Origin of the sequence: Shinella sp. WSC3-e, assembly GCF_945994535.1 — a bacterium.
Classification (GTDB): Bacteria; Pseudomonadota; Alphaproteobacteria; order Rhizobiales; family Rhizobiaceae; genus Shinella; species Shinella yambaruensis.
This window is the reverse complement of the sequence record NZ_OZ000530.1, coordinates 512,606-568,203: the sequence shown is the minus strand read 5'-3', so window position 1 is coordinate 568,203 and position 55,598 is coordinate 512,606. Positions and strand designations below refer to the sequence as shown.

Genomic DNA, 55,598 nt, shown 5'->3' with positions numbered 1-55,598 from the left:
CGAGGCCATGCATGCGCTCGGCATTCCGACGACGCGGGCGCTGGCGGCCGTCGCCACAGGCCAGCCGGTCTATCGCGACCGCGTGCTGCCCGGCGCCGTCTTCACCCGCGTCGCCGCCAGCCATATCCGTGTCGGCACCTTCCAGTTCTTCGCCGCGCGCGGCGACACGGACAATGTGCGCGTGCTCGCCGACCATGTCATCGACCGGCACTATCCGGCGCTGAAGGGCGCGGAGCAGCCCTATCTCGCGCTGCTGGACGCCGTCGCCGACCGGCAGGCCTCGCTGATCGCCCGATGGCTCGGCGTCGGCTTCATCCACGGCGTGATGAACACCGACAACATGACGATCTCGGGCGAGACGATCGATTTCGGCCCCTGCGCCTTCATGGACCGCTACGACCCGCGCACCGTCTATTCCTCCATCGACCGCAACGGGCGCTATGCCTTCGGCAACCAGCCGATGATCGGCCAGTGGAACATCGCGCGTCTCGCCGAGGCGCTGCTTGCCCTTCTTTCCGACGACCAGGACAAGGCGGTGGAGATGGCGAATGCGGCGGTCGGCCGCTTCATGGAGCGCTTCCAGGCGCATTGGATGGCGGTGATCCGGGCGAAGATCGGCCTTGGCGCGGACGAGGAGGACGACGACCAGGGCCTGATCCGCGACCTGCTCGTGACGCTCTACGAGCAGAAGGCCGACTATACGCTCGCCTTCCGGCGCCTTGCGGATGCGGCCGAAGGCGCGGCGGCGGACGACGCGCTGCAAGACCTCCTCGAAACGCCCGGCGCGCTCACGCCCTGGCTTGCCCTCTGGCGCGCGCGGCTGGCGCGGCAAGCCGGGACGGCCGAGGCGCGCGCTACGGCGATGCGCCGCGTCAATCCCGCCTTCATCCCGCGCAACCACAAGGTCGAGGAGGCGCTGGCGGCGGCGGTCGACCATGGCGATTTCTCGCTGTTTACCGCGCTGAACGACGTGCTGGCGCGGCCCTACGAGGACCAGCCGGCCTTCGCCGCCTATGCCGTGCCGCCGAAGCCCGGCGAGGAGATCACCGCGACCTTCTGCGGGACGTGAGGGGCGCAAACTACACCCTTTTTCCGGCGCCTCCCGCCTTGTGCGCCGGGCATCGCCTATGGAAGGAAACCGTTGCCCTATCCCCTTCTCCCCCGCGGGGAGAAGGTGCCGGCAGGCGGATGAGGGGGATGGCGAAGGCGCAAACGATCCGTCCGAGCCACCCCCTCATCCGACCCTTCGGGCCACCTTCTCCCCGCGGGGGAGAGGGAAGAGCGGTGATGCCGCATTCCCTATGCGGTAGCCCTGCCGCTTGCGGGGAGAGGGTTAGGGTGAGGGGCAAGCTCCCTGGCAAAGGCCTCGCCCCAAAAACATGAGTGGAATAGTATAATTTCTCCCTCCCCTTTTCCCGGGATTGAAGCGCCACGGTTCTGCCCTAATTTCTCCGTCGTCCCTCCTTGAGCCGGACGTCTTGTCGGCCTCCTCCCCGGCCGGCAGCACCAACGGAGATCCCCATGTTGCTCACGCTGACCGCCGCCCTCATCGCCATCATCGGATTGGTGCTGACGGGCGGAGGCGGGTGGCTGCTGTCGCTCGGCGGCAGCCCCTACTATCTCGTCACCGGCCTTGCCTTCCTCGTCACGGCCGTGCTGCTCCTGCGCCGCTCCGGCGCGGCGCTCTGGCTTTATGCCCTCGTCATCCTCGGTTCGCTCGGCTGGGCGATCTGGGAGGTCGGTTTCGACTGGTGGCAGCTCGGCCCGCGCGGCGGCGTCATCGTGCTCCTCGGCCTGTGGCTGATGCTGCCGGCCATCCGCCGCCCGCTCGGCTTTTCCAGCCCCACCGGCACGCCCTACCCGGCCTCGGCCCTGCCGCTCGCCGTTGCCGTCCTCGTCTCCATCGGCGTTGCCGGCTTTGCGATGACGCAGGACCCGCACGACGTGGCCGGCAGCCTGCCGACCGACGTCGCCAACGCCACGCCCGCCCTCGGCGGCAACGTGCCGGCCGGCGAATGGCACCAGTATGGCCGCACGCCATACGGCCAGCGCTACTCGCCGCTCGACCAGATCAACACCGACAATGTCGGCACGCTCAAGGTCGCCTGGCAATACCAGACCGGCGACGTGAAGCTGCCGGACGATGTCGGCGAGACCACCTACCAGGTGACGCCGCTCAAGATCGGCGACACGCTCTACATGTGCACGCCGCACAACTGGGCGATCGCGCTCGACGCGGCGACCGGCAAGGAGAAATGGAAGTACGATTCCAACTCCGGCATGAACCCGGACCGCCAGCACCAGACCTGCCGCGGCGTGACCTACTATGCCGATCCGGCCGCGACCGCCGGCGCCACCTGCGCCGCCCGCGTCTACCTGCCGACCTCGGACGCCCGGCTGATCGCGCTCGACGCGGCGACCGGCGACGTCTGCACGAGCTTTGCCGAGAACGGCGTGCTGCAGCTCGAACAGGGCATGCCCTACAACCCGGCCGGCTACTACTATTCCACCTCGCCGCCCGTCATCACCGACGGAAAGATCATCATCGGCGGCGCGGTGAACGACAATTACTCGACCCACTCGCAGTCGGGCGTCATCCGCGCCTTCGACGTCAATACCGGCGCCCTCGTCTGGAACTGGGATTCCGGCAATCCCGACGTCACGACGCCGCTGCCCGAGGGGCAGGTCTATACGGTGAACTCGCCGAATTCCTGGTCCGTCTTCAGCTATGACGACGCGCTCGGCCTCGTCTATATCCCGCTCGGCAACCGCGTGCCCGACCAGCTCGGCATGGGCCGCAGCGAGCATGTGGAAAAATACTCGTCCTCCATCGTCGCGCTCGACATCAAGACGGGCGCGGTGCGCTGGGTGCGCCAGACGGTGCACCACGACCTGTGGGACATGGACGTGCCGGCCCAGCCGGCGCTGATCGACATCACGAAGGACGGCGCCACCATCCCCGCCCTCGTCGGCCCGACCAAGCAGGGCGACATCTACGTGCTCGACCGGCGCACCGGCGAGCCGATCATCCCCGTCAAGGAGATACCGGCGCCGACCGGGGCGATCCCGGAAGATTTCACGGCGCCAACCCAGCCGATTTCCGACCTCACCTTCTCGCCGCCGCCGCTGACGGAAAAGAACATGTGGGGCGTGACGATGTTCGACCAGCTCGCCTGCCGCATCGATTTCCTGTCGTTGAAATACGAGGGCCGCTACACGCCGCCCTCGCTGCAGGGCACGCTCGTCTATCCCGGCAATTTCGGCACGTTCAACTGGGGCTCCGTCGCGGTCGATCCGGAACGGCAGGTGATGTTCGGCATGCCGACCTACCTCGCCTTCACCTCCCGCCTCGTGCCGCGTGACCAGATCCCGCCGAAGGGCCAGGACGAGAAGGGCTCCGAACAGGGCCTCAACCGCAACGAGGGCGCGCCCTACGGCGTCTTCATGGGCCCGTTCCTCGGCCCGCTCGGCATTCCCTGCCAGGCGCCGCCATGGGGCTATGTCGCCGGCGCGAACCTTGCCACCGGCGAGATCGCCTGGAAGCACAAGAACGGCACGGTCATGGACATGACGCCGCTGCCGCTGCCCTTCAAGGTCGGCGTGCCGGGCATCGGCGGCCCCATCATCACCAAGGGCGGCGTCGCCTTCCTCGGCGCGGCGGTGGACGACTACCTGCGCGCCTACGACCTGACGAGCGGCCGCCAGCTGTGGGAAGCCCGCCTTCCGGCCGGCGGCCAGGCCACGCCGATGACCTACACGGTCGGCGACAAGCAATATGTGCTGATCGTCGCCGGCGGCCACGGCTCGGTCGGCACCAAGCCGGGCGACTACGTCATCGCCTATACGCTGCCGTAGCGGGGCGCCGTACCGACCCCCCTCTGCCCTGCCGGCCGTCTCCCCCTCAAGGGGGGAGATCGGATGGGGCGCGGTTTCGCCCATCTCCAACGGCTCGATATGAGCGAAGGTCCCGCCACCTGCCGATCTCCCCCCTTGAGGGCAGGCGAATTGCATATGGATGAGGCGGCGCGTCTTGCCCCTTCTCCCCGCGGGGAGAAGGTCGCGGCAGCGGGATGAGGGGGTGGCGAAGACGTCAGACGGTGTGCAAGCCCCCTCATCCGGCCCTTCGGGCCACCTTCTCCCCGCGGGGGAGAAGGGGAAAGCAGCAGCGTGCTGTCATAGGCAATTCGCCTACCCTTGAGGGGGAGATGCCCGGCAGGGCAGAGGGGGGTGGCGCGGAGGAAGATAGCGCCCGGCAAAAGGGCGATCATTGCGGGGTTGCCTCCCCATCCCGCCTTTCCCATGATGCAGCCCTCCAAAAATCCTCCCCGGGAGATTCGCCATGAAAGACGACTGGCGGCTGATCGCCGCGCCGGTGAAGATCATCCTTGCCAATTACTGGCGGTCCTCGCGCGGCCTGCTGGCGCTCGTCTCGGTCATCGTCTTCCTCTCGGCGATCGCCTCCATCGCCGCGCCCTATCTCTTCTCGCGCCTCATCGACGCCATGACCGCCGACCGGATGGCCGAGATGCTGGCGGCCGGCCTCGTCGTCTATGCGCTGCTCATCGGCATGGCCGCGGCCCTGCAGCACATGGTGCAGTACCTCTCCTACATGAGCGCGGAGAACCTGAGCTTCATCGCCAGCACCAGCCTGTTCGAGCGGCTGTTGAAGAAAGAGGCCGCCTTCTTCGCCGAGCACAACCCGGCCGAGATCGAAAGTGCCGGCCAGCGCGGCCAGGGCGCGATGATGACGCTGGTGCAGCTCGCCCTCATCGTCTTCACTCCCGGCGTCACGCAGATCACGCTGGCGATCGCCATGCTGGGGGCGACGATCGACATCGAGGTCGCGCTGATCGTCGTCGCCTATGGCGGCGGCTTCATCGCGCTGACGGCCATCGCCAACCACCGCACGCGAAAATATCTCGACGCGGCCGTCGAGGCCGGGCAGGAGAACGCCAAGTTCATCGGCAACGCCATGACGGCCATGGAGACGCTGCGCCATTTCGGCAGCCACGGCTGGATGCAGGCGCGCTTTGCCGGAAAGGCCGGCGAGGAGCGCGACAGCTGGGCGGCCTTCTGCCGCCGGCGCATCGGCTATTCGTCGTTGATGGGCGCCGGGCTCGCCGTGCAGTTCGTCGTCACCTTCCTCCTGCTGTTGCCGCGCTACCGGGCGGGCGATCTCAGCGTCGGCGACATCGTGCTGTTCAACACGCTGCTGCTGCAGCTCAACCAGCCCTTCGAGATGATCGGCCATGCGCTCGACAACGTGGTGCGCGCCCGCGCCTCGCTGCTGCCGCTCGCGCGCATCTGGGCCGCCCCCGAGGAGCCGGACACGGGCACATCGGGCGGCTTTTCGCCGAAGGCCGGCCGCCTCGCCTTCGAGGATGTCTCCTACGCCCACGAAAACGGCCGCGGCGTCGAGAAGATCGGCTTTGCCGCGACGCGCGGGCGCATCACCTATCTCGTCGGCGAGACGGGCTCCGGCAAGTCGACCCTGCTGCGCCTCGCGCTGAAATCCATCCGCCCCGCCGCGGGGCGCATCACCGTCGACGGCATCGATCTTGACGGCGTCCGCCAGCGCGACTGGTACGGCGCCGTCGGCATCGTGCCGCAGGACGCGGTGCTGCTCAACGACACGCTCGCCGTCAACATCGTGCTCGGCCGCGCCTTCGACGCGGAGCGGTTGCGGCGCGCGGCGGAAAAAGCGGCGATCCTCGCCTTCATCGACGGCCTGCCGGACGGGTTCGAGACAAGGGTCGGCGAACGGGGCATGAAGCTTTCCGGCGGCGAGCGGCAGCGCATCGCCATCGCCCGCGCGCTCTATGCCGATCCGCAGTTCCTCTTCCTCGACGAGGCGAGCTCGGCGCTGGACGAGGCGACGGAGGCGGGAATCATGCAGCATATCCGCGGCCTTGCCGGCGACGTGACCATCCTTGCCGTCACCCACCGCAGAAGCGTGATCGCGCCTCAGGACCATGTCGTGCGGCTCGGCGCGGGCCGCATCGAAAGCGACGTGTAAAGGACGGCAAGGCTCGCAAAAGCTGCAACCGGTACTGGTTCGCGCGACGCACGCTCAAGGGGCCCTCCATGAAGATCGACGGCAGCATGCTTTCCGCCTACACCTACGGCAGGCCGCGCACGACGAGCGGGGAAAGCCTTAACGACGGCACGGGCGGCGGCACGGCAGGGCGCGACATCCCGACCGTCAGCCCCACGGCGCCGATCCCCTCCGGCCTTGCCAATGCGCTGTGGTTGACCCAGGCCAAGCTCGACAAGGCCGAGACGGAGAGCGCCAACCTGACGTCCGAATTCCTGGAGCTCTCCAGGATGACGCCGGCCGAGCGGCTGCGCAAGGAAATGCTGGAGGCCCTCGGCCTCACGGAGGAGAGCCTGGCGCAGCTTCCCGAGGAGGAACGCTCGGCGATCGAGGAAGACATCCGCCGCGCCATCAAGGAGCAGCTCGGCATCGACGACACCCGGCAGGCAGGCACGGCGGAAGGGCAATCCGCGGCCGGCACGGAGGAAGCGGGGGCCTGAGCGCCCCCGCTTTCATCCCGCTTTTTGCACACGCCGACGAAACCCGATTGACAAACGGCGCGATTTCGAGAATATCGCGCCCATGATCAAGAACATGCACATCGCCGCGACGTATTTTTGGCTGTTCCGATAAGGAGCGGCTGTTCGATCATGTCAACAAGCCGCCATCAGGCGGCTTTGTTGTTTCTGGCACCTGATGGCACAAAACCCCAGGAGCCCGAAATGCAGAATACCGTCATCAAACTCGACCCCGCCGCCCTCGATCGCCCGCCGATGCTGACCATCCGCGCCGCGCGCCCGGGCGACCTGCAGCAGATCCTCGACATGATCGCCCTGCATGCCGAATGCCACGGCGACACGGCGAAGGTCTCCGCCGCCGATCTCGACCGCGATCTCTTCGGCGCCCATCCCTGGATCACCGCGCTCGTCGCCGAAGCCGGCGGCCGGCTGATCGGCTACGCCCTTCTCGTGCCGATGTACCGCGCGCTGGAAGGCCTGCGCGGCATGGAGCTGCACCAGATCTTCGTGCGCAAGGACCATCGCGGCCACGGCATCGGCCGCCACCTCGTCTCCCGCGCCCGCGAGCACGCCCGCATCGCCGGCTGCGGCTACCTCTCGGTGAGCGCGGCGACCGGCAATTTCGGCGCCCACCGCTTCTACGAGCAGATGAACTTCCGGGCTGGCCCGGTCACCGGGATGCGCTATGTCCAGTCCCTGGGCTGACAATAGGTTGAGGAGGACATCGACATGGCGAAGCGACTGGCCATCGTGCTGACCGAGGGCTACGCCGACTGGGAATGCGGGCTGCTGATGGCGACGGCGCGGGGCGACTGCGGGGCCGAGACCGTGGTCCTGACACCCGGCGGCGCGGACGTGACCTCGCTTGGCGGCGTCTCCATAAGGCCCGCCGGCAGGGCGGAGGACGCCGCGCCCGCCGATTTCGACGTGCTGGTGCTGTGCGGCGGCACGATCTGGCAATCCGGCCAAGCGCCCGACCTTTCGGCTCCGGTCGCGCGCTTCGTTTCGGCGGGCAAGCCGGTCGCCGCCATCTGCGATGCGACGCTGGCGCTCGGCCGCCTCGGCCTGCTCGACGACCGGGCGCATACCGGCAACTATCGCGGACAGCTGGCTGAGGTCGTACCCGGCTACCGCGGCGCCGCGCTCTACCGCGACCAGCCGCAGGCCGTCAGCGACCGCGCCGTCATCACCGCCTCGGGCGCGGCCCCCGTCTCCTTCGCGCGGGAAATCCTCGACGCCATCGGCCTCGGCTCCGCCGACCTGTCCGGCTATCTCGCGATGTATGGCGACGAGCACCGCAAGGCGCCGGCGTGACGGCATGATCGCCCCTCCTCCGTCGTGCGCGGCACGTCTCCACTTCGGGCGCGGAGGCGTCACGGCCCCCTCTCCTCCGTCATGCTCGGCCTTGAGCCGAGCATCCACGCTCCGGGTGAGGCCTGGATCCTCGGGTCAAGCCCGAGGATGACGACAGTGGGTGGGGTAAGGTGGGCTGACGCTGCGAAACTGGGTATTGCCCCCGCACCCCGCCTCAATGCGCCGGGATCGCCTTCAGGTAGGCCGCGATCGCCTCGCGGTCCTCCTTGGGCAGCAGCGCCATGTTCTTCTGCACCGACACCATGGCGCCGCCGACGCTGTCGAATTCCGGCGTGAAGCCGGTTTCGAGATAGCTGGCGATGTCGCCCGCGCTCCAGCTGCCGAAGCCGCCCTCGGCCGGGGTGATGTTGGGCACGCGCCCCTCGCCTTCCGGGTTCGGCCCGCCGGCCAGCCAAAGATCCGTCTTGAGCCCGCCGAGGACGTCGCGCGGCGTGTGGCACTCGCCGCAATGGCCCGGCCCTTCCACGAGATACTGGCCGCGCCTGACGGTCTCGTCGGCGCTCGCGAGCGCCACCCGCGGCGCCTCGTCGAGATAGAGGAACTTCCAGCCGCCGAGCGCGAGACGCATGTTGAACGGGAACGGCAGGTCGTGGCCGGGCGCCACATTGCCGCTCTTCGGCAGGGTCTTCAGGTAGCCGTAGAGGTCGGCTATGTCCTTCACCGTCATGCGCGCATAGGAGGCATAGGGGAAGGACGGGTAGAGGTGCTCGCCGTCGCGGCCGGTGCCGCGCTTCATGGCATCGCCGAACTCCGCCAGCGTCCAGGCGCCGATGCCGGCCGTCTCGTCGGGCGAGATGTTCGGCGCGTGGAAGGTACCGAACGGGCTCTTCAGCGCAAGGCCGCCCGCCAGCACCAGCTTCTGGTCGTCCGCCGCGCCCGGCGCGGCATGACAGCTCGTACAGCCGCCGGCATGGAAGATGCGCTCGCCGTTCGCCAGGTCCGGCTCGCCCGCCGCGGCCCAAGTCTCGGCCGGCAGCCGCTCCGGCGCGGTGATGAAGAGGAAGGCGCCGGTGCCGATCGCGCCCAGCACGACGATCCCGCCGAGAAGTTTCTTGAGTGCCATGAGAATTGCCTCTCGCCAGCCGCGCGAGCCCCGCCACCGCGGCATCCGGACATGGATTGCCGCCCCGGCGATCGCCGGGGCGGTCTGCGTTCGTTTCGGGTGGGATGGCCTACCGCGGTCACTTCTTGACGCGGTAGACCTCATGACAGCCGCCGCAATTGGGGCCGATCGTGCCGAGCGCGGCGCCCACGGCCGCCTGGTCTGCCGGCAGGCTGGCGAGCACCGTGTCGGCATCCGTGCCGAGCTTGGCGGCCTTGGCCTTGAAGTCGTCCATCGCCTCCCAGATCTTCGGGCTGGCTTCGGTCTCGTTGCCCGTCTCGGAACCGGCCGGGAACTGGTCCGGGAAGGCCTTCCCCACCTCGCTCATGGTGGTCAGCGACGCCTTGACGACGTCCGCGTCATAGGGCTTTTCGCCCTTCGCGATGCCGGCAAGCGCGCCCATGGCCCCGCCGACCTTCTTCATCATCTCCTGGCGGACGACCTGCGGCTCGTCCGCCGCCACGACGGCCCCTGCGCCGATGACCGCAAGCGCGGCCGCGGCCGCCAAAGTCCTGAACTTCATCGGGTTCTCCCGGTTGCTGGCGGGCGGCTTGCGCCGCGCCGCCGGTTTACGATGCGCGGGCATCTTTGCATTTTGGGAAGTCGAGGAAAGTAAAATATTTTTGAGAACCAGAATGTTGCGCCGTTCACACGCTGCCCCAGCCGCGCCACACCGTAACCACCGCGATCGCCACGAGCAGCACGCCGGCGGCGCGGCCGATAAGGCGCGTGGCGGCGGGGCTGCCGGTCAGCGCATCGCGGCTGCGGGCGGCGGCGAGCGCGAGGCCGCCATAGACGGCAAGCTGCGTCGCCCAGATCATCGCCAGCATGACGAGCGTCTGGCGCCAGAGCGGGCCGAATTCCGGGCGCAGGAACTGCGGGAAGACGGCGAGCATGAAGAGATAGGCCTTCGGGTTCATCAGGCTCGTCAGCGCGCCCTGGCGAAAGCGCGTCGCAAGGCCGCGCCGGTCGAGGCTGCCGACGGCATCGACGACGATCGAGGAGCGGAAGAGCTGCCAGCCGATGAAGGCGACATAGGCGGCGCCGAGGAGCAGCAGGCCGTTGAACAGGCCCGGCGCGAAATGTAGGAGCATGCCGACGCCGAGCGCGGCATAGAGCGTGTGCACGAGGCCGCCCGCCATGATGCCGAAGGTCGCCGAAAGCCCCGCCCTGCGCCCGCCGGAGAGGGAACTCGCCAGCACGAAGACCATGTCCATGCCCGGCACGATGATGATGCCGGAGACGAGCAGGAAGAAGAGCCAGAGATTTTCGCTGTAGGTCATGTCAGTTGTCCATTGCCGATACGCGCCCGGAAGCCCGCTGCCTCCTTGTGTTTCAAGCGCTTGAAGCGTGCTATAGCGAGGACCAACTGACAGTGTTGTGTCAGTTGTGAGGGGAATGACCATGCGCAAGGCTTCGCGGCTGTTCGAGATCATCCAGATCCTGCGCCTCGCCCGCCACCCGATAACGGCGGCCGAGATCGCCGGGCGGCTGGAGGTGACGGTGCGCTCGATCTACCGCGACATTGCCGCCCTGCAGGCGATGCGCGTGCCGGTGGAGGGCGAGCGGGGCATCGGCTACATCCTGCGCCCCGGTTTCGACCTGCCGCCGCTGATGTTCTCCATCGAGGAGACCGAGGCCGTGGTGCTGGCGCTGGCGCTTCTGGAGCGCACCGGCGACGCGGAGCTGAAGGCCGCCGCCCGGCGGGTCGGCGACAAGATCGCCGGCGCCGTGCCGCCGCCGCTGCGCCAGACGCTCTCCGCGCGCGCCCTGCACGCCTGGGGCACGACGCCGCGCCAGCCCGAGGGCATCGACCTTGCCACCGTGCGCCGGGCGATCCGCGACGAGGAGACGCTGCTGATCGACTACCGCGACGAATATGGCCGCGCCAGCGAGCGCACCATCCGCCCCATCGCCCTCATCTACTATTCCGAGACCGCCAATATCGTCGCCTGGTGCGAGCTGCGCGCGGCCATCCGCAATTTCCGCGCCGACCGGGTCGAGGCCTGCGAAACGACGGGCCGGCATTTCCGCGGCGAGGGCGACAGGCTGCGGCAGCTCTGGATTTCCGGCTGGGCGGAGAACCGGCGGGATGCGGGGTAAGCGGAAGCCTATGCGACCGCGCGCAAATCGAAATCGGCGTGGATGACGTCGAAGGGCACTTCGACCTTCCCGTCCTCCGTGCGCTCGATGATGCCCCATTCGGCGAGTGCCGTCACATCCTCGTGCACCCGCTTCACATCGCGGCCGAGCGCGCGCGCCAGCGCCCGGATGCTGCTCGGGCCGATCTTCTGCAGATGCTCGATCAATGCCCAGCGCTTCGGACTGATCACCGAGAAAAGCTGCGCGGGCGAACTGAAGGTGAAGGTCGCGACCGGATCGGACGGCACCCCCGTCCGTGCCGCTTCGGCAGCCCGCGCGAGGTTTTCGGACAGGACAGCGTCGGTATCACTGCGGATCTGAATGCGGGCGCGCTTCATTCAAGGCCTCCGTTTTGCAATTTCCGCCCGAAAATCCTCGAGCAGCGCGGCAATGGTGGAGAAGGCATAGGGACGCTCCTCCCCGTCGAGATGGCAATGATCGCCCTTGCCGCGCTCATTGTCGAAGCCGACGACACGCCGGCCGTCCCGCCCATAGAACAGGCGGTATTTGTAAGGATGGCTGCTTCCCGCAACGGGTTCGGGAACCCGCCAGAGCACGATCTCGATAATCGCGCCATCCGGCAGAACCGTTTTCGACCGCTCGAGAAGCACGGCATCCATGTTGGCATTTATGCCATCATCATGTCTTTTTGTCGACGAAAGAAAAACCCCGGCCGTTTCCAGCCGGGGTTTCCTGAGCTCGGAAGCGAAAAACGCCTTACTTCGTGGCGGCTTCGTAGCGCTCCAGGACGTAGTCCCAGTTGATCAGGCTGTCGACGAAGGCCTCGAGGTATTTCGGGCGGGCGTTGCGGTAGTCGATGTAGTAGGAGTGCTCCCAGACGTCGACGCCGAGGATCGGGCTTGCGCCGTGCACCAGCGGGTTCTCGCCGTTCGGGGTCTTGGAGATGGCGAGCTTGCCGTCCTTGACGGACAGCCAGGCCCAGCCGGAGCCGAACTGCGTGGTGCCGGCGGCGACGAAATCGGCCTTGAACTTGTCATAGCCGCCGAGATCGCTGTCGATCGCCTTCTGCAGGGCGCCCGGCAGGCTCTTGCCGCCGCCACCCTTCTTCATCCACTTCCAGAAATGGATGTGGTTGTAGTGCTGACCGGCATTGTTGAAGAGGCCCTGGTTGGTGCCGTAGGACTTCTTGACGATCTCTTCCAACGAGAGGTCCTGAAGGCCCGCTTCCTCGGCCAGCTTGTTGCCGTTGTCGACATAGGCCTTGTGGTGCTTGTCATGGTGATATTCGAGCGTTTCGCGCGACATGAAGGGCGCGAGCGCGTCGTAATCGTAGGGAAGCGGCGGAAGTTCGAAAGCCATCGTGGTGTCTCCTCTTGGCGACGGAATTTTTTCAATGAAATCCGTGAGCGGAACATAGGAGCGGCAACCGGAAGAGGCAACCGCCCGGGTTCCAATTTTTCCTGACATGCGACAAAATCCTTCCCGTTTCCCGTGTCGGATCAATGACAAATGGAACCGGATTCGATCTGAAACATTTTATCCGACACCCCCGACACGGAGCCTGTCCATGCATCTTCGCCTGCTTTCCGCCCTTCCGCTCCTGCTTGCCGCCCCGCTCGCCCATGCCTCCTCGCCCGATGCATGGGAGGAATTCCGCGCCGATGTGGAGAAGAGCTGCCTGGCGAGCCTGCCGGAAGCGCTCGGCACGCCGAACGTCTTCGTCGAGCCGACGGGCACGCAGTCCTTCGGCCTTGCCGCGATCGAGGGGCTTTCACCGGAATCGAAGAGCCAGATCACCTATCTCTGCGTCTACGACAAGGAGAAGAAGACGGTGGAGGTCTCCCCGCCCATCGCCGCGGAGTTCCTGCATGTGGTGCGCGAAAGCGAGCGCGAGGCGGCGGCGGCGGAACGGGCCAAGACGGGCGACAACAAGACGGTGGACGAGGCCGGGCAGGAATAACCTGCCCCTCAGATATTCCCGGCGAGGAAATCGATGAAGGCCCGGATGCGGGCCGCCAGGTGCTCGTGGCCGGCAAAGACGGCATGCACGACCTCGACCTCGCCGGGATTGTAGTCCTCCAGCAGCGGCACCAGCGTTCCGGCCGCGATGTCCTCCTCGACATGGAAGCGGCCGATACGGCCGATGCCGAGACCGTCGAGGCAGAGTTGGCGCAGGATGGCACCGCTGGAGACCAGCATGTTGCCGGAGACCTCGCGCACCGCGACCGCCTTGCCGTCGCCGGACAGGAACGGCCAGCCCGCCATGCTGCGGCGGAAGTTGAAGCGCAGGCAATTGTGGGCGACAAGCTCGTCCGGGTGCCGCGGCGTGCCGGCGCGGTCGAGATAGGCGGGCGCTGCGATGACGACCTCGCGGCTTTCCAGCAGCTTGCGCGCCTTCAGCGACGAATCGCGCAAGGGGCCGGAGCGGATGGCGACGTCGGCGCGCTCGCCGATCACGTCGATCACGCCGTCGGTCAGCGTCAGGTCCAGCTCGATCTCCGGATAGAGCGACAGGAAGGCCGGCGCCAGCGGCAGGATGTAGCGCTCGCCGAAGCCCACGGAGGCATTGACCCTCAGCGGCCCGCGCGGCACGACGCGCGCGCCCGCCGCCACGATGCGCTCCGTCTCGGCGATCTCGGCCAGGATGCGACGCGCCCGGCCAAGATAGACCTCCCCTTCCGGCGTCAGCTCCAGCCGGCGCGTGGTGCGCACGAGAAGGCGCGCACCCAGCCGGTCCTCGATGCGGGTGACGAGCTTGCTGACCGCCGAGGGCGACAGGCCGAGCTTGCGGCCGGCGGCCGAAAAGCTCTTCAGCTCCGCCGCCAGCACGAAGACATCCATTTCGCCGGCCCGGTTGTCCATGCGCCACCTTTGAATTCAATTCACATATTCTTATCCACTTGACCGGATTAACACGCAAGTGGCCCGGCGCCATATTCCGCGGCGAACCAGAAACGCAACCCAGCCAAGCCGTCCGCTTCAAGCCGGACGCGGGGATATGCCATGCCACTTGCCCTCTTCGCCCTGACGGTCGCCGCCTATGCGATCGGCACCACCGAATTCGTGATCGTCGGCCTGCTGCCGACCGTCGCGACAGACCTTGCCATCACCCTGCCGCTCGCCGGCCTCATCGTTTCCGTCTACGCGCTCGGCGTCACCTTCGGCGCGCCCGTGCTCACCGCCCTCACCGGCCGGCTCGGCCGCAAGCCGCTGCTGCTTTGCCTGATGGCGCTCTTCGTCGCCGGCAATGCGCTGGCGGCGCTCGCGCCGGGCTACGGCGTGCTTCTGGCCGGCCGCGTGCTCTCCGCCTTCGCACACGGCGTCTTCTTCTCCGTCGGCGCCACCATCGCGGCCGACCTCGTTTCGCCCGACCGGCGCGCCTCGGCCATCGCCATGATGTTCATGGGCCTCACCGTCGCCATCGTCACCGGCGTGCCGCTCGGCACCGTCATCGGCCAGACCTTCGGCTGGCGCGCCACCTTCTGGGCCGTCGCCGGGCTCGGCCTTGTCGCCTTCGCCGCCATCGCCCTCCTGCTGCCGTCGAACCTGCGCCGGGAAAAGCCGGCGGGCCTTGTGGAGCAGGTGCGCGTGCTCGGCTCCGGCCGCCTCATCATCGTCTTCGCCATGACGGCGCTCGGCTATGGCGGCACCTTCGTGACCTTCACCTTCCTCTCGCCGCTGCTGCAGGAGGTCACCGGCCTTTCGGCGGGCACGGTCAGCCTCGTGCTCGTGCTCTATGGCGCGGCCATCGCCCTCGGCAACATCGTCGGCGGCAAGGTGGCGGACCGCGATCCGGTGAAGGCGCTCGTCGTGCTCTTCGCGCTGCAGGCCGCCGTGCTCGTGCTCTTCACCTTCACGGCGCCCGCCCCGGCCCTCGCGCTCGTCACCCTCGCCGCGCTCGGCTTCCTGTCCTTCGCCAACGTGCCCGGCCTCCAGCTCTATGTCGTCGACATGGCGCGGCGCCATCGCCCGGCCGGCGTGGACGTCGCCTCGGCGCTCAACATCGCCGCCTTCAACCTCGGCATCGCGGCCGGCGCCTGGGTCGGCGGGCTGGTCGTCGCCTCGCCGCTCGGCCTTCGCGCAACGCCCGCAGTCGGCGCCGTCCTCGTGGCCGCCGCGCTCGGCCTGACGCTTCTCAGCGGCGCGCTCGACCGGCGCGAGCGCGCCCGGCCGGACGCCGCCTGCCAGCCGGCCTGAAACCCTTGCCCCCGCCGGGGCGTTACCGCCTCATTCCCGGCAGTTCCGAACGCAAAACCGCCACGCAGATTTGCTGGAATTGCCTGCGCTCCGGCGGGCCCCCAACCTGAAAGGAGAATGTCATGAAAACCGTCAACGCCAATGGCGCCCACATCCCTCAGCTCGGCTTCGGCACGTTCCGCATGCCGGAACCCGAAGTCCTCGCCATCCTGCCGAAGGCACTCGCCGAGGGCTTCACCCATATCGATACTGCCCAGGTCTACGACAACGAGGCCGCCGTCGGCGCGGCCATCGAGAAATCCGGCATCGCGCGCGGCAGCCTGTTCCTCACCACCAAGGTCTGGGTCGACAATTACGGCCGGGACAGGTTCGCCGCCTCGGTGGAGGAGAGCCTGAAGAAACTGAGGACCGACCATGTCGACCTCCTCCTCCTGCACTGGCCGAACGAGACGGTGCCGCTGGAGGCGCAGATCGGCGAGCTCAACGCCGTGCGCGAGCGCGGCCTTGCGAGGAATATCGGCGTCAGCAACTTCAACAGCGCCCTGATGGCCGAGGCCGTGCGCCTCAGCACCGCGCCGCTCGCCACCAACCAGGTCGAATACCATCCCTATCTCGACCAGATGAAGGTGCTGGAAGCGGCCGAGACCTATGGCATGGCGCTCACCGCCTATTACGCGATGGCCGACGGCAAGGTGCCGAACGATCCGGTGCTGAAGGAGATCGGCGCGGCGCATGGGAAATCGGCGGCGCAGGTCGTGCTGCGCTGGCTGATCCAGCAGCCCGACGTGGTGGCGCTCACCAAGACGGCGACCGAAAGCCGGATTGCCGAGAACCTCGCCGTCTTCGACTTCGTGCTGTCACCGGACGAGATGATGCGCATCCACCGGCTTGCCCGCCCGGACGGCCGCATCGTCAGCCCCGACGGCCTCGCCCCGGCCTGGGATCGCGCCGCCTGACAAGTCCTCGCCCCCTCCTGCGGCGCGGGCCGCGGGAGGGTTTCACACAAAAGCCTCCCTACGCTCCTGCCGTCATGCCAGACTTGGCCTTCGATTCCCCATCCGCCGGGAGGCCCTGTTGGACGACCTCGAGACATTGCTTGCCGCCGGCGGCTCCACGGCGCTGCTCGCCGTCCGGGGCCGCGAGGTGGTCTATGCGCGCGGCTTCCATGCCCACCGCTCCAGCGTCGCCTCGGTGCGCAAATCCCTGATCGGCATCCTCTACGGCATCGCCGTCACGGCCGGCGAAATCGACCTCGACGCCACGCTGGGCGATCTCGGCATCGACGATCTTACGCCGCTGACGCCGCAGGAGAAGCAGGCGACCGTCGCGGACCTGCTGAAATCCCGCTCCGGCATCTACCACCCCTGCGTCTACGGCATGGAGCCGGGACGGCCTGCGCGCGGCAGCCACGCGCCGGGGACGTTCTGGTACTACAACAACTGGGATTTCAACGCCCTCGGCACGATCTACCGACAGCAGACCGGCCGCACGCTTGCCGGGGCATTCCAGGAATATGTCGCCGGACCGCTTCAGATGCAGGATTTCGCGGTGGAGGACGTTTTCGATGTTCCCGGCCCGCAATCGCGCCATCCCGTCTACAAGATGCGCCTTTCCGGCCGGGACCTGGCGCGGGTCGGCGTGCTCTTCCTCGAAGGCGGCCGATGGGAGGGCCGGCAGGTCGTGCCGGAAACGTGGGTGGCGCAGAGCACGCGGCCGCTGACCGATCTCGGCGGCGGGCGCGGCTATGGCTATCTCTGGTGGACGGCGGAGGCGAATGCGCCGGGCGACGACCTTTCCACGGACTGGCCGGTCTTCTATGCCAGCGGCGCGGGCGGCCAGTACATCATCGTCATCGAGGCGCTCGGCCTCGTCGTGGTGCACCGGGCGGCGGATGTCGACAAGGGCATCGGCCATGCGCAGATGGGGAGGATCCTGCGCGCCCTGCTGCGCACCATCGCCTGACCCGCCCCTTCCCAAACGGGGTCCCGATCCGATATGGAGGGTGCGCGCACGCCGCGGCGCCGGGAGCCCTTCATGCAGTCCTCATCCTCAACCGTCTTCTCGCCGGACTGGCCGGCCATTGCCGCCGTCATTCTCGGCGTCACCGCCTTTTCCGTGGCGCAGGGGCTCACCTATCCGCTGATCTCGCTGACGCTGGAAGCGCGCGGCTTCTCCCCGGCGCTGATCGGCGTCAATGCGCTCGCCTTCGCCGCCGGCCTTGCCGCTTCGACGCTGCTGCTCGGCAGCCTGACGGCGCGCTGGCGGGCCGACCGGCTGATCATCGCCAGCCTCGTCGGCTGCTCGCTGTGCCTTGCCACCTTCGCGGCGTCGTCCTCCTTCACCGTCTGGTTCCTCGCCCGCTTCCTGCTCGGCTTCTTCGCCAGCCTCATCTTCATGCTCGGCGAGGCCTGGCTCAACGCCGCCTGCCCGGACCGGCTGCGCGGCCGGGTCTCCGGCATCTACGGTGCCGGCATGTGCGCCGGCTTTGCCGCCGGGCCGCTCGCCATTCCGCTCCTCGGCAGCGAGGGCGGGCTCGGTTTCGCGCTGACCGCCGTCTACCTCGCCATCGTCGCCTTTGCGACCGCCATGCTGATGTTCTCGACCAGGACGGTGCCGGAGCCCTCCTCGACGGGCGACGTCTTCCGCTTCTTCAAGGCCGCGCCGCTGCTCGTCGGCATGGTCTTCGCCTTCGGTTTCGCCGATATCGCGGCCATCTCGGCCATGCCGGTCTATTTCGTGAAGATGGGGCATACGGAGGCCTTCGCGGCGATCAGCGTGACCGTGCTCGCCCTGCCGACGGCGATCGCCCAGCCCTTCATCGGCCTCCTGCTCGACAAGCTGCCGCGCGAACGCGTCGCCCTTGCGGCCGTCGTCGTCGCGGCGGCGAGCTATCTCATCCTGCCGTCGATGCAGTCGGAAGTCGCCATCCTTTCGGTCTTCGCGCTGATGGGCACGGCCACCTTCTCGCTCTATACCTGCGCGCTGACCATGCTTGGCGAGCGCTACAGCAGCGCCATGCTGGTGGCCGGCGCCGCCGCCTTCGCGCTCGCCTATGCGGCAGGCAGCGGCGCGGGCTCGGCCCTGACGGGCGCGATCATGGAGGCCGGCGGGCCGAAGGCCGGCCCACTCTCCGTCGGCATCGGGCTGACGCTCTTCACCGCGGCGCTGATGATCGCGCGGCGGCGGTAGGGACGTTTCCTCTATCTGCCGGCAGAGGTGAGGTTGCCTATTGCGACACCCCCCTCTGGCCTGCCGGCCATCTCCCCCTCAAGGGGGGAGATCGGATGGAGCAACGCTTTGCCTCTCTTCAACGGTGCTGATCAAGCTAGGTTTGCACGTCTTGCCAATCTCCCCCCTTTTGAGGGGGAGATGGCCGGCAGGCCAGAGGGGGGTATCGCAATAGGTGACGCTCCTGCCCTACCCTTGTCGGGCCGGGCTTACAGTGGCCCGATCAGACGAACTGGCTGAGGCCCGGTACGGAGGCGACGACTTCGTCGACCACCTCGGCACCGGCATGCTCGCGGGCGACCGCCATGGTTTCCTTGGCAAGGCCGGTGATCTCGCCCATGCCGAGGCCCTGGCTCATCAGCTGCTGGCCGAGGCCCATGACGCCGCCGCCGCCGATCGCGCTCATCAGCCCGCCGAGCAGGCCTTCGCCCGCGCCCTCGCCATTGTACTTGGCGACCAGTTCGGACGCGCCCGGAATCGCCTCGATCATGCGGGCGACCGGGCCGTCGGCGGCCTCGCGCTGCAGGAAGCCGAGCATCATGCCGATGGCCTTTTCCGCCAGGGCGGCGTCGATGCCGACGGCATCGGCAACGCGGGTGACGAGTTCGTTCATGGAAAACCCTCCGAAAGGAATTGACGTTAACGTCAAGGTAAATGAATTGTCCGGCAAACTCAAGCCGGCTGCGCGGGCCTTCGACACGCGGGCAGGCACCCCTTCAAAGCGTGTTGTTCCCGTGCCGGACTATCCTTATAACCTGCCTGAGACGATTCAATGAAAACCTGCCCGGCGCGGCGATCTGCCCGCCGGCAGCGATCGGGTCAGAACGGCGCCAAGGAGTTTCAACGTGACGGAATCCATTCTTCAGGACGGAAAACTCTATATCGGCACCAGCCGCAAGCCGGACGATACCAACAACAAGCCGGAATATCTGGAATTGAAGTTCGGCAACCGCCACGGCCTCGTGACGGGGGCCACCGGCACCGGCAAGACGGTGACGCTGCAGATCCTCGCCGAGGGCTTTTCCAATGCGGGCGTGCCGGTCTTCTGCGCCGACGTGAAGGGCGACCTCTCGGGCATCGGCGCCATCGGCGAGGCCAAGGACTTCCTGCAGAAACGCGCCGACCAGATCGGCCTTGCGCCTTACGAATTCCAGCAGTTCCCGGTGATCTTCTGGGACCTTTACGGCGAGAAGGGCCACCGCGTCCGCACCACGATTTCCGAGATGGGCCCGCTCCTGCTCTCGCGCCTGATGAACGCGACGGACGCGCAGGAAGGCGTCATCAACATCGCCTTCAAGATCGCCGACCAGGGCGGCCTGCCGCTGCTCGACCTGAAGGATTTCCAGGCGCTGCTCAACTACATGGGCGAGAACGCCTCGGCGCTCTCCAGCCAGTTCGGCTTCATCTCCAAGGCCTCGGTCGGCTCGATCCAGCGCGAGCTGCTGATCCTCGAACAGCAGGGCGCCGAGCAGTTCTTCGGCGAGCCGGCGCTGAAGATCTCCGACATCATGCGCACGACCAATGACGGGCGCGGCGCGATCTCGGTGCTCGCCGCCGACAAATTGATGATGAACCCGCGCCTCTACGGCACGTTCCTGCTCTGGATGCTCTCGGAGCTGTTCGAGGTGCTGCCGGAAGTGGGCGATCCCGACAAGCCGAAGCTCGTCTTCTTCTTCGACGAGGCGCACCTTCTGTTCAACGACGCGCCGAAGGTGCTGGTCGAGCGGGTCGAGCAGGTCGTGCGCCTCATCCGCTCCAAAGGCGTCGGCGTCTATTTCGTCACGCAGAACCCGCTCGACGTGCCGGAAACCGTGCTCGCCCAGCTCGGCAACCGCGTGCAGCACGCGCTGCGCGCCTATACCCCGCGCGAGCAGAAGGCGGTGAAGACCGCCGCCGACACCTTCCGCCCCAACCCGGACTTCAATTGTGCCGAGGTCATCACCAATCTCGGCACGGGCGAGGCGCTCGTCTCGACGCTTGAGGGCAAGGGCGCGCCCTCGATGGTGGAGCGCACGCTGGTCCGCCCGCCGGCCTCGCGCCTCGGCCCCGTCACCGAGGCCGAGCGCAGGGAGATCATGAATGTCAGCCCCGTCGCCGGTCTCTATGACGAGGATTTCGACCGCGAATCCGCCTACGAGATCCTGACCGCCCGCGCCAAGAAGGCCGCCGAAGCCGCCGCCGCGCAGGAGCAGGCGGAAGAGCAGCAGGCCAGCACCCAGTCCTCCGGCGGCAGCCGCTGGACCCTGCCCGGCTTCGGCGACGACGAACCCGCCGCCCAGCCCGCCCCCAAGCAGCCGAAGGCGCGCTCCGGCTACCAGCGCGAGACCGTGGCGGAAGCGGCGATGAAGTCGGTCGCCCGCACCGTCGCCTCCTCGCTCGGCCGGGCGCTGGTGCGCGGCATCCTGGGGAGCTTGCGGCGGTAGGCGCTGCTCGGCCCTGCCGATGGGGTAGATACCCCTCTTCCCTGCCGGACATCTGCCCCGAGGGCAGGTCATCGCATATGGAATTCGACGGTGCCATTCTCCCCTTCTCCCCCGCGGGGAGAAGGTGGCCCGAAGGGTCGGATGAGGGGGCGGCTCGGACGTATCGTTTGCGCCTTCGCCATCCCCCTCATCCGCCTGCCGGCACCTTCTCCCCGCGGGGGAGAAGGGGATGGGGCCACGGTTTCCTTTTAGAGGCGTTAGCCCTGCCCTTGTGGAGGGAGATGCTCTGCGGGGCAGAGGGGTGCTTTCCCCTCTCCGCTTGCCAAACACCACACGCCAATGCTACCCCTTCCCCGTTCGCAACATGTAACAGAGGGCTGCGCGTGAAGACCGACTTCCTGCCGAACCGCACGCATGGTCCTGATCTTGCCCTGCAGATGCGTTTGCAGGGCTGATCGGAACGAACACACTCTTCTTCTGGTCTGCCTCCCGGCGGGTGCGGTTTCAGCCGCATCCATCTTTCCTGAGCCATTCCGCGTGATCGACGGCCAATGCCGCACCGCGGGGCTCCGAAGACCAGAGATCGTTCCATGTCGCTCATCACTATCCGCGCCCTCGGCGTCACCCTCTCCACCCCGCTTTTCGCCGATCTCAACCTTTCCGTCGCCGCCGGCGACCGGATCGGCCTCGTGGCGGCCAACGGGCGGGGGAAATCCACCCTGCTGAAATGCATCACCGGCGCCTTCGAGCCGACGACGGGCGAGATTTTTCGCGCCCGCGGCCTCACCATCGGGCATATGGAGCAGGACCTTCCCGCCGGCCTCGAGGCGCTCACCTTCCGCGAGGCCGTGCTCGGCGCGCTTTCCCCCGAACAGCAGGAGAGCGAAGGCTGGCGGGCCGATGTCACGCTGGAGGAGCTGGAGGTGCCCGAGGCGCTGCGCGAGCGGCCGCTTTCCCAGCTCAGCGGCGGCTGGCAGCGCATCGCGCTGATCGCCCGCGTGCGCGTCGGCGAGCCGGACGTGCTGCTGCTCGACGAGCCGACCAACCATCTCGACCTTTCGAAGATCGCCCGGCTGGAGGGGTGGCTCGCGGGCCTGCCGCGCGACATGCCGGTCGTCATCTCCAGCCACGACCGCGCCTTCCTCGACGCCGTGACCAACCGCACGCTGTTCCTGCGCCCCGAGCGCTCGCAGCTCTTCGCGCTGCCCTATTCGCGCGCCCGCGCGGCGCTCGACGCAGCGGACGCGGCCGAGGAGCGGCGCTTCGAGAAGGACATGAAGGCGGCCCAGCAACTGCGCCAGCAGGCGGCCAAGCTCAACAATATCGGCGTCAATTCCGGCAGCGACCTCCTGGTGGTCAAGACCAGGCAGCTCAAGGAACGGGCCGAGCGGATCGAGGACGCCGCGCGGCCCGCCCATCAGGAGCGCCCGGCCGGCGCCATCCGCCTCGCCAACCGCGGCACCCATGCCAGGGTGCTGGTGACGCTGGAGGATGCCGCCGTCGGGACGCCCGACGGCACCCTCCTCTTCCGCACCGGCCGGAAATTCCTCTGCCAGGGCGACCGCATCGTGCTGCTCGGCCGCAACGGAGCCGGCAAGACGCGGCTCGTCCGGCTGCTGCGCGCGGCGATCGCGGCAGCGGGCGCCAGCCATGAGGGCATCAAGGCGACGCCCTCGCTGGTGCTCGGCTATGGCGACCAGGCGCTGTCGGACCTTTCGGACGCCGAGACGCCGCACGGCACGATCATCCGCCGCTTCGACATCGGCGACCAGCGGGCGCGCAGCCTGCTCGCCGGCGCCGGGCTTTCCATCGAGATGCAGGGGCGGCCGGTGGGGCTGCTCTCCGGCGGGCAGAAGGCGCGGCTCGGCATGCTGGTGCTGCGGCTGACCAACCCGAACGTCTACCTGCTCGACGAGCCGACCAACCATCTCGACATCGAGGGCCAGGAGGCGCTGGAGCGGGAGCTGACGGCAAACGAGGCGAGCTGCCTCATCGTCTCGCACGACCGCGCCTTCGTGCGGGCGGTGGCCAACCGCTTCTGGGTGATCGAGAAGCGGCGGCTCATCGAGGTGGACGGGCCCGAGGCCTTCTTCGCCGAGGCGGCCTTGCGGGGGTGAGTCGTCCGCTGCCTGCCGGATTGCCCCCGCGAGGAACAGGACTATCGCCCATGGAAGGAAACCGTCGCCTCCTCCCCTTCTCCCCCGCGGGGAGAAGGTGGCCCGAAGGGTCGGATGAGGGGGTGGCTCGGACGGATCGTTTGCGCCTTCGCCATCCCCCTCATCCGCCTGCCGGCACCTTCTCCCCGCGGGGGAGAAGGGGATGTGTGGCACCGTCGAATTCCATATACAATGTCCCCTGCCCGGAAATGGCGGCCGTCAGCCGATGCGCGGGTCGCCGCGAAAATCCTCGCGGGAGAAGCCGATCCGGCGCGGCGGGTGATCGCACAGCGCCTGCACGCCGAGCGGCGAGAGCCGGATGCGCCAGGTCTGGCGCTCCACCGGCCTTGGCGCGGCAAAGGCGGAGGCGGTGAGAAGCGCCATGTTGGCGCCGCCGGCCGGATCGCGCACCGAGCGGTAGATTATGGCGGCAAGGCCGGCCGCCCGCGCGCCGTCGGTGAGCGCCTGGCAGGCGGCATAGTCGGTCGGGTGCGTCCAGAGGGCGGCGTCCCTGTCGAGCGGCGAGGCGGTGAGGTCGAGCGCCGCGCCGGTCTCGACGAGGGCGGAAAAGGCGGTGTAGTCGGCGGCATTGGCCGGGAGCGGCGTTGCCGGCGATTCGGCGAAGAACAGCAGCCGGTAGAAGGCCATTTCGGACAGCGCCGTCTCGACGGAAAGCCCGGCATAGTAGACGCCGAGCGTGCGCCCGGCGCGGCGGAAGCGCGAGCCGTGCGGATAGACCGCGCCGTAGCGGAAGGGGGTGGCGAGCAGATAGTCGAGGCCGGCGCATTCCGGCGGCAGCACCGGCTTGCTCTCCTCCAGAAGGTCCTCCAGCAGCGCCTGTTCGTCCAGCGTGTCGACGAGCTTCAGCGTCGAGACGCGGTGCTGCGCCTCGACGAAACGCCAGACGGGCCCCGAAAAGGACCGCGCCTCAGACGAGAGCGCGGCGGGCGTCCAGATAGGCAAGGACATCGACAAGGCCGGAAATGGAGACGATGCGATCGACGGGGCGCGCGCCGAGCACGCTGTTGTCCGCCGTCATCCAGGCGCGGGCGACACCCTCGTCGCCGCCGGTAATGGCATCGAGCGAGCGGAAGAGGCGTACGAGCAGCACCGCCAGCTCGAACGGCTTGGTGCCGCGCTCCAGGAGCACGTCCTGCCGCTTCAGCCGCGACACGGTCGCCTCCGAGACCCCGATGACCGCCGAAAGGATGCGCGCCGTCAGCCCCAGCCGCTCCGCCGCATTGACGGCCGCCTTGGTGAGCACGGCGCCTTCGGCATTGGCGTTGATGACGGGCTTGCGCTGCATGATACGATCTCCTTTCATGGGAAAGAATATAGCAACTCTTTTTCCCATGACAAGGGTTTCGCACCCTTTCCTAGGCATCCTTCATCTCGATGATCTGGATGAGGTTGCCGCAGGTATCGTCGAACACCGCCATGCGCACGGGCCCGGCATCCATCGGCGGCTGGGTGAAGGCGACGCCGAGCGACACGAGCCGCTGGTGCTCGGCATCGAGATCGTCGACCTGGAAGGAGGCGATCGGGATGCCGTCCTCGACGAGCGCCGCCTTGTAGGGTCCGACGGCCGGATGGCCGCTCGGCTCGAGCAGCAGTTCGGTGCCGTCGGGGTTTTCCGGCGAGACGACGGTCAGCCAGCGGTCTTCGCCGACGGGCACGTCATGCTTGACGCGAAAGCCCAGCACGCGCGTATAGAAATCCTCGGCCTTCGCCTGGTCGTCCACGGGAACGCTGGTGACATAGATCCGCATGGTTTTCCTCCTTCAGAGATGGGTTTGCAGCCACTGCCCGACGGCCGCGCGCAGCGGGCCGGCATCGAGCGTGTGCAGCTTCGTGCGCCCCGACCACTCGACGCGCACGAGGCCGGCCTTTTCCAGCATGTCGAGATGCTGGGTGATCGCCTGCCGCGACAGGGTGACCCCGTCCTGCGCAAAGGACAGGGCGCAGATCTCGAACAGGGACTGGCGCGGCCGCTCGCGCAGGCGATCGATGATCCTGCGGCGGGTCGGATCGCCCAGGGCCTTGAAGATGCGGTCGAGGGCATCGTCGTCCATGGCGAAGAATATGCAATAAAATCATTGCATGTCAAGGCGGCGCCACGCGCGCACGACAAAAGGCCCGGAGGCTGGGCTCCGGGCCTTTCGCTCAAAGGTCTGTGCCGGGGATGTCTACTTGCAGACCTTGATCTTCTTGATGACGACATTGCCGTAGTAGTCGTAGGCCTTGACCTTCTTGATGAAGCAGTGCGGCTTGTAGCCGTAGCTGTAGTAGCCGGCCTGCGAGGGGGCGGCGAAGGAGATGGCGGCAACGGCGGCGATGGCGGCGGAAACGATGATCTTGCGCATGGGGTCTCTCCTGATCTCTCTTTGGGGATGAGCCTCTCTCATCCGGTGATCAGAAGGTCTCACATCGCCCCGCCCCGCGCTGTTCCGCATGGAACACGAAAAGGCCGCCCGGAGGAATTTCCGGACGGCCTTCTTTCGATCTGCCGGCCTGGTCAGGCGACGGTGGTCTTGACGTCGAGATTGCCGCGGGTGGCGTGGCTGTAGGGGCACACGACATGCGCCTTCTTGACGAGGTCCTCGACCACGGCCTTGTCGACGCCGGGCACGGAGACTTCGAGCGAGGCCTCGAGGCCGAAGCCGCCGCCATCCTCGCGCGGGCCGATGCCGACGGTCGCCGTGACCTTGGCGTCATCGGGGATCTTCACCTTTTCCTTGCCGACGACGAACTTCAGCGCGCCGAGGAAGCAGGCCGAATAGCCGACGGCGAACAGCTTTTCCGGGTTGGCGCCGGCCGCGCCGTCGCCGCCGAGCTCCTTCGGCACGGTGAGCGTGACGTCGACGGTGCCGTCCTCGGTTGCGCCATGGCCGGCGCGGCCGCCGGTTGCGGATGCCTTGGTTCTGTAGAGAATGGGCATGGATGTCTCCTTCCTGGTTTCGTTGGCGATGGACTCTAGATAGCGCAAAATTAGATTGCGCGCAATATGATTTTGCAAATTGCAATTTCGGCCATTTGTGCGACAATGGCAGCATGACCGACAAACGTGACGAAGCTGAGACGGACGATATCCCGGCGGGCATGCTGGCGCTGGACCAGCAGCTCTGTTTCGCCGTCTATTCGGCCGCCCATGCGCTGAACCGCACCTACAAGCCCCTGCTCGATCCCTACGGCCTCACCTATCCGCAATATATCGTGCTGATGACGCTGTGGGAGGAGGACGGGCGCACGGTGAAGGCGCTGGGCATGACGCTGGGCCTCGATTCCGGCACGCTCTCCCCCCTCCTCAAGCGGCTGGAGGCGGCCGGCTACATCCACCGCGCCCGCGACAGGAGCGACGAGCGCCAGGTCCTCGTCACGCTCACCGGCAAGGGCCATGCGATGAAGCGCGAGGCCGTGGGTATCCGCCGGCAGATCGGCAAGGCGACCGGCTGCTCGCTGGAGGCCCTGCAGACCCTGACGGCCGACCTGCAGGCCCTGACCGGCCGGCTCGATGCCGGCGCCGCGCAGGACGACGCCGCCTGAAAAGCGGGATTTTACCGGGTCCTCCCCTTGCGGGACCTGTTCGCGATTCAACCTTCGCGCTAGAGTGCGCGCGGGCGAGCCGCGAAGGGGGCATTCTTGAATCCTGCATGGTCCTGGCTGAGGGCGAACGCCGCCGCAAGCCTCTGGTGCATGGCCGTCGGCCTTTCCATGATGGCGCTCTGGCTGGCCGAGCCGGCGGGCCTTGCCGAGCGCCATCCTTGGCTGTTCGGCATGAAGTTCAATGCCGCGCTCGCCTTCGTCGTCATCGGCACGGCGCTCGGCCTTGCCGCGCGTGGCCATGCGCGCCTGCCGGCGCTGATGATGGCGCCGGTCTTCCTCTACGGCGCGCTCGCGCTCTCCCAGCACCTTTTCGGCATCGATGCCGGCATCGACACGCTGCTCCACACGCCCTTCGTCGATATCGGCACCAGCCTGCCGGGGCGGATCGCCCCCAACACGGCGCTCTGCCTGATGCTGCTCAGCCTGGCGCTGGCGCTGCGCGCGCTCACCGGGAAGAACAGTGCGGTGCAGGTGGCGCTCGGCTTCGTCACCGTTATCATCGCGGCGGCCGCGCTGATCGGCTATGCGATCGCGCTGGATTTCGCCCATGACTGGATCCGCTTCACGCGCATGTCGTTCCAGAGCGCCAGCTGTTTCGTCGCCGTCGGCATCGCGCTCATCTTCACCGGCACGGAGGCGACCGGCTTCCACCGGGTGACGCTTGCCGGCGTGCTCGGCCTTGCCACCTATCTGCTGCTGCTCGCCATGAGCTACTACGAGCTGGCGCGCTACGAAGCCGCGTTCGGCATCACCTTCTCGAACAGCGATGCCAGCGCCCGCTCGACGCTCTCCTCGCTGGTGCTGATCTCGGGCGTCCTCTACGGCGCCCTCGTCGCCCATCTCTATGTCTCCTCCCGCCGCGCGCGCCGCATGGCGGCGGACCTTGCCGAAAGCCGCGCCCGCCTCACCGCCATCATCGACAATGCCGTGGACGGCATCGTCACCATCGACGACCGCGGCATCATCCTGTCGGCCAATCCCGCCTGCACGCGCATCTTCGGCTTCACGCCGGAGGAGATGGTGGGCCGCAACGTCAGGATCCTGATGCCGGAGCCCTATCACAGCGAGCACGACCGCTATATCGCCAACTACAAGCGCAGCGGCGAGGCGAAGGTCATCGGCATCGGCCGCGAGGTGGAGGGCCGGCGCAAGGACGGCTCCGTCTTCCCGCTCGACCTTGCCGTCGCCAAGCTGGAGCTCGACGGCACGGTCATCTACAGCGGCATCGTGCGCGACATTTCCGAGCGCAAGGCGAGCGAGCAGGCGCTGATCGACGCCAATGCCGAGCTGGAGGAATTCGCCTACCGCACCTCGCACGACCTGCGCTCGCCGATCGCCTCCTCGCTCGGCCTCCTCACCATCTCCAAGGACATGCTGGCGGAAGGCGAGCTCACCGCGCTCGGCCAGACGCTGCAGCGCATGGAGCAGAATTTCCGCCGGCTCGACCACCTGATCCAGAACATCATCACCATCACCCGCAACCGGCTGATGGAGGAGGAGGCACGGCCCATCGCGCTGCGGGCGCTGATTTCAGAGGCGATCGACGCGCTCTCGCATTTCGAGGATTCCAAGCGGATCCGCATCGAAAATCATGTGCCGGCGGAATTGACAATCGTCAGCAAGCCGTCGAAATTCCAGGTCATCGTCGGCAACATGCTCTCCAACGCGGTCAAATATCACGATCCGAAGGAGGCGGAGCCGGCGATCGACATCCGCGCCTTCCGCTATGCCGGCAAGCTGCGGCTGTCGGTGGAAGACAACGGCCTGGGCGTTCCGCCCGCAAGCCGCCATTTGTTGTTCAAGATGTTCAAACGGCTGCACCCGAACCGGTCCTTCGGCAGCGGGCTCGGCCTCTACATATTGAGAAAGAGCGCGGAAGCCCTCGGCGGCACGGCGCTCTATGAAGCTAGAGATAAGGGCAGCCGGTTCATCATGGAACTGCCCGACGGGGACTGACCATGACTATCCAATCGATCCTGGTCGTCGACGACGACGAGAACGACCAGTTCATCTGTGAATACACCATTCGCAAATACGATCCGTCGATCCGCATCATCAAGGCATTCGACGGCTCGGAAGCGCTCGACATCCTGCACCGCGAGACGCCCGACGCCATCATCCTCGACATCAACATGCCCGTCATGAACGGCTTCGAATTCCTCGACCGCTATGCCGAGGAATTCGAGGTGCACGCCCCCGTCGTCGCCATGCTGACCAGCTCCCATCTCGGCAAGGACCGCGAGCGGGCGATGCAGTACAGCTTCGTGAAGAGCTATTTCGAAAAGCCCCTGCAGTCCGACCACCTGCGCCTCATGACGGAATTGCTCGACGAATAGTCGCGGGATGGATTGACGCGTGTCCGGCGAAAATCCCCTCTGGAATCCCCTCTGGCCTACGGGCCTCTCCCCTTCAAGGGCAGATCGATCGCCCATGGCAGGAAACCGTTGCCCCATCCCCTTCTCCCCCGCGGGGAGAAGGTGCCGGCAGGCGGATGAGGGGGATGGCGAACGCGCAAAGGCTCGATCCGAGCCACCCCCTCATCCGACCCTTCGGGCCACCTTCTCCCCGCGGGGGAGAAGGGGATGTGCGGCACCGTCGAACTCCATATGCAATGGCCTTGCCCTCTGCGGGGAGAGCAACGGAGGAAGCCACCGCAACCACCACACTCCCCCACAATTTAGCCCCCGTCCCGCTTTCTCTCTCCCTTTCGGAAAATCCTTCGCCATAGTGGCCGCATGTCCACGATTCGCCCCCTGATTCCCCTTCTCGTCACCGCAGGCATCCTGATCGGCGGGAACGGGCTGCAGGGCACGTTCATCGCGCTGCGCGCCTCGCAGGAGGGGTTCTCCACCGCGGTGATCGGCATCGTCGGCGCGGGGTATTCCATCGGCTTTGCCATCGGCTGCATCTACGTGACGCGCTTCCTGCGCGCGATCGGCCATATCCGCACCTTCTCCGCCATGGCGGCGATCGCCTCGGCCTCCGCCATCGCCATGGTGCTGGTCATCGATCCCGTCTTCTGGTTCGCCATGCGGCTCGTCGCCGGCATCTGCTTCGCCAGCCTCTTCGCCACCGTCGAAAGCTGGCTGAACGCCGCCGTCACCAATGCCAACCGGGCGCGCACGCTCTCCGTCTACCGCGTCGTCGACCTCGGCTCGGTCACCGCGGCGCAATATCTCATTCCCGGCATCGGCATCGGCGGCTTCGAGCTGTTCGCCATCGTCGCCATGGCGCTGTCGCTGTCGCTGGTGCCGATCTCGCTGGCCGACCGCTCCAGCCCGACGGTGCCGGAAGCGATCCGCTTCGATATCCCGAAGCTCTGGAACATCTCGCCGCTGGCAACCGTCGGCTGCATCGTCGTCGGCCTCACCAATGCCGCCTTCCGCAATCTCGGGCCGATCTACGCCCACGACATTGGCCTTTCGGTGACGGCGATCGCCAGCTTCATGAGCGCCGGCATCGTCGGCGGCGTGGTGCTGCAATATCCGCTCGGCCTTTATTCCGACCGGCTCGACCGGCGGCTGATCATCCTCGTCGCCACGCTCGGCTCGGCGCTTGCCGCGCTCTACCTCGCCTTTTTCGCCGGCGGCAACGAGGTGAGGAACCTCGTCGGCATCTTCATCTTCGGCGCCTTCGCCATGCCGCTCTATTCGCTCTGCTCGGCCCATGCCAATGACCATGCCGGCGAAGGCGAGCATGCGCTGGTCTCCGCCGGCATGCTGTTCTTCTGGTCCTGCGGGGCGATCATCGGCCCGCTCTTCGCCTCGGTGCTGCTGCAGTTCTTCGGCCCGCAGGCGCTGTTCCTCTACACCGCCGTCATCCTCGTGTCCTTCATGGCCTATACGGCGCTGCGCATGAGCGCCCGCGCCGCCGTGCCCGCCGGGAAACGGCGCAGCCGCTTCCGCAACCTCCTGCGCACCTCCTTCTTCTTCAACAAGCTCGCCGACAAGGACCGCAACGGCGATCCCTGAGCCTGCGGCAATCTGGTCGGGCGCCGCTTATTGCTGAGGCTCTCTCTCAGGTTTAGAAGCGGATGGACGCACCGGAGGGACCGCCATGCTGACACGCCGCACGCTGATGAAGGGCGCACTCGTCGCCGGGGCCTACGCCGGCGGCGTCGGCCTTGCAGGCCGCTTCGGCGGGCTGGCGAAGGCCGAGGCACCGGTAACGCTCGTTGCCCGCCCCGGCGAGGCGATGATCACCGACAAGGGCCCGACGAAAGGCGTCATGACCTATGGCGACGCCGAGATCCCGCCCGTGCTGCGCATGCGGCGGGGCGAGGCCTTTGCGCTGCGCCTCGACAACAGGCTCGACGAGCCGACGACGATCCACTGGCACGGGCTTCGCATCGACAACAGGATGGACGGCGTGCCCTTCCTGACGCAGCCCTATGTCTATGGCGGCGACGGGTTCGACTATGCCTTCACCCCGCCCGATGCCGGCACCTTCTGGTATCACCCCCATTGCAACACGCTCACCCAGATCGGCCGCGGCCTTGCCGGCCTCGTCGTCGTGGAGGACCCGGCGGATCCCGTCTTCGACGCCGAGATCGTGCTCAACCTGCGCGACTGGCGGCTTGGCGGCGACGGCCAGTTCATCGCCCAGTTCAAGCCGCGCGACGCCGCCCGCGCCGGCACCTTCGGCACAGTGCGCACCGCCAACTGGCGGCAATCGCCGCAATATGACGCGCCGGCCGGCGGCCTCGTGCGCCTGCGCCTTGCCGCGACCGACGTCACCCGCATCCTCGCGCTCCAGATGGAGGGCGCCGAAGCCACGGTCATCGCCCTCGACGGCAATCCGGCGGCGGAACGCTTTGCGCTCGACCACCTGATGATCGGCCCCGGCCAGCGGCTCGACCTCGTGCTGCGCATGCCCGACACGGAGGGCGCCGTCGCGGCGCTGAAGGACCTGCGCGGCACCAAGCCGGCGACGCTCGCCACCTTCCGCGCCACCGGCGCCTCGCTGAAGCGCGATGCGCGCGACCTGCCGCCGCTCACGCAAAACCCGCTGCCCGAGCCGGACCTGTCCGCCGCCACCGAAATCCCCTTCGTCCTCAGCGCCTCGGCGGAGGAGCGGCCGAAGGACGGCATCTGCGGCTCGCTCGGCTACAATTTCTGGGCCATCAACAAGGTGCCGTGGGCAGACGACACGGGCGACCCGACCGCCCCGCTCGCCGAGATGAAGGCGGGCAAAACCTATATCTTCAACGTCGAGAACCCGACGCCGCAGGTCCACCCCCTCCACCTGCACGGCCTCGTCTTCCGGCCGATGAACTCCAACAAGCAGGCGATCCGCCCGCATTTTTCCGACACCTACCTCATCCTGCCGGACGAGAAGGTGCAGCTCGCCCTCGTCGCCGACAATCCGGGCGACTGGGTGTTCCATTGCCACATCATCGAGCACCAGAAGACCGGCATGACGAGCTACGTGCGGGTCGTCTAGGGGCGATCGCGAAGTCGTGCCGTGCGGCTCGTGGATCCTCGGGTCGAGCCCGAGGATGACGCAAGAAGAGACACAGGACGAACATAAGGAACGGTGCAGCATGCCGTGCCGTTTGACGGGTGAGAAACTTTGCCTTCCCCGTCATGCTCGGGCTTGACCCGAGGATCCAAGCCGCGGGTGAGGCGTGGATGCTCGGGTCAAGCCCGAGCATGACGGAGGAGAGTGCGTGCCCTGCCTTTGCCATATCCCTCCCGCTCAAGTTTTCGATTGTGGCAAAACCGTGGACCGTCTAAAGCTGCCCGATCAAAAAACCAGAAAGTCCGCCCGAGCCATCATGCAGATCATCGAGACCACCGCAGCCCTTGCCGAAGCCTGTGAGACACTCGCCCGTTCCGAGTATCTGACCATCGACACGGAGTTCCTGCGGGAAACCACCTTCTGGCCGGAACTCTGCCTGATCCAGCTCGCAGGCCCCGAGACCGAGGTGATCGTCGATCCGCTCGCCAAGGGCCTCGACCTTGCCCCCTTCTACGCCCTGATGGCGAACCCGGCGGTGCTGAAGGTGTTCCATGCCGCCCGGCAGGACATCGAGATCATCGTCAACCGCGGCGACCTCATCCCGCATCCGATCTTCGACACCCAGGTCGCCGCCATGGTCTGCGGCTTCGGCGACAGCGTCTCCTACGACCAGCTCGTGCAGAAGATCAAGGGCGTGCACATCGACAAGTCCTCGCGCTTCACCGACTGGAGCCGCCGGCCGCTCACCGAAAAGCAGCTCGAATATGCGCTGGCCGACGTGACGCACCTGCGCGACGTCTATCTCGCGCTCAAGGAGAAGCTGGAGGCCGCCGGCCGCTCGCTGTGGCTGACCGAGGAAATGGCGGTGCTGGAAGCGCGCGAGACCTACGACCTCCATCCGGACGACGCCTGGCGGCGGCTGAAGATGCGCGTCAAGAAGCCGATCGAGCTGGCCGTGCTGCAGAAGGTCGCGGCCTGGCGAGAGCGGGAGGCGCGCGGCCGCAACGTGCCGCGCTCGCGCATCCTCAAGGACGACACGATCTACGAGATCGCCCAGCAGCAGCCGGCCGATGCCGAGGCGCTGGCGCGCCTGCGCACCATTCCCAAGGGCTGGGAGCGCTCGCAATCCGGCGCGGCCCTGCTGGAGGCGATCAACGAGGCGCTCGCCATTCCGAAGACCGACCTGCCGCGCCTGCCCCGCCAGGCCCATGTGCCGGAAGGCGCCGCGGCCGCCAGCGAGATGCTGAAGGTGCTCCTGAAGATCGTCTCGGAGAAGGAAGGCGTCGCCGCCAAGATCATCGCCAACAGCGACGATCTGGAAAAGATCGCCATCGACGGCGAAGCGGCCGATGTCGCCGCGCTCTCCGGCTGGCGCCGCGAGCTCTTCGGCGAAACGGCCCTCAACCTCATCAGCGGCAAGGTGGCGCTGCGCTTCGTCGACAGGAAGATCGAGGCGGTCGCGCTCTGATCAGGCGTGCAGCTTCGCCCCCTTGGTGATGCGGTCGACGGTCTTCCTGTCGGCATGCAGCGCGATGCCGACGACCTTGGCGTCATCGGGCCCGAATTCGGCGAAGACGGCGCGGTTGGCCGCGTCATGGCCGGTCGCAAACATCTCCTCGATATAGACGGAGGCCGGGACGTCGCGCTCGAGGGCGCGGGCATGGATCTTCGACAACGTTCCACCGTCCGTCGAAAGCACGATGACCGGCTGGACGCTGAGCGCATTGTAGACATTGCCGGCCGCATCGCGATAAGCTTCGCCGATCAGCTCCGGTTTCCGGCCGATGATGCCGCCGGACAGGAAGGCGGTCACGTTCAGCTTCTGCCAGACCTCCAGGTCCTCGCGCAGGACGATGGCGAACTTGGTATCGAACATGCAGGTATACTCCCGAAAAAAGGCTGCGGACGATTCCGCGGCCAATGCGATAGCAGGCGCGGTCGAGGGCCCGCTTGAACGTTCGTGCACGGAAAGGGACCGCATCGTCGTGGCGCCGGAGCTCGCCGGCATCGAGCGCATCGAGGCGCGCTTCCACGGCAAGGGCTTCGAGCCGCACCGGCACGATACCTACGCGCTCGGCGTCACCATGGCCGGCATCCAGACCTTCTCCTATCGCGGCGAGACCCGCTTCAGCCCGCCCGGCAACGTGATCGTGCTGCATCCCGACGAGATGCACGACGGGGGCGCAGCCACCGAGGACGGCCTCACCTACCGCATGATCTACATCCCGCCGGAACGTTTCCTGCCGGCGACCGCCGCGCGCGGGCGCACGCTGCCCTTCGTCGCCGCGCCGGTCGTCGACGATCCCAGGCTGGCAGGCCTGCTGCTGGACGCCATCGGCAGCATGGATGCGGCGATCGAGCCGCTGAAGCTCGACGAGCTGCTGGGGGAGATCGCCGCCGCCCTGCTCGACCATGCCGGCGCGCCGCCGGCGGGCACGGGCCGGCTCGCCCATGCCGAGGTGCGCCGGGCCTGCGATTTCCTCAGGGAAAACCTCTCCCGTCAGGTCAGCTCGGCCGACCTCGAAGAGGTGACGGGGCTCGACCGCTTCACGCTTGCCCGGCAGTTCCGCCAGCTTCTCGGCACCAGCCCGCACCGCTACCTCGTCATGCGCCGGCTGGAGCGGGCGAAGGTCCTGATTACGGCGAGGGAGAGCATCGCGGAAGCCGCCTTTGCCAGCGGCTTTGCCGACCAGGCGCATCTCAACCGCCATTTCAAGAAGGCGCTCGGCATGACGCCCGGGCGCTTCGCGGCGCTCGCCGTCTAGTCCCAAATCCCCCCGTCATGAAAGCGACAAGCAACTGTCAAGCGGCGGTCATGTGCGCCGCCTATCAACGGCCTCGCTTTGCCAACCCGATGGGGACATTCATGACCAAACACCTTTTCACCACCACCGCCCTCGCGCTTCTGCTGGCGACCGCCGCGCAGGCCGACGACAAGGAATTTCCCGCCACGCTGAAGGCCCATGCGATCCTGCCGGCGAACACGATCATCGCCGCCCCGGCCGACGCCGCCGCCTACCTGAAGACATCCGGCAAGTTCACCACCGCCGACCGCAAGCGCACCGAGGCGCTCGGCACCGTCATGGGCAAGGACGGCGTGCGCGAGACCGGCCTGGCGCTGCCCTTCGACGGCCAGCCGATGCAGGGTTTCTCCGGCATCAAGACCATGGAGGACGGCTCGTTCTGGACGCTTTCCGACAACGGCTTCGGCAACAAGCTGAACTCCACCGACGCCATGCTGATGATCCACAATGTGCGCTTCGACTGGGACAAGGGCACGATGGAGCCGGTCAGGACCGTCTTCCTCTCCGACCCGGACCGGAAGGCGCCCTTCCCGATCGTCATGGAAGGCGCGGAGACGCGCTACCTGACCGGCGGCGACTTCGACGTCGAATCCATCCAGCCGGTCGCGGACGGCTTCTGGATCGGCGAGGAGTTCGGCCCCTACATCCTGAAATTCGACCGCGACGGCAGGCTCACCGACGTCATCGCCACCGAGGTGGACGGCAAGCCGGTCACCTCGCCGGACAACCCGACGCTCGCCGTGCAGGCCGATCCCTCCAAGAAGATGCCGGCCTTCAACCTGAAGCGCTCCGGCGGCTATGAGGGCCTGGCGCTCTCGAAGGACGGCACGAAGCTCTACGGCCTCCTGGAAGGCCCGCTCTGGGTCGACAGCGAGAGCGTCGAGCAGGCGGACGGCCGCCCGGCGCTGCGCATCGTCGAGCTCGACACCGCCTCCAAGGCCTGGACGGGCCGCAGCTGGCTCTACCCGCTCGCCGAGGGCGGCGAGGCGATCGGCGACTTCAACATGCTGGACGGGACGACCGCGCTGGTGATCGAGCGCGACAACGGCGCCGGCACCGCCGACAAGGCCTGCGCCGATGCGAGCGACCCGAAGCCGGACTGCTTCGCCACCGCCTCGAAGGTCAAGCGCATCTACAAGATCGCCATGACCGACGAGAATGCCGGCAAGGCCGTGCGCAAGATCGGCTATATCGATCTCCTGAAGATCGCCGACCCCGACAACAGGAAGCGCCAGGGCGGCGGCGGCGGCTTCTACGACATGCCGTTCGTGACGATCGAGAACGTCGACCGCGTCGACGAGACCCACATCATCGTCGGCAACGACAACAACCTGCCCTTCTCCGCCGGCCGCGCGCTGGACAAGGCCGACGACAACGAGTTCGTGCTCCTTGAGGTCGGCGAGTTGCTGAAGGCCGAGTGATCGGTGACGGTTGGGCGTGAGAGACGGCAGCGGCTGCGGGCGCTGCCGTTTTGGTTTTGGCGGCATTGCTCTTTGGGTGTCTGCCTTCCCCGTCGTCATCCTCGGGCTTGACCCGAGGATGACGGAGGAGAAGTGAACGGATTTGATAGCGGCTTATGGTGGCGGGTCGTCAATACGGCTTGCACGGATATGAGGCCGGCGCCGTCTCCACCCTAACTTGGATCGACCAGCTGCAGGATGAGCTGGTGCACATTGCCGCCGTCGTTCAGCTCGACCTGGTCGAACGCGCGGCTGCGGGCGCGCTGGGCCTGGGAGAGCTCGCCGAGCTTGGTCTGGAGCTGCGGGCGGATCTTCTGGCAGTTCGGGTCGTTCTCGACCGTCATGCCGACGCTTGCCGCCTCGATCTCCTTCACCATGTCCTTGATGAAGTCGCCGTGCACCTTCTCATGCGCGGTCACGCCGGCGAGGAAGGTGTCCCAGCGGCTTTTCAGCGGCTCGGAGAGCTTCACCTTCAGCTTCGGCAGCGTGTAGGTGATGATCAGCTTCGGCTTGTTGACCGTGATGGTGCAGGCATTGCCCTGGCGCTCGTACTTGCGCGTCCAGGTGAGCTTGAAGCCGGTATGGGCGATGACGCGGGCGACGCCGAGCTTCGGGCCGCGCGCGCCGATCGACTGGTAGATCTCGAGGCCCGTCGCGCCCGTCACGCCGTAGGGCTCGACGCGCTCGACGGCCTGCCAGTCCTGCGCTGCCGCACTTCCGGCAAAGAGCAGGGCGGCGAGAAGAAGGGCGCCTCTCATCCCTCGCCTCACAGGAACCGGAAGGCGAGCTTCTTGCCGGTGAGCTTGGCAAGCTGCTGGAGGCGGCCGTCGAGCCGCTCGCCGGCCAGTTCGGAATAGTCGGCGGGCACGACGAATTCGAGATCGACCCCGGAGGCGGTGGCCTTGCGGAAGGCAAGGTGCGGCACGACGCCGGGCATGGAGGCGGAGAAGAGGTAGACGACGCGGAGCAGGCCGCCGACGAGCTTGGCCAGCTCGCGCAGGCGCGGCGTCGCGATCGCGGCCAGCGAGCTGCTGACGGCGTCGTCGCCAAGGCCCTCGAAGCGGTAGTAGTTGGTGAGCGCGATGAAGGCGCGGCCGGGATGGGTGATGCCGATGAAGGTGCCGTGGGCAATGAGGTTCAACGCCTGCAGGCCGCGATAATCGGGATGGGCGCGCCAGCTGATATCGGCGAGCAGGCATGCGGCCTCGCGGTAGCGGCGCTCCTCCTCGGTCTCGGTGATGCCGAAGAGCGGCATCATGCGGCCGGTCCATTCGGCAAGCTCGCGCGCATGCTCGGGCGAGCGGGCGCGCAGGATGGCAAGTTCGCCGGCGGCGGCGATGAGCGGGTCGCGCGCCTTTTCCCGGTCGGGCAGGAGCGAATAGAGAAACCCTTCGCGCACGCCCTGGGCGGAGAAGAACACCCGCGACGGCTTCATGATCGCGATCGTCTCCTGCAGGGCGACGGCGCCGAACGGCAGGAGGTTGCGGCGGCCCTTGGAGATCGCCGCATAGGCGGGGTCCTTCTGGTCCTTGGCCGTCACGATGTCCGCCAGGAAATCCATGGCGTCGGAAAAGCCGAGCTCGTAGCCCTGGATCATGTGCAGCGGGTAGTTCTGCACCTCCATGTGGAGCGCCCCGATGGCGCGCCAGGTGCCGCCGACGGCGTAGAAGGCGCGGCCGGCGCCGTTCTTCAGGAGATTGGCGGTGCGCAGGTATTTTCGCGCGACGATGCGGGCCTGGGCGGGCGAGCCGCCGGAGGCTTCCGAAAGCCGGATGCCGCCGAGCGGCAGCGTGATGCCACGGCCGATCATGGCGCCCGCCACGTCGATCAGCTCCAGCGAGCCGCCGCCGAGGTCGCCGACGATGCCGTCCGGATCATGAAAGCCGCTGACGATGCCGAGCGCGGAGAAATAGGCCTCCTCCTCGCCGGTCAGGACGCGGACCTTCTGGCCGAGGATGAGCTCTGCCTGGTGGATGAAATCGGGCCCGTTCTCCGCCTCGCGCGCGGCGGCGGTCGCCAGCGCGAACATGGTGGAGGCGCGCGCCTGCCAGGACAGGGCCTTGAAACGATGCAGCGCCGCCAGCGCCCGCTCCACGCTGGCCGGATCCATGCGGCCGGTCTTGGCAATACCCTTGCCGAGGCCGCACATGACCTTCTCGTTGAACAGGATGGCCGGCGACCGACTCATGCCCTCGTAGATCACGAGGCGAATCGAGTTGGAACCGATATCCACGACTGACACCGGGGCAATTCCAGGCAAACGCCCCTGGGCTTCAGACTCAACCATGCATATCCAGTTTACTTCTTCCGGCGGCCTTGCCAGCCCGCGATCGCCTTCGGTGCGCTGGACTTCAGGGCCTCACCCCGGCCGGACAGGCTGGGATTGGTCATGAAGTAGTGCTGAGCGTTGAACGGCTCGGCACCGGGCTGCACTTCCATGCGCCGGGACGTTCCGTCCGCAAGAATCTCGTAGCTCTGCTGGTTATCGATGAGATTGCCCAGCATGATCTGCGAGAGAACCTGCTCATGCACCGTCCGGTTGATCAAGGGCACGAGTGTCTCGACTCGCCGGTCCAGGTTGCGCGGCATCATGTCCGCGGAACTTATATAGACCAGCGCCTTGTCCGAGGGAAGCCCGTGGCCGTTGCCGAAGCAGAAGATACGGGAATGTTCGAGGAAGCGGCCGACGATGGACTTGACGCGGATATTGTCGGAAAGGCCGGGAACCCGCGGACGCAGGCAGCAGATGCCGCGCACGACGAGGTCGATCTCCACGCCCGCCTGGCTCGCGCGGTAGAGCGCGTCGATGATGTCGGGATCGACCAGCGAGTTCATCTTCATCCAGATCGCCGCCGGCGCGCCGTTCTTCGCATGGGCGATCTCCTCCTCGATGTGGCGGAGAATGCGCGGGCGCAGCGTATAGGGCGAGAAGGCGAGCTTCATGCCGGCCTCCGGTTCGCCGTAGCCGGTGATGAAGTTGAAGATGTTCGCCATGTCGCTGGCGATGGTCGGGTTGCAGGTGAAGAAGGAAAGGTCGGTGTAGATCTTCGCCGTGATCGGGTGGTAGTTGCCCGTGCCGAGGTGGCAGTAGGTGCGCAGCTTGCCCTCCTCGCGGCGCACGACCATCGACATCTTGGCATGGGTCTTCAGTTCGATGAAGCCGAAGACGACCTGCACGCCGGCGCGCTCCAGGTCGCGCGCCCAGCGGATGTTGGCCTCCTCGTCGAAGCGGGCCTTCAATTCCACCAGCGCCGTCACCGACTTGCCGGCCTCGGCCGCGTCGATCAGCGCGCGCACGATCGGACTGTCGTTGGAGGTGCGGTAGAGCGTCTGCTTTATCGCCAGAACGTCAGGATCGCGCGCAGCCTGGAGAAGGAACTGGACCACCACGTCGAAGCTTTCGTAGGGGTGGTGGACGACCATGTCCTTTTCGCGGATGGCGGCGAAGCAGTCTCCGGCATGCTCGCGGACGCGCTCGGGAAATCGGGCATTGTAGGGCTCGAACCGGAGGTCGTCGCGCGGCGCCTTGGCGATTTCCGACAGCGTGTTGAGGGCGAGAAGGCCGGGCAGGACGGCCACGCGGTTGTCCGGCACGTTCAGTTCGCCGACGACGAAGCGGCGCAGCGATTCGGGCATTTCCGAATCGGTCTCGATGCGGATCACCGAACCGCGGCGGCGGCGCTTCAGCGCCGTCTCGAAGAAGCGCACGAGGTCTTCGGCCTCTTCCTCCACCTCGATATCGCTGTCGCGGATGATGCGGAAGGTGCCCGAGCCGCGCACGATATAGCCGGGGAAGAGCTTGCCGATGAAGAGGCCGACGACGTCCTCCAGCGTGATATAGCGGATTGCGCCCTTGGCGTCGGGCAGGCGGATGAAGCGGTCGAGCGCCACCGGCAGGCGCAGCAGCGCCGTCATCGGCTCCTTGCCCGTCGTGCTTTCCAGCTGCAGGCCGATCGAGAAGCCGAGATTGGGGATGAACGGGAACGGGTGCGCCGGGTCGATGGAGAGCGGCGTCAGAACGGGGAAGATCGACTGGGTGAATTCCTGCTGCAGCCAGACCTTGTCGTCGCTGGTGAGCGCGGTCGGGCGGACGATCAGGATATCCTCCTTGGCGAGGTACTGCTGGAGCACGGCAAGCGAGGCCTGCTGCTCCATCTGCAGATTGTCGATCTCCTTGAGGATATCGTCGAGCTGCTCGGCCGAGGTCTTGCCGTCGGGGCTGCGGATGCCGACGCCCTGGCGCACCTGGCCCTCGAGGCCGGCGACGCGCACCATGAAGAACTCGTCGAGGTTGCCGGCCGAGATCGACAGGAAGCGCACGCGCTCCAGGAGCGGATGGGCGGTGTTCAGCGTTTCCTCGAGCACGCGGCGATTGAACTGCAGCCAGGAGAATTCGCGGTTGATGAAGCGTTCGGGGCTTGCCATCAGGGCCGCGACATCGGCGCTCGCCCCTTCCGGCGGCGGCACCTGCTCGACAGGCTTTTCCTGCGCATGTTCCGAAGTCGCTGTATCCATTGGAGAGTCCGCCCCACTTTGCCGCCAGATCGGCCGCATGCTTTCCACGCGGGTTCGGACGGAAACCGATTTCCACTTTTCCCCGAACCGCTTAGCGCAGTTTGACGACGGAACTGTGACAGTCAATCCGGGGTCGGTGGAATTCGCCGAGCAATCGCCGGATGTTCCTCCTGGCAGGCAGGCCATCCCGCCCCCGCCCTGAGGACAAGGCGATCACCTGTCGTGGAATGCGGCATCGCCGCTCTCCCCTTCTCCCCCGCGGGGAGAAGGTGGCCCGAAGGGTCGGATGAGGGGGTGGCTCGGATCGAGCCTTTGCGGCTTTACCATCCCCCTCATCCGCCTGCCGGCACCTTCTCCCCGCGGGGGAGAAGGGGATGGGGCGACGGTTTCCTTCCATAGGCGATAGCCCTGCCCCTTGAGGGGGAGATGATCGGCAGGCCAGGGGGGATCACCGGATGCCGGCTTGAACTCTCCGGCTCACTCCTCGCCGCCGACCATTTCGCCGAGCACTTCCTGCGCCAGCGTGCGGGTGATCCGGCTGCCGCGGGCGAGCGCCAGCCGGTCGAGGCGTTCGACGAGCGTCTGGGCGGCCTCCAGCGAGCGCTCCATGCGCGCGACGATATAGGCGACGAGCCTCTCATCGACGAAGAGCTGGCGGTCGGCGAAGAGCTTTATGATGACCTGCGAGAGCAGTTCGTCGTCCGGCTCGCCGATCTCCACCACCGTTGCGGCCTTCAGGCGCGAGCGCAGGTCCGCCAGCTCGACTGGCCAGGACATCGGCCACAGCCGGCTGGTGATCAGCAGCGTATGGCCGTGCTGGCGCACATTGTTGATGATGTGGAAGAGCGCGCGGTCGTCGAAACCGGCGCGGTCGGCGTCCTCGATGAGCACGGGGCCGCGCTCGGCGGCCGCCTCGGCGCCCCTGCCCGCCTTCGCCTCGATGATCTCGGCACCCGCCTTCTCGCGCCAGATGGCGGCAAGGTGCGACTTTCCCGAGCCGACGGGGCCTGCGATGACGACGACGGGCGAAGGCCAGTGCGGCCAGGCGTCGATCATCGCCACGGCGGCATCGACCGGCTCGGCGACCAGAAGGTCGTCACGCCCCGTCGCGGGGTCGTGCCCGAAGGCCAGCGGCAACTGTTCGGCTGTCTTGCGCGATGTCATGGTGCTACTCGGATACCAACTCTTCGTTCTGGCGCAAGTCCGGGCGAACGCCGCTCCGCCTGGCGCGGCCTTGCCGCCGGTCATTCCTCCGGCGTGCTCTCTTCGAGCAGGACGGGCTTGCTCGCCCCATAATAAAGGTCGCTGTCAAGGTAACGCTGCAGGCCGAAGCGGACAAGCACGCCGACGGCGGCGGCCGCCGGCACGGCGATCATCAGGCCGACGAAGCCGAAGAGCGCGCCGAAGGCGACCAGCGCGAACATCAGCCAGACCGGATGCAGGCCGACGCGCGAGCCGACGAGCTTGGGCTGCAGGATGTTGCCCTCGACGAACTGGCCGGCGAAGAAGATGACGGCGACAAGCACGACCATCCAGTAGTCCGGCCAGAACTGCACGACGGCGACGCCCACCGCCAGCACCAGGCCGACCAGCGAGCCGACATAGGGGATGAAGCTGATGAGACCGGCGAAGAGGCCGATCAGCAGGCCGAAATTGAGACCGGCGAAGGAGAGCCCGACGCCGTAGAACAGGCCGAGGATGATGCAGATGGAGCCCTGCCCGCGCACGAAGCCGGCAATCGCCGCGTCCATCTCGGTCGCGATCTGGCGCACGTTGGCGACATGGTCGCGCGGCACCCAGCTGTCCACCTTGGCGATCATGCGGTCCCAGTCGAGCAGGAGATAGAAGGCGACGACCGGCGTGATGACGAGCAGCGAGACGATGTTGACCAGCGCCATGCCGGAGTTCCAGAGCTGCTTGAACACCGTGCCGAGGAAGCCCGCGCCTTCGGCGAGGATGGAGGAAAAGCTCTGCTTGATCGTGCCCATCTGGCTGCTGACCCAGGTGGGCAGCAGGTCGGGGTTGAAGCTCGCCACCAGCTCCTGCAGCTGGGTGACGTAGCCCGGCAGCTTCTCCAGGAAATCCGCCGCCTGCGTGGCCAGCAGCGGGATGACGATCATCAGGGACAGCGCGAAGAGGATGATGAAGGCGATGAGGATGACCACCGTCGCCATCAGCCGGCTGAGGCCCCAGCGCTCCAGCCGGTCTGCGACCGGATCGAGGAAATAGGCGAGCGCCATGCCGGCGATGAAGGGCAGCAGGATATCGCTGAACACAAGGAGGAAGATGAGGAGGAAGCCGAGCGCGATGAGCCAGAAGACCACCTGCCGCTTCAGTCCCGCGCCGCTGATATGGGCTGCCATCGCGCTCTTTCCTTGTGTCACCGTGTTGCTTGAGGAGATAGGATGCGGGGACGAGGAAGGTCAAGGCTCGGCGGGGTGGTGGGGAAGCGTCGTTCTTCCTCAAATTGCCCCTCATCCGGCCTGCCGGCCACCTTCTCCCCGCAAGCGGGGCGAAGGGATGTGCCGCGCCGTTTTCCCCTATTTCCACATCATGCTCGGGGCAGGTCCCCTCTCCCCGCCTGCGGGGAGAGGGCTAGGGTGAGGGGCAAGCAGCACCGCCATCCCCGCAAACCGGTGAAAAAATCCCCGCATTCCCGGCATTCCGCTTGCACTTCATCCCCCGCCATGCCAATCGGGCGCGACAAGCGCCAAGCAGGCCGCAAGCGGGCCTCAAGCCGGAGACGTGAGCATGAGCCAGTCAGGAAAGAACGGTCTGACCTATAGCGATGCGGGCGTCGACATCGACGCGGGCAACCTGATGGTGGAGAAGATCAAGCCGGCCGTGCGCTCGACGCGCCGCCCGGGCGCCGATGGCGAGATCGGCGGCTTCGGCGGCCTGTTCGACCTCAAGGCGGCGGGCTTCACCGATCCGGTGCTCGTTGCCGCCAATGACGGCGTCGGCACCAAGCTGAAGATCGCCATCGACGCGAACCGCCACGACACGGTCGGCATCGACCTCGTCGCCATGTGCGTCAACGACCTCGTGGTGCAGGGCGCCGAACCGCTCTTCTTCCTCGACTATTTCGCCACCGGCAAGCTCGATCCCGACCAGGGCGCGGCGATCGTCGAAGGCATCGCCGAAGGCTGCCGCCAGGCCGGCTGCGCGCTCATCGGCGGCGAGACGGCGGAAATGCCGGGCATGTATTCGCACGGCGACTACGACCTTGCCGGCTTTGCCGTCGGCGCGGCCGAGCGCGGCCGGCTCCTGCCCTCGGGCGATATCGCCGAGGGCGACGTCATCCTCGGCCTTTCCTCCTCGGGCGTGCATTCCAACGGCTATTCGCTGGTGCGCAAGATCGTGACGCTCTCGGGTCTCGCCTGGGACGCGCCCGCCCCGTTCGACGCTGAAAAGAGCCTCGGCGAGGCGCTGCTGACGCCGACGAAGATCTATGTGAAGCCGCTCCTGAAAGCGATCCGCGAGACTGGTTCCATCAAGGCGCTGGCGCATATCACCGGCGGCGGCTTCCCGGAAAACATTCCGCGCGTGCTGCCGAAGCATCTCGCCGCCGAGATCGACCTTGCCGCCGTCAAGGCGCCGGCCGTGTTCTCCTGGCTTGCAAAGACGGGCGGCGTGGCGGCGACGGAAATGCTGCGCACCTTCAACTGCGGCGTCGGCATGATCGCCGTCGTTCCCGCCGACAAGGCCGACGAGGTCGCCGCTGTCCTCATCCGCGAGGGCGAAACCGTCTTCCGCCTCGGCCGCATGGTCACGCGCGAAGAGGGCGCCGCCGGCACGATCTACAAGGGCACGCTCGCCCTATGAGCGGATCGCGCAAGCGCGTCGTCGCCTTCATCTCCGGCGGCGGCTCCAACATGCTGGCCCTGGCGAAGGCCGCAGAGGACCCGGATTTCCCGGCCGAGATCGTCGCCGTCTTCTCCGACAAGGCGGAGGCCGGCGGGCTGGCCAGGGCGGAAGCGCTCGGCATTCCGGCCCGCGCCTTCCTGCGCAAGGATTTCGCCAGCAAGGAGGCCCACGAGGCGGCCATCATCGAGGCGCTCGACGCGCTCTCGCCCGACCTCATCTGCCTTGCCGGCTACATGCGCCTGATCTCCGGCGCCTTCGTCAGCCGCTATGAGGGCCGCATCCTCAACATCCACCCATCCCTCCTGCCGCTCTTCCCCGGCCTCAACACGCACCAGCGCGCCCTCGACGCGGGCATGCGCATCGCCGGCTGCACGGTGCATTTCGTGACCGAGGGCATGGACGAAGGCCCGGCCATCGTGCAGGCCGCGGTTCCCGTCCTGCCGGACGACACGGCCGGGACGCTCGCCGCGCGCGTCCTGACGGTCGAGCATCTGAGCTATCCGCTGGCGCTGCGGCTCGTCGCGGAGGGCAAGGTGCGCATGCAGGGCGGCAAGGCCGTCGCCACCGGCGACCTGCCGCGGCTCGACGGCGCGCTGCTGATCTCGCCGGCGGCGGGCTAGGGCGCATACCCCACAAGGGGGCTACTCATATGAAGTTCGACGATGCCGCACATCACCTTCTCCCCCGCGGGGAGAAGGTGGCCCGAAGGGTCGGATGAGGGGGTGGCTCGGATCGAGCCTTTGCGCCTTCGCCATCCCCCTCATCCGCCTGCCGGCACCTTCTCCCCGCGGGGGAGAAGGAAAAGGAGGCAACGGGTTTCCTTCCATATGCGACAGTCCTGCCCTTGTGGGGAGATGCCCGGCAGGGCAGAGGGGGGTGTCCCGCCTCAGATCACCAAGATCGGCGCCTTGCCCTTCACGCGATCGTAGAGATCGATGACATCCTGGTTCAGCATGCGCACGCAGCCGGAGGAGACGGCCTTGCCGATGGACTTCCATTCCGGCGAGCCGTGCAGGCGGTAGAGCGTGTCCTCGCCGTTCTGGAAGATGTAGAGGGCGCGCGCGCCGAGCGGGTTGTTGAGGCCGCCGGGCATGCCGCCGTTGGCGGCGGAGTATTTGACGAGTTCGGGCTGGCGCGCGACCATCTCGTCCGGCGGCGTCCATTTCGGCCAGGCCTGCTTCCACTGGATGACGCCGCGGCCCGACCAGGAAAAACCCTGCCGGCCGATGCCGACGCCATAGCGCATGGCGCGGCCGTTCGGCAGGATGAGGTAGAGGAAGCGGTTGCCTGTGTCGACGATGATCGTGCCGGGTCGCTCGCCGAACGGGCTTTCGACCTCCTGGCGATAGTAGCGCGCGTCGATCTGCTGGTAGGGCACCGCCGGCACCTGATAGCCGCCGTCGAAGACCGGACCGTAGATCGAGGCGTAATAGGACGATTCCGGCAGGAGCCCGCTCGGCGGCCGGGCGCCGTCGATATATTCCGGCCGGCCCTCCAGCGCGGGATTGCGGAAATAGGGCCGGGTCTCGTAGCGGAACCGGTCCGTGTTCATCGAGGAGGTGCAGCCGGCCAGGCCGCTTGCCATGGCAAGCCCGGTAAACTGCAGGAAGCGGCGGCGGGAGAGCGCGGTGTCGGTCATGGAGATCGTCAAAATCCGTTGTGCGGAAACGTAGAATGGGGCGAGAGGCTGAATCACTAACTAACGAGCGGCAAATTAGGTCCATAACCCTGCCACAATTGTGGCAATTGCGGCTGGCCTCAGGCTTGCGCGCCCGCTTTTCGCCGCCCTGTCGCCGCCCGGCCACGGCGAGGGCCGCTTTGTGAACGCTGTGTCAATCGCCGGGAGAATTGCCGTTTTCGCGCGCGCGGATTATCCCGGACGGCAACTTCAACCGAAACGAGGGGAACGCGATGCTCGTCAACGGCAAATGGACGGAAGACTGGCAGCCCGTCCAGGCGAAGGATGCCAAGGGCGGCTTCGTGCGGCAGGTTTCGAGCTTCCGCAACTGGGTGACGCCCGACGGCAGCGCCGGCCCGACGGGCGACGGCGGCTTTGCGGCCGAGACCGGGCGCTACCAGCTCTATGTCGCGCTGATCTGCCCCTGGGCCTCGCGCACGCTGATCGCCCGCAAGCTGAAGAAGCTCGACGGCGTGATCTCCGTCTCTGTCGTCGAGCCGGCGCTGACCGACCAGGGCTGGCGCTTTGGCGACTATCCGGGCGCAAACCGCGACGCGCTCAACGGCGCAACCTACATGCACGAACTCTACACCCGCGCCGACCCCACCTTCACCGGCCGGGCCACCGTGCCGGTGCTCTGGGACAAGGCTTCGAAAACGATCGTCAACAACGAATCCGCCGACATCATACGCATGCTGAACAGCGGCTTCGGCGCGCTGGCGGACGCGAGCGTCGACCTCTACCCGCAGACCCTGCGCGGCGAGATCGACGCGCTCAACGAACGCATCTATCCCGCGCTCAACAACGGCGTCTACCGCGCCGGCTTCGCCACCACGCAGGTCGCCTACGAGGAAGCCTTCCACGGCGTCTTTGCGATGCTGGACGAACTGGAGGCGCGCCTTGCCGCCGGCGGGCCGTTCCTCACCGGCAAGGCCTTCACGGAGGCCGACATCCGCCTCTTCGTCACCCTCGTCCGCTTCGATGCCGCCTATCACGGCCTCTTCAAGTGCAACCGCCGGCAGCTTGCCGACTATGCGGCGCTCTCGGCCTATGCGAAGCGCGTGCTAGACCTGCCGGGCGTGCGCGAGACGGTCAGCATCGACCATATCAAGCACGGCTACCATTCGATCAAGTCGCTGAACCCGAACGGCATCGTGCCGCTCGGACCGGATCTTTCGGCGCTGGGACTTTGAGCGCCTATGCCGCATCCTGCTGTTTGATCGTCAGCGTGTATCCCATGGCGGAAAGAACCTTGAAAACGGTGGCGAATTCGGGATTTCCACTGTTGCCGAGCGCACGATAGATGCTCTTCGGATTGAGGTTCGCAGCCGCGGCGATTTCCGCCATGCCGCGTGCGCGCGCGACTGTTCCGATCGCATGGCGGATTTCCGCCATATCGCCCTCTTCGAGAACCGCCGCGATATAGGCCGCCTGGCGCTCCGGCGTATCCAGATGCGCCGCCGCGTCGAAGGTGGGCAGGTCAGCGATCTTCTTCTTGGCCATCTCATTCACTCCATTGCGCGGCGATCTCGATCGCCCGCTTGATATCGCGGCGTTGCGTCGATTTATCGCCGCCGCAAAGCAACAGGATCAGGACCGGACCGCGTTGAGCGAAATAGACGCGATAGCCCGGCCCATAATCGATCTTCAGTTCCGACACGCCCCGCCCGACATCCTTCACCTGGCCGGGATTGCCTTGCTGCAGGCGCTCCACCCGGCGGACAATCCGGGCATGGGCGTTTGCGTCTCGCAGAGCGCCAAGCCACTTCGTAAATGCAGGCGCTTCCTTGATGATCATGGGCAGCAAAGTAGCCTATAGGCGACCAGAAGGCAATCGAGCTTCCAGCCTCCCTTCCGGATACGGCTTCAAGCTTCCCGCGCCTCCACCATCGCCATCAGCGTCTCCAGCCGGTCGGCGTCGGCGGGCAGCTTGTCCTGGCGCAGGCGGGCGATGCGGGGGAAGCGCATGGCGACGCCGGATTTGTGGCGGGTGGAGCGGTTGATGCCCTCGAAGGCGACCTCCAGCACGAAGCCGTAGCCGGGCTCGGCCCTGACGGCGCGCACGGGGCCGAAACGGTCGGTCGTGTTGTTGCGCACGTAGCGGTCCAGCACTTCGAGCTCGGCATCGGTGAAGCCGAAATAGGCCTTTCCGACGGGCACCAGCAGGGGGCCGTCCGGGCCATCGGTCCACACGCCGAAGGTGAAGTCGGAATAGTAGCTCGAGCGTTTGCCGTGGCCGCGCTGGGCATACATCATGACGGCGTCGATGTTGAAGGGATCGCGCTTCCACTTGAACCACGGGCCCTTCATGCGGCCGGCCTGGTAGGGGCTGTCGAGCCGCTTGAGCATCACCCCCTCGATGACCGGATCGGGCGGATCGCGGCGGATCGTCTCCAGCTCGGCCCATGAGCCGAAGGGCACCAGCGGCGACAGGTCGAAACGGTCGTGCGGCGCCTTCTCGATCATTTCGCCGAGGCGGGCGCGGCGGTCGGAAAAGCTTTCGGGGCGCACATCCGCCTCGCCCTCGAAGAGCACGTCATAGGCGCGCACGAAGGCGGGATAGTCCTCCAGCATGCGCGCGGTGACGGTCTTGCGGTTGAGGCGCTGCTGGAGATCGGAGAAGGTGCGCGTCGGGCTGTTCATGCGCGCCGTGCCGCCGACGAGCAGCTCGCCGTCCACCACGCCCTCGAAATTGATCGCCTCCAGCACATCCGGGAAGGCGGCGGAGATGTCGTCGCCGGAGCGGGAATAGAGGCGGCGTGTGCTGCCCGCCGCGGAGAGTTGCACGCGAATGCCGTCCCATTTCCATTCGGCGGCGAAATCGGCCGGGTCGAGCGCGTCGAGATCCCCCTCGCCCACCGGATTGGCGAGCATGACGGAATGGAAGATGGCGGGGGTGGCGAGCACCGGGCGGTCCGCCCGGCCCTCCAGCCAGGCGAAGAGCGGCTCGTAGGGCGGCGACAGCCCGTGCCACAGCGTCTCGATCTCCACGACATCCCTGCCGGAGAAATCGGCGAGCGCCTGCTTGGCGAGGCGGGCGGAGACGCCGATGCGCAGGCCGCCGGTCGCAAGCTTGAGGAAGGCGAAGCGGGCGGAGGGATCGAGCCGGTCGAGCAGATCGCGCACCGCGCCGCGCACCTCCGTGCGGCCGAGCGCGTTCATGCGGGAAACGACGGCGCCGAGCCGGGGCTGCGCTTCATCCGGCACGCGCTCCTTGCGCTCCTCGTCCCAGACGAGCGCGATGGTTTCCGCAAGGTCGCCGACATAATCGTAGGAATAGCGGAACAGCACCTCGTCCATGCGCTCCAGCACGAGTTCGCGCAAGAGCGCCGGCTTGACGCTCTTCAAGTCCAGCGTGCCGGCAATGGCGGCAAGGCCGTAGCCGCGGTCGGGATCGGGCGTGTCGCGGAAATAATCGGCCAGCAGCGTCAGCTTGCCGTTGCGCGAAGGGGTGAGGACGAGGCGGTCGAGGAGCGTGGCGAAGGCTCTCATGGGGAGTGCCTTCCGGCTGCGTGCGATGGGTTTGTGGTCGGGGCGTGCATTGTGGCACCCCCCTCTGCCCTGCCGGGCATCTCCCCCTCAAGGGGGGAGATTGGATGGAGCAACGTTTCGCCCATCGCCGGCGCTGCTGATCGAGCAAGGCTCCTGCTTCTTGCCGATCTCCCCCCCTGTGGGGGAGATGCCCGGCAGGGCAGAGGGGGGTGTTGCGGCCCCGAAGACGGAACCGGCGAAGGACAAGCGGGCTGCATCCTCAATCCCCCTCATCCTCATAGCCGACGAGATGCAGCGGCCTGGCCGGGATGCCGGCGAGTTCGCACCAGCGCACCAGCGCCTCCTCGCGGCCATGCGTCACCCAGACCTCGCGCGGCGCGAGTTCGCGGATCGTCCCGGTCAGTTCCGGCCAGTCGCAATGGTCGGAGATGACGAGCGGCAGCTCGACGCCGCCCTGCTTGGCACGCTGGCGCACCATCATCCAGCCGGAGGCGAATGCGACGAGCGGCTCGTTGAAGCGGCGCGCCCAGCGGTCGGCGAAGGCCGAGGGCGGGCCGACGACGACGGCACCGCGGAAATCGGCGGGGCTGCTTCTCTCCGTCGTGGCGGGGCGCAGGTCGCCGAGCGCAATGCCGCGGCTGACATAGTAGTCGCAGAGACGGGCGAGCGAACCGTGGATGTAGATCGGCGCGTCATAGCCGCAATCGCGCAGGAGGCGGATGACGCGCTGCGCCTTGCCGAGCGAATAGGCGCCGAGAAGATGGCTGCGCTCGGGGAACTGGCGGAGCGAGGTCAGCAGCTTGCCCATCTCGCCCTTCGGCTCGGGATGATGGAAGACCGGCAGGCCGAAGGTCGCCTCGGTGATGAAGACGTCGCAGGGCACCGGCTCGTAGGGCGTTGCGGTCGGGTCCGCGCTGCGCTTGTAATCGCCGGAGGCGACGATGGTGAGGCCCGCGCGCTCCACCGCGATCTGCGCCGAACCGAGCACATGGCCGGCAGGATGGAAGGAGACGGTGACGCCGGAAAGATCGATGCGCTCGCCGAAGGCGGCCGCCTGCATGGCGCCGCAGAAATCCGCGCCGTAGCGGATACCCATGATGTCGAGCGTCTCGCGCGTCGCCAGCACCGCGCCGTGCCCGGCCCTGGCATGGTCGGAATGGCCGTGGGTGATCAGCGCCCTTGCCACGGGGCGGACGGGATCGATGTAGAAATCGCCGGCAGGGCAATAAAGGCCGGCGGGCGCCGGATGGAGGAGCTGGTCTGGCTTCATGCGGGGGAAGATAGAGGGTTTTGTGCGCGGTGCCAGTGGCAGCCGTCGGCGGCGTGCCGTGCGGGTGGATCCTCGGGTCGAGCCCGAGGATGACGCAAGAAGGGGAGTGAAGGCGAACCGACGCGACGACTCCCCTGCCGCACCGGTCAATGCGCTTGGAAGCCCCTCCTCCCCACCGTCATCCTCGGGCTCGACCCGAGGATCCACCCGCACGGCACGCTTCAAACGGGGGCTGCCGCGCCGGGCGTCCGCTCAGGCGATCGCCAGCATTCCGGCGCGCAGCGCGGCCATGTCGACGGCGGCAAGCTGGCGGTCGATCTTCTCGTGCGTCTCCTTCCAGACCGGGAAGGCCTGCGTCAGCAGGCGGCGCCCCTCGCCCGTCAGGCGCAGGAGCCGGCCGCGCCGGTCGCGCGGGTCGGCCTCGACGGCGACGAGGCCGCGGCGCTCCAGCGGCTTCAGCGCGGCCGTCAGCGTCGTGCGGTCCATGGCGAGCACGGCGGCGACCGGGCCCATCGGCGGCGGCTCCGGGCGGTTCAGCGCCATCAGCAGCGAGAACTGGCCGTTGGTGAGCCCGCAGGGGCGCAGGGCATCGTCGAAACGCCGGGCCAGCGCCCGCGCCGCGCGCTGCGCATGCAGGCACAGGCAGGTATCGCGCACGAAGAGGGTCGTCTCGTAGGAAATCAAGGGTTCGTCGATCATGCCCTTACTGTTGATATCAACATAGCGTTGTCAAGAGCGGAGGGACCCGAACCACAGGGATTGTTAGAGATTGGGAATGCAGAGGATCGCCTGGAGGGCGCGGGCGTCGATGGGGCGGGAGAGGTAGTAGCCCTGGATCTCGTCGCAGCCGGCCTCGCGCAGGAAGTCGACCTGCTCGCGCGTCTCCACGCCCTCGGCGATCACCCGCAACTGCAGCGTATGGGCCAGCGAGATGACGGCGCGGGCGATGGCCGCGTCGTCGCCGTCGTCCGGCAGGTCCTGCACGAAGGACCGGTCGATCTTGAGGCGGCCGACGGGGAAACGCTTCAGCGAGGCAAGGCTGGAATAGCCGGTGCCGAAATCGTCGATGGCAAGGTGCACGCCGAGCTTTTCCAGCCGGTGCATGGTCTCCACCGCCTGCTGCACGTCCTGCATGATCAGGCTTTCGGTCAATTCCAGTTCCAGATAGCGCGCCTCCAGCCCGCTTTCGGCAAGGGCGGCGGCGACGCGCTCGACCCAGTCCTTCTCCTGAAACTGGCGGGCCGAGACATTGACGCTGACGACGATGGGCGGCAGGCCGCTCTCCTGCCAGGCCTTGTTCTGCCGGCAGGCGGCGCGCAGCGTCCAGTCGCCGATCGGGCCGATCAGGCCGGTCTCCTCGGCAAGCGGGATGAAATCGCCCGGGCCGATCAGCCCGCGCCCGGGATGGCGCCAGCGGATCAGCGCCTCGACAGCGAAGATGCGCCCGGTCGCAAGGTCCATCTGCGGCTGGTACTGCAGGAAAAGCTCGCCGTGGGCGAGCGCGCGGCGCAGCTCCTCCTGGCGCTCCAGCTTCTCATGTGCGCGGTTGGCCAGCTCGGCGGTGAAGACCTGCATGGCATCGCGGCCGATCTCCTTGGCCCGGTACATGGCGGCGTCCGCACGGGCCAGCAGCTCGGTCGCGTTGCGGCCGTGCTCGGGATAGGCGGCGACGCCCATGCTGCAGGTGACCTGGAAGGAGCGGCCCTCGATGAGCACCGGCTCGGCGATCGCCTCGCGCACCGCGCGCAGCCGGTCCTCCACGCTCTCGCCCTTGCGCATCGCGCCGTTGATGAGCACGACGAACTCGTCGCCGCCGAGGCGCACGATGCTGTCGCTCGCCCGCACGCAGCGCAGCATCCGCGCCGCGACGATCTTCAGCAGCTCGTCGCCGGCATGGTGGCCGAGGCTGTCGTTGACCAGCTTGAAATGATCGAGATCGAGGAAGGCGAGCGTCATGCCGCCGCCGCACTCGTCGGCCGCCTCGATGGCGGAGGCCACGCGCTCGTCGAGCATGCTGCGGTTCGGCAGGCCCGTCAGCGTGTCGTGATGGGCCATGAACTGGATGCTGTCCTCCGCCTCCTTGCGCTCGATGGCGATGCCGGCAATGTGCGTCGCCATGCCGACGAGCTTCAGGCATTCGGCCGTCGGCTCGCCGGGGCTGCGCGAATAGAGCGCGAAGGAGCCGAGCACCTTGCCCTGGTAGGACTGGATCGGCGAGGACCAGCAGGCGCGGAAGCCGTAGGGCGCGACGAGCGCCTTGGCGTCCTCCCAGAGCGGATCGGTCTGGATGTCGGAGACGATGACGGGCTCGCCGCGCCACATCGCGGTGCCGCAGGAACCGACCTTCGGGCCGATCTCGATCCCCTCGATCAACTGGCTGTAGGCGGGGTCGAGATTGGGCGCGGCACCGTTGAGGATATGCTTGCCATCGGCCGCGAGCATCAGGATCGAGCCGGTGACTTCCGGCACATGCGCCTCGATCAGCAGGATGAGGGAGGAGAAGACGTCGACCAGCGGTGCGCCGAGCGCGATCATCTTCAACAGATGCGCCTGGCCGACATGCAGGCTCTCGGAGCGCTTGCGCTCGGTGATGTCGCGCGAGACGCCGACGAGGCCGATCACGTCGCCCTCGGGACTGCGCACCGGCAGCTTCGAGGTGAGCAGCCATTTGAGCCTGCCCGCGGAATCGCGGATCAGCTCCTCCATGTCGAGCATGGGACGGCCGGTGCGGATGATCTCCTGCTCGGTCTCGAAGAAGCCGCGGGCGACATGTTCGGGGTGGATGTCGAAATCGGAGAGGCCCTCCAGGCTTTCCAGCCCCTCGCGGCGGTTGTCGTCGACGATCGCCCGGTTGGCGACGACGAAGCGGCTGTTCCTGTCCTTGAAGAAGAGGTAGTCCGGCACCTCGTCGATCATCGCTTCGAGCCAGATCGTGCGCTCGCCCTGCGCGGAGGCGAGCGGAAAGAGCCGCGTCGCCTCGCAGATCAGGCGCTGGCCGGCGGACATCAATCGTGCCGTTGCATCGACCTCTTCGTTGTCAAGGTGAGACAGTTTCGTCGACATGAACCCCTGCAATTCCCAAGCGCAAGGAAGGGCGCTGTCAGCCGCCTCCCTTTCGGAATGCCCGATGGTACACCTAGAGTCGTTATCCAACCCTAAAGGAAACCGGCGAAATGCTGTCGATCCGGGCCTTACCGCCTCTCTGCGGCAACCTTGGCGCGCAGCATCCGGCTGTTCCGTTCCGGCACAAAACCATCTGGCACGCTTCCTGCTCCCTGACGGGCAAGGAGCTTTCATGGTTAGCAGACGGTTATTTCTCTCGGGCCTCGGCCTTGGCGCGGCGGGCATCGTTCCCCCGGCACTCGCCCGCACGCAGCGGCTGCCGGTCGTCGACGTCGATCTCCGCGGCAGCATCGACGCCTCGGCGCACGGCATCCGCCCCGGCGCGGACGACCGCAAGAGCAAGGCCTTCGCCAAGCTGTTGAAGGAAGCGGCGGCGAAGAACATGCCCGTCTTCCTGCCGCCGGGCGACTATGCCGTCTCCAACATCACGCTGCCCGACAATACGCGCCTCACCGGCGTGCCGGGCGCCACCCGCATCGTCTATGGCGGCGACGGCCACCTCTTCGCCGCCGACGGCGCGGGCCGGATCGAGCTTGCCAACCTCGTCATCGACGGGGCGAACCGCTGGCTCGGCGATACGGTCGACGGCCTCGTGCATTTCAGCAATGTCGCCAATGTGATGATCGAGAACTGCGAGATCCAGGGCTCCTCCAAGACGGCGGTCAGCCTGCAGCGCTGCGGCGGGCGCATCGAGCGCAGCCGGCTTTCGGGCGCTGCGGAATACGCGCTCTATGCCGTGGAGAGCCGCGACCTGTCGGTCACCGGCAACCACGTCTTCGACTGCGGCAATGGCGGCATCCTGATCCACCGCTGGGAGAAGGGCCACGACGGCACGATCGTCTCGGGCAACCGCATCGCCCGCATTTCCGCCACCAGCGGCGGCACCGGCCAATACGGCAACGGCATCAACGTCTTCCGCGCCGACGCGGTGATGATCGGCAACAACCATGTTTCCGGCTGCGCCTTTTCCGCCATCCGCGCCAATGCCGGCTCGAACGTGCAGATATCCGGCAATACCTGCCTCGACAGCGGCGAGGCTGCGATCTATTCCGAATTCGGCTTCGAGGGCGCGCTCGTCAACGGCAACCTCGTCGACGGCGCCGCCAGCGGCATCCTCATCGTCAATTTCGACGAGGGCGGGCGGCTTGCGACCGTCACCGGCAACGTGGTGCGCAACCTCCGGCTCGAAGG

Annotated in this window: 54 protein-coding genes and 1 pseudogene (2 of these 55 running past the window's edge); 27 read left to right on the top strand and 28 right to left on the bottom strand. The window is 67.1% G+C overall.

From position 1 onward, the window contains the following. The 6 genes from AABF56_RS02825 to AABF56_RS02800 form a co-directional block, all read left to right on the top strand. Positions 1-1,069: the 3' portion of a protein adenylyltransferase SelO gene (locus AABF56_RS02825; protein ID WP_272804851.1), read on the top strand. It extends 443 nt beyond the left edge of the window; only the last 1,069 of its 1,512 coding nucleotides appear in the window; the start codon falls outside the window, past its left edge; the stop codon is at positions 1,067-1,069. A gap of 452 nt (positions 1,070-1,521) precedes the next feature. Beyond that, positions 1,522-3,855 (top strand): glucose/quinate/shikimate family membrane-bound PQQ-dependent dehydrogenase, encoded by a 2,334-nt coding sequence (locus AABF56_RS02820; RefSeq protein WP_272804850.1) that lies wholly within the window; start codon positions 1,522-1,524, stop codon positions 3,853-3,855. Positions 3,856-4,339: 484 nt separating this feature from the next. Beyond that, positions 4,340-6,016: an ABC transporter ATP-binding protein gene (locus AABF56_RS02815; protein ID WP_272804849.1), complete on the top strand. Its 1,677-nt coding sequence runs from the start codon at positions 4,340-4,342 to the stop codon at positions 6,014-6,016. Between the two features lie 68 nt (positions 6,017-6,084). Next, positions 6,085-6,534 carry a hypothetical protein gene (locus AABF56_RS02810; protein ID WP_272804848.1) on the top strand — a complete coding sequence of 150 codons (450 nt, stop codon included), beginning with the start codon at positions 6,085-6,087 and terminating at the stop codon, positions 6,532-6,534. A gap of 222 nt (positions 6,535-6,756) precedes the next feature. Further along, positions 6,757-7,257: a GNAT family N-acetyltransferase gene (locus AABF56_RS02805; protein WP_244769909.1), complete on the top strand. Its 501-nt coding sequence runs from the start codon at positions 6,757-6,759 to the stop codon at positions 7,255-7,257. 24 nt (positions 7,258-7,281) lie between these two features. After that, on the top strand, positions 7,282-7,866 hold the full coding sequence (locus tag AABF56_RS02800) for a DJ-1/PfpI family protein (RefSeq protein WP_272804847.1): 585 nt from the start codon (positions 7,282-7,284) through the stop codon (positions 7,864-7,866). A gap of 214 nt (positions 7,867-8,080) precedes the next feature. On the opposite strand, the gene AABF56_RS02795 is transcribed toward AABF56_RS02800, so the two are convergent. The 3 genes from AABF56_RS02795 to AABF56_RS02785 all read right to left on the bottom strand — a co-directional run bounded on the left by AABF56_RS02795 (position 8,081) and on the right by AABF56_RS02785 (position 10,311). Continuing rightward, positions 8,081-8,995, bottom strand: a complete 915-nt coding sequence (locus AABF56_RS02795) for a c-type cytochrome (protein ID WP_443021146.1) — start codon at positions 8,993-8,995, stop codon at positions 8,081-8,083. A gap of 112 nt (positions 8,996-9,107) precedes the next feature. Further along, a complete protein-coding gene (locus tag AABF56_RS02790; protein WP_244769906.1) occupies positions 9,108-9,551 on the bottom strand; it encodes a c-type cytochrome in 444 nt (147 codons plus the stop codon). A 124-nt stretch (positions 9,552-9,675) separates the two neighbouring features. Further along, entirely contained in the window at positions 9,676-10,311 is a 636-nt protein-coding gene (locus AABF56_RS02785) for a LysE family translocator (RefSeq protein ID WP_272804845.1), read from the bottom strand. A 121-nt stretch (positions 10,312-10,432) separates the two neighbouring features. On the opposite strand from AABF56_RS02785, the gene AABF56_RS02780 reads away from it, so the two are divergent. Continuing rightward, positions 10,433-11,131 (top strand): helix-turn-helix transcriptional regulator, encoded by a 699-nt coding sequence (locus AABF56_RS02780; protein WP_272804844.1) that lies wholly within the window; start codon positions 10,433-10,435, stop codon positions 11,129-11,131. 8 nt (positions 11,132-11,139) lie between these two features. Here the strand turns inward: AABF56_RS02780 and AABF56_RS02775 are convergent, their stop codons facing one another. From AABF56_RS02775 to AABF56_RS02765, 3 genes are all read right to left on the bottom strand, one after another. Continuing rightward, positions 11,140-11,508 (bottom strand): HVO_A0114 family putative DNA-binding protein, encoded by a 369-nt coding sequence (locus AABF56_RS02775; protein WP_244769903.1) that lies wholly within the window; start codon positions 11,506-11,508, stop codon positions 11,140-11,142. After that, positions 11,509-11,790: a toxin-antitoxin system TumE family protein gene (locus tag AABF56_RS02770; RefSeq protein WP_272804843.1), complete on the bottom strand. Its 282-nt coding sequence runs from the start codon at positions 11,788-11,790 to the stop codon at positions 11,509-11,511. It lies immediately after the preceding gene. 97 nt (positions 11,791-11,887) lie between these two features. Continuing rightward, entirely contained in the window at positions 11,888-12,490 is a 603-nt protein-coding gene (locus AABF56_RS02765) for a superoxide dismutase (protein WP_272804842.1), read from the bottom strand. Between the two features lie 208 nt (positions 12,491-12,698). Between AABF56_RS02765 and AABF56_RS02760 the strand changes: the two genes are divergently transcribed. Beyond that, on the top strand, positions 12,699-13,091 hold the full coding sequence (locus AABF56_RS02760; RefSeq protein WP_272804841.1) for a hypothetical protein: 393 nt from the start codon (positions 12,699-12,701) through the stop codon (positions 13,089-13,091). Positions 13,092-13,099: 8 nt separating this feature from the next. Here AABF56_RS02760 and AABF56_RS02755 read toward each other — a convergent pair whose 3' ends face one another. Further along, positions 13,100-13,993 carry a LysR family transcriptional regulator gene (locus tag AABF56_RS02755; protein WP_272804840.1) on the bottom strand — a complete coding sequence of 298 codons (894 nt, stop codon included), beginning with the start codon at positions 13,991-13,993 and terminating at the stop codon, positions 13,100-13,102. A 141-nt stretch (positions 13,994-14,134) separates the two neighbouring features. Between AABF56_RS02755 and AABF56_RS02750 the strand changes: the two genes are divergently transcribed. The 4 genes from AABF56_RS02750 (at position 14,135) to AABF56_RS02735 (ending at position 18,517) form a co-directional block, all read left to right on the top strand. Beyond that, the gene (locus tag AABF56_RS02750; RefSeq protein ID WP_272804839.1) at positions 14,135-15,328 is read left to right on the top strand and encodes an MFS transporter; all 1,194 of its coding nucleotides are present in this window, start codon (positions 14,135-14,137) and stop codon (positions 15,326-15,328) included. Between the two features lie 122 nt (positions 15,329-15,450). Further along, positions 15,451-16,284, top strand: coding sequence for an aldo/keto reductase (locus AABF56_RS02745; protein ID WP_272804838.1), 834 nt, complete (start codon positions 15,451-15,453; stop codon positions 16,282-16,284). 118 nt (positions 16,285-16,402) lie between these two features. Further along, positions 16,403-17,290, top strand: a complete 888-nt coding sequence (locus AABF56_RS02740) for a serine hydrolase domain-containing protein (protein WP_272804837.1) — start codon at positions 16,403-16,405, stop codon at positions 17,288-17,290. Between the two features lie 72 nt (positions 17,291-17,362). Then, complete coding sequence (locus AABF56_RS02735; RefSeq protein WP_272804836.1) at positions 17,363-18,517, top strand: MFS transporter; 1,155 nt, start codon at positions 17,363-17,365, stop codon at positions 18,515-18,517. A 262-nt stretch (positions 18,518-18,779) separates the two neighbouring features. Here AABF56_RS02735 and AABF56_RS02730 read toward each other — a convergent pair whose 3' ends face one another. Beyond that, entirely contained in the window at positions 18,780-19,169 is a 390-nt protein-coding gene (locus AABF56_RS02730; RefSeq protein WP_244769894.1) for a hypothetical protein, read from the bottom strand. Here AABF56_RS02730 and AABF56_RS02725 point away from each other — a divergent pair. The 3 genes from AABF56_RS02725 to AABF56_RS02715 all read left to right on the top strand — a co-directional run bounded on the left by AABF56_RS02725 (position 19,168) and on the right by AABF56_RS02715 (position 23,096). Beyond that, the gene (locus tag AABF56_RS02725) at positions 19,168-19,332 is read left to right on the top strand and encodes a hypothetical protein (RefSeq protein ID WP_244769893.1); all 165 of its coding nucleotides are present in this window, start codon (positions 19,168-19,170) and stop codon (positions 19,330-19,332) included. The genes AABF56_RS02730 and AABF56_RS02725 overlap by 2 nt on opposite strands. 81 nt (positions 19,333-19,413) lie before the next feature. Next, positions 19,414-20,979 carry a helicase HerA-like C-terminal domain-containing protein gene (locus AABF56_RS02720; protein WP_272807422.1) on the top strand — a complete coding sequence of 522 codons (1,566 nt, stop codon included), beginning with the start codon at positions 19,414-19,416 and terminating at the stop codon, positions 20,977-20,979. 590 nt (positions 20,980-21,569) lie between these two features. Then, entirely contained in the window at positions 21,570-23,096 is a 1,527-nt protein-coding gene (locus AABF56_RS02715) for an ABC-F family ATP-binding cassette domain-containing protein (RefSeq protein WP_272804835.1), read from the top strand. Positions 23,097-23,354: 258 nt separating this feature from the next. Here AABF56_RS02715 and AABF56_RS02710 read toward each other — a convergent pair whose 3' ends face one another. From AABF56_RS02710 to AABF56_RS02685, 6 genes are all read right to left on the bottom strand, one after another. Beyond that, positions 23,355-24,104, bottom strand: coding sequence for an RES family NAD+ phosphorylase (locus AABF56_RS02710; protein ID WP_272804834.1), 750 nt, complete (start codon positions 24,102-24,104; stop codon positions 23,355-23,357). After that, the gene (locus tag AABF56_RS02705; protein ID WP_245082246.1) at positions 24,064-24,441 is read right to left on the bottom strand and encodes an MbcA/ParS/Xre antitoxin family protein; all 378 of its coding nucleotides are present in this window, start codon (positions 24,439-24,441) and stop codon (positions 24,064-24,066) included. The genes AABF56_RS02710 and AABF56_RS02705 overlap by 41 nt, the downstream gene beginning before the upstream one ends. Positions 24,442-24,511: 70 nt before the next feature. Further along, positions 24,512-24,904 carry a VOC family protein gene (locus AABF56_RS02700; RefSeq protein WP_272804833.1) on the bottom strand — a complete coding sequence of 131 codons (393 nt, stop codon included), beginning with the start codon at positions 24,902-24,904 and terminating at the stop codon, positions 24,512-24,514. Positions 24,905-24,916: 12 nt separating this feature from the next. Next, entirely contained in the window at positions 24,917-25,207 is a 291-nt protein-coding gene (locus AABF56_RS02695) for an ArsR/SmtB family transcription factor (protein ID WP_272804832.1), read from the bottom strand. A gap of 114 nt (positions 25,208-25,321) precedes the next feature. After that, positions 25,322-25,498: a hypothetical protein gene (locus tag AABF56_RS02690; RefSeq protein ID WP_245082251.1), complete on the bottom strand. Its 177-nt coding sequence runs from the start codon at positions 25,496-25,498 to the stop codon at positions 25,322-25,324. Between the two features lie 152 nt (positions 25,499-25,650). Further along, positions 25,651-26,073 carry an organic hydroperoxide resistance protein gene (locus AABF56_RS02685; protein ID WP_272804831.1) on the bottom strand — a complete coding sequence of 141 codons (423 nt, stop codon included), beginning with the start codon at positions 26,071-26,073 and terminating at the stop codon, positions 25,651-25,653. A gap of 113 nt (positions 26,074-26,186) precedes the next feature. Here AABF56_RS02685 and AABF56_RS02680 point away from each other — a divergent pair, with 113 nt between their 5' ends. From AABF56_RS02680 to rnd, 6 genes are all read left to right on the top strand, one after another. Beyond that, positions 26,187-26,678, top strand: a complete 492-nt coding sequence (locus tag AABF56_RS02680) for a MarR family winged helix-turn-helix transcriptional regulator (RefSeq protein ID WP_245082253.1) — start codon at positions 26,187-26,189, stop codon at positions 26,676-26,678. Between the two features lie 96 nt (positions 26,679-26,774). Then, a complete protein-coding gene (locus tag AABF56_RS02675) occupies positions 26,775-28,694 on the top strand; it encodes a sensor histidine kinase (protein WP_272804830.1) in 1,920 nt (639 codons plus the stop codon). A gap of 2 nt (positions 28,695-28,696) precedes the next feature. Continuing rightward, positions 28,697-29,074: a response regulator gene (locus AABF56_RS02670; protein WP_245082257.1), complete on the top strand. Its 378-nt coding sequence runs from the start codon at positions 28,697-28,699 to the stop codon at positions 29,072-29,074. 399 nt (positions 29,075-29,473) lie between these two features. Beyond that, complete coding sequence (locus tag AABF56_RS02665; protein ID WP_272804829.1) at positions 29,474-30,709, top strand: MFS transporter; 1,236 nt, start codon at positions 29,474-29,476, stop codon at positions 30,707-30,709. Positions 30,710-30,794: 85 nt separating this feature from the next. After that, positions 30,795-32,180, top strand: a complete 1,386-nt coding sequence (locus tag AABF56_RS02660) for a multicopper oxidase family protein (RefSeq protein WP_272804828.1) — start codon at positions 30,795-30,797, stop codon at positions 32,178-32,180. Positions 32,181-32,520: 340 nt separating this feature from the next. Then, positions 32,521-33,666 (top strand): ribonuclease D, encoded by a 1,146-nt coding sequence (gene rnd / locus AABF56_RS02655; protein WP_272807421.1) that lies wholly within the window; start codon positions 32,521-32,523, stop codon positions 33,664-33,666. Here rnd and AABF56_RS02650 read toward each other — a convergent pair whose 3' ends face one another. Next, on the bottom strand, positions 33,667-34,074 hold the full coding sequence (locus AABF56_RS02650; protein ID WP_272804827.1) for a DUF2000 family protein: 408 nt from the start codon (positions 34,072-34,074) through the stop codon (positions 33,667-33,669). Between AABF56_RS02650 and AABF56_RS02645 the strand changes: the two genes are divergently transcribed. Both AABF56_RS02645 and AABF56_RS02640 read left to right on the top strand, forming a co-directional pair. Further along, a complete protein-coding gene (locus tag AABF56_RS02645; protein ID WP_272804826.1) occupies positions 34,073-34,963 on the top strand; it encodes an AraC family transcriptional regulator in 891 nt (296 codons plus the stop codon). The two genes, AABF56_RS02650 and AABF56_RS02645, sit on opposite strands and share 2 nt — an antisense overlap. 101 nt (positions 34,964-35,064) lie before the next feature. Next, positions 35,065-36,423, top strand: a complete 1,359-nt coding sequence (locus tag AABF56_RS02640; protein WP_272804825.1) for an esterase-like activity of phytase family protein — start codon at positions 35,065-35,067, stop codon at positions 36,421-36,423. A gap of 212 nt (positions 36,424-36,635) precedes the next feature. On the opposite strand, the gene AABF56_RS02635 is transcribed toward AABF56_RS02640, so the two are convergent. The 5 genes from AABF56_RS02635 to AABF56_RS02615 form a co-directional block, all read right to left on the bottom strand. After that, positions 36,636-37,220 carry a DUF922 domain-containing Zn-dependent protease gene (locus AABF56_RS02635; protein WP_245082270.1) on the bottom strand — a complete coding sequence of 195 codons (585 nt, stop codon included), beginning with the start codon at positions 37,218-37,220 and terminating at the stop codon, positions 36,636-36,638. Between the two features lie 8 nt (positions 37,221-37,228). Next, positions 37,229-38,749, bottom strand: coding sequence for a Ppx/GppA family phosphatase (locus AABF56_RS02630; RefSeq protein ID WP_272804824.1), 1,521 nt, complete (start codon positions 38,747-38,749; stop codon positions 37,229-37,231). A gap of 11 nt (positions 38,750-38,760) precedes the next feature. Continuing rightward, positions 38,761-40,977: an RNA degradosome polyphosphate kinase gene (locus AABF56_RS02625; RefSeq protein ID WP_272804823.1), complete on the bottom strand. Its 2,217-nt coding sequence runs from the start codon at positions 40,975-40,977 to the stop codon at positions 38,761-38,763. A 477-nt stretch (positions 40,978-41,454) separates the two neighbouring features. Continuing rightward, complete coding sequence (gene hdaA, locus AABF56_RS02620) at positions 41,455-42,141, bottom strand: DnaA regulatory inactivator HdaA (RefSeq protein WP_272804822.1); 687 nt, start codon at positions 42,139-42,141, stop codon at positions 41,455-41,457. 80 nt (positions 42,142-42,221) lie between these two features. Continuing rightward, positions 42,222-43,340 carry an AI-2E family transporter gene (locus tag AABF56_RS02615; protein ID WP_245082280.1) on the bottom strand — a complete coding sequence of 373 codons (1,119 nt, stop codon included), beginning with the start codon at positions 43,338-43,340 and terminating at the stop codon, positions 42,222-42,224. Positions 43,341-43,728: 388 nt separating this feature from the next. On the opposite strand from AABF56_RS02615, the gene purM reads away from it, so the two are divergent. After that, positions 43,729-44,802 carry a phosphoribosylformylglycinamidine cyclo-ligase gene (gene purM / locus AABF56_RS02610; RefSeq protein WP_272804821.1) on the top strand — a complete coding sequence of 358 codons (1,074 nt, stop codon included), beginning with the start codon at positions 43,729-43,731 and terminating at the stop codon, positions 44,800-44,802. Beyond that, positions 44,799-45,464: a phosphoribosylglycinamide formyltransferase gene (purN, locus tag AABF56_RS02605; RefSeq protein WP_272804820.1), complete on the top strand. Its 666-nt coding sequence runs from the start codon at positions 44,799-44,801 to the stop codon at positions 45,462-45,464. The genes purM and purN overlap by 4 nt, the downstream gene beginning before the upstream one ends. Before the next feature lie 266 nt (positions 45,465-45,730). Here the strand turns inward: purN and AABF56_RS02600 are convergent, their stop codons facing one another. After that, complete coding sequence (locus tag AABF56_RS02600; RefSeq protein ID WP_272804819.1) at positions 45,731-46,483, bottom strand: L,D-transpeptidase; 753 nt, start codon at positions 46,481-46,483, stop codon at positions 45,731-45,733. A 272-nt stretch (positions 46,484-46,755) separates the two neighbouring features. On the opposite strand from AABF56_RS02600, the gene AABF56_RS02595 reads away from it, so the two are divergent. Further along, positions 46,756-47,715, top strand: coding sequence for a glutathione S-transferase family protein (locus tag AABF56_RS02595; protein ID WP_272804818.1), 960 nt, complete (start codon positions 46,756-46,758; stop codon positions 47,713-47,715). Positions 47,716-47,719: 4 nt separating this feature from the next. Here the strand turns inward: AABF56_RS02595 and AABF56_RS02590 are convergent, their stop codons facing one another. The 7 genes and pseudogenes from AABF56_RS02590 to AABF56_RS02565 form a co-directional block, all read right to left on the bottom strand. Then, entirely contained in the window at positions 47,720-48,025 is a 306-nt protein-coding gene (locus AABF56_RS02590) for an addiction module antidote protein (RefSeq protein ID WP_272804817.1), read from the bottom strand. A 1-nt stretch (position 48,026) separates the two neighbouring features. Beyond that, positions 48,027-48,320, bottom strand: a complete 294-nt coding sequence (locus AABF56_RS02585; RefSeq protein ID WP_272804816.1) for a type II toxin-antitoxin system RelE/ParE family toxin — start codon at positions 48,318-48,320, stop codon at positions 48,027-48,029. Positions 48,321-48,388: 68 nt separating this feature from the next. After that, the gene (locus tag AABF56_RS02580) at positions 48,389-50,014 is read right to left on the bottom strand and encodes a cisplatin damage response ATP-dependent DNA ligase (RefSeq protein WP_272804815.1); all 1,626 of its coding nucleotides are present in this window, start codon (positions 50,012-50,014) and stop codon (positions 48,389-48,391) included. A gap of 56 nt (positions 50,015-50,070) precedes the next feature. Then, positions 50,071-50,242 (bottom strand): annotated as a pseudogene (locus AABF56_RS37740) (bifunctional diaminohydroxyphosphoribosylaminopyrimidine deaminase/5-amino-6-(5-phosphoribosylamino)uracil reductase RibD); the annotation flags it as partial. A 31-nt stretch (positions 50,243-50,273) separates the two neighbouring features. Continuing rightward, on the bottom strand, positions 50,274-51,284 hold the full coding sequence (locus AABF56_RS02575) for a ligase-associated DNA damage response exonuclease (RefSeq protein ID WP_272804814.1): 1,011 nt from the start codon (positions 51,282-51,284) through the stop codon (positions 50,274-50,276). A 252-nt stretch (positions 51,285-51,536) separates the two neighbouring features. Next, a complete protein-coding gene (locus AABF56_RS02570) occupies positions 51,537-51,983 on the bottom strand; it encodes a MarR family winged helix-turn-helix transcriptional regulator (protein WP_272804813.1) in 447 nt (148 codons plus the stop codon). Positions 51,984-52,046: 63 nt separating this feature from the next. Beyond that, positions 52,047-54,347 carry a putative bifunctional diguanylate cyclase/phosphodiesterase gene (locus AABF56_RS02565; protein ID WP_272804812.1) on the bottom strand — a complete coding sequence of 767 codons (2,301 nt, stop codon included), beginning with the start codon at positions 54,345-54,347 and terminating at the stop codon, positions 52,047-52,049. 232 nt (positions 54,348-54,579) lie between these two features. Here AABF56_RS02565 and AABF56_RS02560 point away from each other — a divergent pair, with 232 nt between their 5' ends. After that, positions 54,580-55,598, top strand: partial view of a TIGR03808 family TAT-translocated repetitive protein gene (locus AABF56_RS02560; protein ID WP_272804811.1) — the 5' portion only. The gene runs 352 nt beyond the window's last position; the window shows 1,019 of its 1,371 coding nt (coding positions 1-1,019); the start codon lies at positions 54,580-54,582; its stop codon lies beyond the right edge, outside the window.

Excerpts from the sequence above, each read along its gene's own strand:
- AABF56_RS02565 (WP_272804812.1), bottom strand. The coding sequence starts at position 54,347 with ATGTCGACGAAACTGTCTCACCTTGACAACGAAGAGGTCGATGCAACG.
- AABF56_RS02585 (WP_272804816.1), bottom strand. The coding sequence starts at position 48,320 with ATGATCATCAAGGAAGCGCCTGCATTTACGAAGTGGCTTGGCGCTCTG.
- AABF56_RS02570 (WP_272804813.1), bottom strand. The coding sequence starts at position 51,983 with ATGATCGACGAACCCTTGATTTCCTACGAGACGACCCTCTTCGTGCGC.
- AABF56_RS02790 (WP_244769906.1), bottom strand. The coding sequence starts at position 9,551 with ATGAAGTTCAGGACTTTGGCGGCCGCGGCCGCGCTTGCGGTCATCGGC.
- AABF56_RS02590 (WP_272804817.1), bottom strand. The coding sequence starts at position 48,025 with ATGGCCAAGAAGAAGATCGCTGACCTGCCCACCTTCGACGCGGCGGCG.
- AABF56_RS02780 (WP_272804844.1), top strand. The coding sequence starts at position 10,433 with ATGCGCAAGGCTTCGCGGCTGTTCGAGATCATCCAGATCCTGCGCCTC.
- AABF56_RS02595 (WP_272804818.1), top strand. The coding sequence starts at position 46,756 with ATGCTCGTCAACGGCAAATGGACGGAAGACTGGCAGCCCGTCCAGGCG.
- AABF56_RS02660 (WP_272804828.1), top strand. The coding sequence starts at position 30,795 with ATGCTGACACGCCGCACGCTGATGAAGGGCGCACTCGTCGCCGGGGCC.
- AABF56_RS02775 (WP_244769903.1), bottom strand. The coding sequence starts at position 11,508 with ATGAAGCGCGCCCGCATTCAGATCCGCAGTGATACCGACGCTGTCCTG.
- AABF56_RS02730 (WP_244769894.1), bottom strand. The coding sequence starts at position 19,169 with ATGAACGAACTCGTCACCCGCGTTGCCGATGCCGTCGGCATCGACGCC.
- AABF56_RS02735 (WP_272804836.1), top strand. The coding sequence starts at position 17,363 with ATGCAGTCCTCATCCTCAACCGTCTTCTCGCCGGACTGGCCGGCCATT.
- AABF56_RS02685 (WP_272804831.1), bottom strand. The coding sequence starts at position 26,073 with ATGCCCATTCTCTACAGAACCAAGGCATCCGCAACCGGCGGCCGCGCC.
- purM (WP_272804821.1), top strand. The coding sequence starts at position 43,729 with ATGAGCCAGTCAGGAAAGAACGGTCTGACCTATAGCGATGCGGGCGTC.
- AABF56_RS02650 (WP_272804827.1), bottom strand. The coding sequence starts at position 34,074 with ATGTTCGATACCAAGTTCGCCATCGTCCTGCGCGAGGACCTGGAGGTC.
- AABF56_RS02665 (WP_272804829.1), top strand. The coding sequence starts at position 29,474 with ATGTCCACGATTCGCCCCCTGATTCCCCTTCTCGTCACCGCAGGCATC.
- AABF56_RS02690 (WP_245082251.1), bottom strand. The coding sequence starts at position 25,498 with ATGCGCAAGATCATCGTTTCCGCCGCCATCGCCGCCGTTGCCGCCATC.
- AABF56_RS02580 (WP_272804815.1), bottom strand. The coding sequence starts at position 50,014 with ATGAGAGCCTTCGCCACGCTCCTCGACCGCCTCGTCCTCACCCCTTCG.
- AABF56_RS02810 (WP_272804848.1), top strand. The coding sequence starts at position 6,085 with ATGAAGATCGACGGCAGCATGCTTTCCGCCTACACCTACGGCAGGCCG.
- AABF56_RS02630 (WP_272804824.1), bottom strand. The coding sequence starts at position 38,749 with ATGGTTGAGTCTGAAGCCCAGGGGCGTTTGCCTGGAATTGCCCCGGTG.
- AABF56_RS02745 (WP_272804838.1), top strand. The coding sequence starts at position 15,451 with ATGAAAACCGTCAACGCCAATGGCGCCCACATCCCTCAGCTCGGCTTC.
- AABF56_RS02615 (WP_245082280.1), bottom strand. The coding sequence starts at position 43,340 with ATGGCAGCCCATATCAGCGGCGCGGGACTGAAGCGGCAGGTGGTCTTC.
- AABF56_RS02770 (WP_272804843.1), bottom strand. The coding sequence starts at position 11,790 with ATGGATGCCGTGCTTCTCGAGCGGTCGAAAACGGTTCTGCCGGATGGC.
- AABF56_RS02800 (WP_272804847.1), top strand. The coding sequence starts at position 7,282 with ATGGCGAAGCGACTGGCCATCGTGCTGACCGAGGGCTACGCCGACTGG.
- AABF56_RS02700 (WP_272804833.1), bottom strand. The coding sequence starts at position 24,904 with ATGCGGATCTATGTCACCAGCGTTCCCGTGGACGACCAGGCGAAGGCC.
- AABF56_RS02750 (WP_272804839.1), top strand. The coding sequence starts at position 14,135 with ATGCCACTTGCCCTCTTCGCCCTGACGGTCGCCGCCTATGCGATCGGC.
- AABF56_RS02760 (WP_272804841.1), top strand. The coding sequence starts at position 12,699 with ATGCATCTTCGCCTGCTTTCCGCCCTTCCGCTCCTGCTTGCCGCCCCG.
- AABF56_RS02625 (WP_272804823.1), bottom strand. The coding sequence starts at position 40,977 with ATGGATACAGCGACTTCGGAACATGCGCAGGAAAAGCCTGTCGAGCAG.
- AABF56_RS02710 (WP_272804834.1), bottom strand. The coding sequence starts at position 24,104 with ATGTCCTTGCCTATCTGGACGCCCGCCGCGCTCTCGTCTGAGGCGCGG.
- AABF56_RS02640 (WP_272804825.1), top strand. The coding sequence starts at position 35,065 with ATGACCAAACACCTTTTCACCACCACCGCCCTCGCGCTTCTGCTGGCG.
- AABF56_RS02725 (WP_244769893.1), top strand. The coding sequence starts at position 19,168 with ATGGAAAACCCTCCGAAAGGAATTGACGTTAACGTCAAGGTAAATGAA.
- AABF56_RS02820 (WP_272804850.1), top strand. The coding sequence starts at position 1,522 with ATGTTGCTCACGCTGACCGCCGCCCTCATCGCCATCATCGGATTGGTG.
- hdaA (WP_272804822.1), bottom strand. The coding sequence starts at position 42,141 with ATGACATCGCGCAAGACAGCCGAACAGTTGCCGCTGGCCTTCGGGCAC.
- AABF56_RS02805 (WP_244769909.1), top strand. The coding sequence starts at position 6,757 with ATGCAGAATACCGTCATCAAACTCGACCCCGCCGCCCTCGATCGCCCG.
- AABF56_RS02670 (WP_245082257.1), top strand. The coding sequence starts at position 28,697 with ATGACTATCCAATCGATCCTGGTCGTCGACGACGACGAGAACGACCAG.
- AABF56_RS02755 (WP_272804840.1), bottom strand. The coding sequence starts at position 13,993 with ATGGACAACCGGGCCGGCGAAATGGATGTCTTCGTGCTGGCGGCGGAG.
- AABF56_RS02635 (WP_245082270.1), bottom strand. The coding sequence starts at position 37,220 with ATGAGAGGCGCCCTTCTTCTCGCCGCCCTGCTCTTTGCCGGAAGTGCG.
- AABF56_RS02680 (WP_245082253.1), top strand. The coding sequence starts at position 26,187 with ATGACCGACAAACGTGACGAAGCTGAGACGGACGATATCCCGGCGGGC.
- AABF56_RS02815 (WP_272804849.1), top strand. The coding sequence starts at position 4,340 with ATGAAAGACGACTGGCGGCTGATCGCCGCGCCGGTGAAGATCATCCTT.
- AABF56_RS02765 (WP_272804842.1), bottom strand. The coding sequence starts at position 12,490 with ATGGCTTTCGAACTTCCGCCGCTTCCCTACGATTACGACGCGCTCGCG.
- purN (WP_272804820.1), top strand. The coding sequence starts at position 44,799 with ATGAGCGGATCGCGCAAGCGCGTCGTCGCCTTCATCTCCGGCGGCGGC.
- AABF56_RS02695 (WP_272804832.1), bottom strand. The coding sequence starts at position 25,207 with ATGGACGACGATGCCCTCGACCGCATCTTCAAGGCCCTGGGCGATCCG.
- AABF56_RS02715 (WP_272804835.1), top strand. The coding sequence starts at position 21,570 with ATGTCGCTCATCACTATCCGCGCCCTCGGCGTCACCCTCTCCACCCCG.
- AABF56_RS02645 (WP_272804826.1), top strand. The coding sequence starts at position 34,073 with ATGCAGGTATACTCCCGAAAAAAGGCTGCGGACGATTCCGCGGCCAAT.
- AABF56_RS02575 (WP_272804814.1), bottom strand. The coding sequence starts at position 51,284 with ATGAAGCCAGACCAGCTCCTCCATCCGGCGCCCGCCGGCCTTTATTGC.
- AABF56_RS02705 (WP_245082246.1), bottom strand. The coding sequence starts at position 24,441 with ATGCAGCGCAAGCCCGTCATCAACGCCAATGCCGAAGGCGCCGTGCTC.
- AABF56_RS02785 (WP_272804845.1), bottom strand. The coding sequence starts at position 10,311 with ATGACCTACAGCGAAAATCTCTGGCTCTTCTTCCTGCTCGTCTCCGGC.
- AABF56_RS02600 (WP_272804819.1), bottom strand. The coding sequence starts at position 46,483 with ATGACCGACACCGCGCTCTCCCGCCGCCGCTTCCTGCAGTTTACCGGG.